General features: G+C 69.0%; 39 protein-coding genes (1 of these 39 cut by a window edge). 32 read left to right on the top strand and 7 right to left on the bottom strand.

Going from position 1 to position 49,664, the window contains the following annotated elements:
* The 4 genes from EJO71_RS07325 to EJO71_RS07310 form a co-directional block, all read right to left on the bottom strand.
* Positions 1-693 (bottom strand): FAD-dependent oxidoreductase (locus EJO71_RS07325; RefSeq protein ID WP_164546751.1); only part of this gene is annotated, 693 nt, incomplete at its 3' end.
* Between the two features lie 17 nt (positions 694-710).
* Positions 711-1,037, bottom strand: a complete 327-nt coding sequence (locus tag EJO71_RS07320; RefSeq protein WP_125947441.1) for a non-heme iron oxygenase ferredoxin subunit — start codon at positions 1,035-1,037, stop codon at positions 711-713.
* Between the two features lie 16 nt (positions 1,038-1,053).
* A complete protein-coding gene (locus tag EJO71_RS07315; protein ID WP_125947442.1) occupies positions 1,054-1,524 on the bottom strand; it encodes an aromatic-ring-hydroxylating dioxygenase subunit beta in 471 nt (156 codons plus the stop codon).
* Position 1,525: 1 nt separating this feature from the next.
* Positions 1,526-2,791 carry an aromatic ring-hydroxylating dioxygenase subunit alpha gene (locus EJO71_RS07310; protein ID WP_125947443.1) on the bottom strand — a complete coding sequence of 422 codons (1,266 nt, stop codon included), beginning with the start codon at positions 2,789-2,791 and terminating at the stop codon, positions 1,526-1,528.
* Between the two features lie 130 nt (positions 2,792-2,921).
* Between EJO71_RS07310 and EJO71_RS07305 the strand changes: the two genes are divergently transcribed.
* Positions 2,922-3,851, top strand: coding sequence for a LysR family transcriptional regulator (locus EJO71_RS07305; protein WP_125947444.1), 930 nt, complete (start codon positions 2,922-2,924; stop codon positions 3,849-3,851).
* On the opposite strand, the gene EJO71_RS07300 is transcribed toward EJO71_RS07305, so the two are convergent.
* Complete coding sequence (locus EJO71_RS07300; protein ID WP_240651281.1) at positions 3,852-4,196, bottom strand: hypothetical protein; 345 nt, start codon at positions 4,194-4,196, stop codon at positions 3,852-3,854.
* Positions 4,197-4,520: 324 nt separating this feature from the next.
* On the opposite strand from EJO71_RS07300, the gene EJO71_RS07295 reads away from it, so the two are divergent.
* The 25 genes from EJO71_RS07295 (at position 4,521) to EJO71_RS07175 (ending at position 42,233) form a co-directional block, all read left to right on the top strand.
* Positions 4,521-6,170 carry a ShlB/FhaC/HecB family hemolysin secretion/activation protein gene (locus tag EJO71_RS07295; protein ID WP_240651282.1) on the top strand — a complete coding sequence of 550 codons (1,650 nt, stop codon included), beginning with the start codon at positions 4,521-4,523 and terminating at the stop codon, positions 6,168-6,170.
* A gap of 58 nt (positions 6,171-6,228) precedes the next feature.
* Positions 6,229-8,031 carry a MotA/TolQ/ExbB proton channel family protein gene (locus tag EJO71_RS07290; RefSeq protein WP_125947446.1) on the top strand — a complete coding sequence of 601 codons (1,803 nt, stop codon included), beginning with the start codon at positions 6,229-6,231 and terminating at the stop codon, positions 8,029-8,031.
* Positions 8,032-8,046: 15 nt separating this feature from the next.
* Positions 8,047-8,460: a biopolymer transporter ExbD gene (locus EJO71_RS07285; RefSeq protein WP_125947447.1), complete on the top strand. Its 414-nt coding sequence runs from the start codon at positions 8,047-8,049 to the stop codon at positions 8,458-8,460.
* Between the two features lie 10 nt (positions 8,461-8,470).
* Complete coding sequence (locus EJO71_RS07280; protein WP_240651283.1) at positions 8,471-9,205, top strand: hypothetical protein; 735 nt, start codon at positions 8,471-8,473, stop codon at positions 9,203-9,205.
* 47 nt (positions 9,206-9,252) lie between these two features.
* Complete coding sequence (locus EJO71_RS07275; protein ID WP_125947448.1) at positions 9,253-11,028, top strand: putative porin; 1,776 nt, start codon at positions 9,253-9,255, stop codon at positions 11,026-11,028.
* 25 nt (positions 11,029-11,053) lie between these two features.
* A complete protein-coding gene (locus EJO71_RS07270) occupies positions 11,054-11,785 on the top strand; it encodes a hypothetical protein (protein ID WP_206168991.1) in 732 nt (243 codons plus the stop codon).
* A complete protein-coding gene (locus EJO71_RS07265; RefSeq protein ID WP_125947449.1) occupies positions 11,782-12,708 on the top strand; it encodes a peptidyl-prolyl cis-trans isomerase in 927 nt (308 codons plus the stop codon). The genes EJO71_RS07270 and EJO71_RS07265 overlap by 4 nt, the downstream gene beginning before the upstream one ends.
* 53 nt (positions 12,709-12,761) lie before the next feature.
* Positions 12,762-13,313 (top strand): YbjN domain-containing protein, encoded by a 552-nt coding sequence (locus tag EJO71_RS07260; protein WP_125947450.1) that lies wholly within the window; start codon positions 12,762-12,764, stop codon positions 13,311-13,313.
* A gap of 32 nt (positions 13,314-13,345) precedes the next feature.
* The gene (locus tag EJO71_RS07255; protein WP_125947451.1) at positions 13,346-13,597 is read left to right on the top strand and encodes a hypothetical protein; all 252 of its coding nucleotides are present in this window, start codon (positions 13,346-13,348) and stop codon (positions 13,595-13,597) included.
* 102 nt (positions 13,598-13,699) lie between these two features.
* Positions 13,700-14,149, top strand: coding sequence for a type II secretion system major pseudopilin GspG (gspG, locus tag EJO71_RS07250; protein WP_125947452.1), 450 nt, complete (start codon positions 13,700-13,702; stop codon positions 14,147-14,149).
* Between the two features lie 6 nt (positions 14,150-14,155).
* Positions 14,156-15,175: a type II secretion system minor pseudopilin GspK gene (gspK, locus tag EJO71_RS07245; RefSeq protein ID WP_206169082.1), complete on the top strand. Its 1,020-nt coding sequence runs from the start codon at positions 14,156-14,158 to the stop codon at positions 15,173-15,175.
* Positions 15,176-15,306: 131 nt separating this feature from the next.
* Positions 15,307-16,386, top strand: a complete 1,080-nt coding sequence (gene gspL / locus EJO71_RS07240; protein ID WP_164546752.1) for a type II secretion system protein GspL — start codon at positions 15,307-15,309, stop codon at positions 16,384-16,386.
* On the top strand, positions 16,383-16,994 hold the full coding sequence (gene gspM, locus EJO71_RS34280) for a type II secretion system protein GspM (RefSeq protein ID WP_164546753.1): 612 nt from the start codon (positions 16,383-16,385) through the stop codon (positions 16,992-16,994). The genes gspL and gspM overlap by 4 nt, the downstream gene beginning before the upstream one ends.
* Entirely contained in the window at positions 16,991-19,645 is a 2,655-nt protein-coding gene (gspD, locus tag EJO71_RS07230; RefSeq protein ID WP_206168992.1) for a type II secretion system secretin GspD, read from the top strand. The genes gspM and gspD overlap by 4 nt, the downstream gene beginning before the upstream one ends.
* 22 nt (positions 19,646-19,667) lie before the next feature.
* Positions 19,668-21,110: a type II secretion system ATPase GspE gene (gspE, locus tag EJO71_RS07225; RefSeq protein ID WP_125947456.1), complete on the top strand. Its 1,443-nt coding sequence runs from the start codon at positions 19,668-19,670 to the stop codon at positions 21,108-21,110.
* 17 nt (positions 21,111-21,127) lie between these two features.
* On the top strand, positions 21,128-22,336 hold the full coding sequence (gspF, locus tag EJO71_RS07220) for a type II secretion system inner membrane protein GspF (RefSeq protein ID WP_125947457.1): 1,209 nt from the start codon (positions 21,128-21,130) through the stop codon (positions 22,334-22,336).
* Positions 22,337-22,531: 195 nt separating this feature from the next.
* Positions 22,532-23,740 (top strand): substrate-binding domain-containing protein, encoded by a 1,209-nt coding sequence (locus EJO71_RS07215; protein WP_125947458.1) that lies wholly within the window; start codon positions 22,532-22,534, stop codon positions 23,738-23,740.
* Between the two features lie 156 nt (positions 23,741-23,896).
* Positions 23,897-25,096 carry a substrate-binding domain-containing protein gene (locus tag EJO71_RS07210; RefSeq protein WP_164546754.1) on the top strand — a complete coding sequence of 400 codons (1,200 nt, stop codon included), beginning with the start codon at positions 23,897-23,899 and terminating at the stop codon, positions 25,094-25,096.
* 258 nt (positions 25,097-25,354) lie between these two features.
* A complete protein-coding gene (locus EJO71_RS07205; RefSeq protein WP_164546755.1) occupies positions 25,355-26,014 on the top strand; it encodes an STN domain-containing protein in 660 nt (219 codons plus the stop codon).
* Positions 26,011-26,559, top strand: a complete 549-nt coding sequence (locus EJO71_RS07200; protein ID WP_125947461.1) for an RNA polymerase sigma factor — start codon at positions 26,011-26,013, stop codon at positions 26,557-26,559. Before EJO71_RS07205 ends, EJO71_RS07200 begins: the two co-directional genes overlap by 4 nt.
* An 11-nt stretch (positions 26,560-26,570) precedes the next feature.
* Entirely contained in the window at positions 26,571-27,575 is a 1,005-nt protein-coding gene (locus tag EJO71_RS07195; protein ID WP_164546756.1) for a FecR domain-containing protein, read from the top strand.
* Positions 27,576-27,645: 70 nt separating this feature from the next.
* Entirely contained in the window at positions 27,646-28,020 is a 375-nt protein-coding gene (locus tag EJO71_RS07190; RefSeq protein ID WP_125947463.1) for a hypothetical protein, read from the top strand.
* A gap of 74 nt (positions 28,021-28,094) precedes the next feature.
* Positions 28,095-40,793 carry a filamentous hemagglutinin family protein gene (locus EJO71_RS07185; protein WP_164546757.1) on the top strand — a complete coding sequence of 4,233 codons (12,699 nt, stop codon included), beginning with the start codon at positions 28,095-28,097 and terminating at the stop codon, positions 40,791-40,793.
* A gap of 105 nt (positions 40,794-40,898) precedes the next feature.
* Entirely contained in the window at positions 40,899-41,498 is a 600-nt protein-coding gene (locus EJO71_RS07180) for a sigma-70 family RNA polymerase sigma factor (RefSeq protein ID WP_164546758.1), read from the top strand.
* A 108-nt stretch (positions 41,499-41,606) separates the two neighbouring features.
* A complete protein-coding gene (locus tag EJO71_RS07175; protein ID WP_125947466.1) occupies positions 41,607-42,233 on the top strand; it encodes a transposase in 627 nt (208 codons plus the stop codon).
* A gap of 9 nt (positions 42,234-42,242) precedes the next feature.
* On the opposite strand, the gene EJO71_RS07170 is transcribed toward EJO71_RS07175, so the two are convergent.
* On the bottom strand, positions 42,243-42,662 hold the full coding sequence (locus EJO71_RS07170; protein WP_125947467.1) for a general secretion pathway protein GspC: 420 nt from the start codon (positions 42,660-42,662) through the stop codon (positions 42,243-42,245).
* A gap of 194 nt (positions 42,663-42,856) precedes the next feature.
* Here EJO71_RS07170 and EJO71_RS07165 point away from each other — a divergent pair, with 194 nt between their 5' ends.
* The 5 genes from EJO71_RS07165 to EJO71_RS07145 all read left to right on the top strand — a co-directional run bounded on the left by EJO71_RS07165 (position 42,857) and on the right by EJO71_RS07145 (position 46,150).
* Entirely contained in the window at positions 42,857-43,351 is a 495-nt protein-coding gene (locus tag EJO71_RS07165) for a prepilin-type N-terminal cleavage/methylation domain-containing protein (RefSeq protein ID WP_125947468.1), read from the top strand.
* Positions 43,352-43,358: 7 nt separating this feature from the next.
* On the top strand, positions 43,359-43,742 hold the full coding sequence (gene gspI / locus EJO71_RS07160) for a type II secretion system minor pseudopilin GspI (protein WP_125947469.1): 384 nt from the start codon (positions 43,359-43,361) through the stop codon (positions 43,740-43,742).
* Positions 43,739-44,368 (top strand): prepilin-type N-terminal cleavage/methylation domain-containing protein, encoded by a 630-nt coding sequence (locus EJO71_RS07155; RefSeq protein ID WP_125947470.1) that lies wholly within the window; start codon positions 43,739-43,741, stop codon positions 44,366-44,368. The genes gspI and EJO71_RS07155 overlap by 4 nt, the downstream gene beginning before the upstream one ends.
* A 141-nt stretch (positions 44,369-44,509) precedes the next feature.
* Entirely contained in the window at positions 44,510-45,502 is a 993-nt protein-coding gene (locus tag EJO71_RS07150; protein WP_206168994.1) for a zinc-binding alcohol dehydrogenase family protein, read from the top strand.
* Between the two features lie 117 nt (positions 45,503-45,619).
* Complete coding sequence (locus EJO71_RS07145) at positions 45,620-46,150, top strand: alpha/beta hydrolase (protein WP_125947471.1); 531 nt, start codon at positions 45,620-45,622, stop codon at positions 46,148-46,150.
* 12 nt (positions 46,151-46,162) lie between these two features.
* Here the strand turns inward: EJO71_RS07145 and EJO71_RS07140 are convergent, their stop codons facing one another.
* Positions 46,163-47,764 carry a phospholipase D family protein gene (locus tag EJO71_RS07140; RefSeq protein WP_125947472.1) on the bottom strand — a complete coding sequence of 534 codons (1,602 nt, stop codon included), beginning with the start codon at positions 47,762-47,764 and terminating at the stop codon, positions 46,163-46,165.
* A 180-nt stretch (positions 47,765-47,944) separates the two neighbouring features.
* Here EJO71_RS07140 and EJO71_RS07135 point away from each other — a divergent pair, with 180 nt between their 5' ends.
* A protein-coding gene (locus tag EJO71_RS07135) for a TonB-dependent siderophore receptor (RefSeq protein ID WP_125947473.1) crosses the window boundary here: on the top strand, positions 47,945-49,664 show its 5' portion. The gene runs 380 nt beyond the window's last position; the window shows 1,720 of its 2,100 coding nt (coding positions 1-1,720); its start codon is at positions 47,945-47,947; its stop codon lies beyond the right edge, outside the window.

The raw sequence follows: 49,664 nt of genomic DNA, 5'->3' as shown, positions 1-49,664 counted from the left end.
TCCGTTGGTCAGTGTTGCCGTCAGTCCGACGCCGTCCGCGCCTTGCTCCAGCTGTTCGATGCCCGTGCCGAGTTCGACGCGGACGCCATGCGATGCATGAAGCCGCAGCAGGTAGCCGGAGATTTCCGACGGCACGGTGCGTTCGCACAGCCGCTCCATGGCTTCGACAACCGTGACGTCGAGCCCTTTCCCGCGAGCTGTCGCCGCTACCTCAAGCCCGATCCATCCTCCGCCGATGACCAGCAGCCGCTTGCCGGGAACGAGCGCCGCGCCGAGTGCGGCGGCATCGTCGATGCTGCGCAGCGTGAACACGCCGGGCAGGTTCGCGCCGGGAATGCCCAGCTGTCGCGCCCGGCCTCCGGTGCACAGGATCAGCTTGTCGTATCGAACGGGCTCGCCGTCGCTCAGGTGCAGTTGCTTCGCAGCCCTATCGATGCGCGCGGCGTTCACGCCGGGTCGCCAGTCCACGTTCAGCGCATCGAAGGCTTCGGGTTTGAGCAGTCGGGTCGTTTCCGGCGGCGCTTCTCCGGCGAGCACCGATTTCGAAAGAGGAGGGCGCTCGTATGGGCGATGGCTTTCGTTGCCGATCAGCACGATCCTGCCGCCGAAGCCTTCGCTGCGCAGTGTCTGCGCAGCCCATCCACCGGCTTGTCCGCCGCCGACGATCGCGATCGTGCTGTCCTGTGTGCTCATGGGCTGCTCGCGACGGATCAGCCCAGCGAGAGAAACACCCGCCCGCCCTCGATCTTCACGGGGTAGGAACGGATCGCCTCGGTCACCGGAGCGCAGGTGGGGGCGCCGTTGCGCACGTCGAACGTGCCCTGGTGCAGCGGACACTCGATCTCGTGCCCTTCGAGAAAGCCCTCGCACAGGCGGGCATGCCCATGCGTGCAGATGTTGTCGGTCGCGTAGATGCTGCCGTCCACGTTGTAGAGAGCCAGGTCGCGGCCTTCGACGATCAGTCCGATGACGTCGCCAGCGGGCACATCATCGAAATGTGCGGCATCCGTCCAGCCGTTGTTGGATCCATCGCTCATGGTTTTTCTCTTCGCTTCACAGGGGGTAGATGACGGAGTTCGGGATCATTTCGCTGTCGTAGATGACCTGGCGCGAGGCGAACTTCAGGCCTTGTCCGGTGCGCACGACGACGTCGATGTAGCGGCCCACGCTGAACACCGTCGAAAGCTCCGAGAGCTTCGTGCGGAACACGGCGTAGTTGGCCTCCGACTCGATGCGCCCCGGCTCGGCCTTCAGCACCACCGGCGCGCCCACCACGTGGCGCTGGTAGTACGGGTCGTGGAAAAGGGTCTCGCGGATGCCGTAGACGCGGTCCTTCAGCATGCCCTTGCTCTCGAACGAAAGCGTGGCGAGCGGAAAGCCGCGCTCGTGGTTCTCGCGCGGCTGCAGGCGGTAGCTGCAGTCCTCGGTGAAGAACTCGGGCCAGAGCTCCCACTGGCTGGAGCTCACCGCATGGGCATAGCTGGCGTAGAGCTGCGAAAGCTCGAAGTAGTCCTGGAAGTCCATTTCAAGCCTCCATCACCTTGCGCCAGTACTCGTACATGCCGCGGATCAGCGTCTCCGTGACCATGTGGTCGGTGTCCCCGACCCCGCGTCCGCCGAGTTCGGCGAGCGTGCGATGGAAGGGCTTCTGCTCGAAGCCCTTCTGCGACAGCTCGATCACCTCGCCGTCGTCGGCCGAGACGAAGCCCGCCGGGCCGAAGAGATTGGCCTGCCGCAGCCTGCGCTGGGTCATTTCCCCGGTGTCGTCTTCGAAGCCGAAGTGCGTCCACACGAAATCGAAGGCGCCGGGGCCGCTGGGCTGGATGTGGCGCGTCGAGACGCTGTTGACCTGCTGCTGCAGGATCACGCTCGGGAAGAGCGTCATCATCACCGCCGTCGGGCCGCCCCACCAGGGCTCGGGCACGATGTCGAGGAAGCGTGGATCGTTGAGCTGCATGCTTTCCTTGAAGCTCGACACCTGCGTCACCTGGTCGGCCTTGCCACTCGCGCCGCGCGTGGAGATCATGGCCGCGTGCCGGTGGTGCCGGTCCATCTTCAGCTCGGACTTGTTGTCCGCGCGCCAGAGGCCGAAGGTCACGAACCAGGTGTGCAGCAGGCCCGGGTGGTACGGGTCCTTGATGTTCTCCTGCATGAGCTTCCAGTTGCCCGGAATGCGCTGGCGGTTGTAGCCGAGGATGGTGAGCTTGCGGCCGTTGAAGAGGCGGTCGAAGTAGCCGAGGATCTCTGGCCCCATGAAGTCCTCGAGCGATTCGACCTCGGGGTCGAAGGAAGCGAAGACGACACCGCCGCGCGTCGCGACCTTGAGCTTGTTCAGGCCGTGCTCGGCGGTCTTGAAGTCGGCGGGCATCCCGCCGTTGACCTTGCCGTCCTGCTTCACGCCGCGGCGGAAGGGCACGCCCTGCAGGTCGCCCGTGAGCGTGTAGTTCCACTGGTGATAGGGGCAGGTGAATCCACCTTCCTTGCGGTTGCCATGCCGCTCGCGGCAGAACTGCATGCCGCGATGGGCGCAGACGTTCTCGACGACGCTGATGGAGTCTTCCGCGTCGCGCACCATGATCACCGAGCGCTCGCCCACCACGGTCCGCTTGAAGTCGCCGACGTTCGGGATCTCGGCCTCGAGGCCGACGTAGCTCCAGTGCTTGCGGTAGAAGAAACGCTCCAGCTCCTGGCGGTGCTGGTCGGCCTCGGTGTAGGCCATGAAGGGAATGCGGCTGGTGCCCTGGCTTTCCCAATGGATCTTCCGTGGAAAGACCGCCGATGTGTCGTCCATGTTCCTGTCTCCTGTGCTGTCCTCGAAGGCAGCGTCTCGTGGGTGCATCGATGATCCCCATTCGGGCGTCATCGCTCAATAGAATGTGGGCAATAGTTCATATTGATTTCGAGAATGTGAGACGCCGCGCATGGAGCTCAAGGACATCGATCTCAACCTGCTGGTCGTCTTCCAGCAGTTGCTCGTCGACCGCAGGGTTTCGAAGGTGGCGGCCAGCCTCGGGTTGTCACAGCCGGGCGTGAGCAACGCGCTGGCGCGCCTGCGCAAGCTGACCGACGATCCGCTCTTCCTGCGCACGCCCAACGGCATGGAGCCCACGCCCTACGCGCAGCAGCTCGCCGAGCCCACGGCGCGGGCGCTGCAGGTCATTCATGCGGCGATCAACCAGAAGGCCTCGTTCGATCCGGCCACCTCGAAGCGCGCCTTCACCGTCGGCATGACGGACATCGGCGAGATCTATTTCCTGCCCAGGCTGATGAAGGAGATCGCCAGGGTCGCGCCCAACGTTTCGCTGAGCACGGTGCGCAACACGGCCGTGAATCTGCAGGACGAGATGGAGGCCGGCCACGTCAACCTCGCCATCGGCCTGCTGCCGCAGCTGAAGACCGGGTACTTCCAGCGCAGGCTCTTCAAGCAGAACTACGTGTGCGTGTTCAGGCGCGGCCATCCGCTCGACAGGAAGAAGGGGAAAGTCTCGCTCGACGAGTTCTCCGCCGCCGAGCATGTGGTGGTGATCTCCGCGGGAACGGGCCACGGCAACGCGGACGAGTTCCTCGACCGCAAGAAGGTCGTGCGCAAGGTGGTGCTGACCGTGCCGCACTACGTCGCGGTCGGCCACATCCTGCACGACTCGGACCTGATCGCGACAGTGCCCGAGAAACTCGCGCAGGCATTGGCGGGGCCGTTCGATCTTTCCTACGTTCGCCATCCGGCGAAGCTGCCCGAGATCGCGATCAACCTGTTCTGGCACGGCCGCTTCCAAAAGGATCCGGCGATCAGCTGGCTACGCTCGCTGATCGTCGGCCTCCACGGCGAAGGCACTCAAGGCAGCCTTCGCTGACTACTGGCGGGTAATCAGCGGCGACGAAGGCGCCACCGGCGGCGGGCGCTGCGGATAGACCGAGGTGCCGAAGGTGTTGCCCATGCGGTGGCCGGTCGCCGCGCGGTTGAACAGGCCGAGTTCGTTGGAGGGCCGCTGCACGATCGCCTCCGATGCAAGACCCGGCTGTGCTGCATCGGGCGCGCGCGCCGATGCCGGTGGGCGCATCTTCTCCGTCAGGCAGTCGTAGGAGGGCGTGCGTTCGCCGTTGACGGTCACTTCCACGCAAGGCTGGGCTTGCGCCCATGCACCTGCGCAGCACCCGAGCATGAGCACGGCGGCGATGCCACGAATACGAAAAACCATGCGCATCTCCTGCCTCCAGTTCCATGGCCCGCGCCGAAGCGCGCGCGCCGCCGACGCGGCGGGCCACGAAGTCTAGACACCGCGCAAGTCGGTGGGAAGACCCGTTCTCGGGAACACGACTTCTCCCGTTCGGAGGTCCTTCTTCTTAAGCGTGAAAAAGCGGCCGGATCGTTCCGAGTGCCAATTTCTTGATGAAGTTTTCGTGACAAACGACAGTCGCCGCGCATGCCGTGCGTCTAGGAAGAGTACGCCGCAGCGACACGAAGGCTCTCCGTTCTTGAGCGCTCTGTCTTGTGCGCTTCACCCATGAGAACAGAGCTGCAAATGCAAGAAACGAAGAAGAAAGGCCCACAGAGAAGTCGCAGCCGCAGCGCGGTCTGGCTGGCCGTGTTCGCGATGACTGCGCAGGGAGCAGCCATCGCCCAGGCCCCGGCGCCTGCACCGGCGCCCGCTGCTGCGGCTGCAACGCCGGCCGCGCCCGAGCGCAAGGTCGACATCTCCGAATACATCGTGCGCGGCAACACCGTGCTCGATGCGCGCGCCATCGAGAAAGCCGTCACGCCCTTCCTCGGCCCCGAGCGCACGCTGAAGGACGTGGAGGGCGCGCGCGACGCATTGCTCGCGGCCTACCAGGCGGCGGGCTACCAGTCGGTGTATGTCGACCTGCCGGAGCAGCAGGTCACGCAGGGCGTTGTGTTCCTGCAGGTCAACGAGACGCGCGCGGGCCGCGTGCGCGTCGTCGGCGCCGAATACAACTCGCCGCTCGAGGTGCGCGACCAGGTGCCGGCGCTGAAGGAGGGCGGCGTGCCCAACTTCAACCAGGCGCAGTCCGAACTCGCGGCGCTCAACCGTGGGCCGAAGCGGCAGGTGATGCCGCTGGTGCGGCAGGGCTCCATGCCCGGCACCATGGACGTCGACCTCAAGGTCGAGGACTCGAGCCCGTGGCGCGCCAGCGCCAGCCTCAACAACGACTACAGCGCCGACACGCGCAAGCTGCGCGCCAGCGTCTCGCTGGGCCACGACAACCTCTGGCAGCTGGGCCACAGCGCCTCCATCAGCTTCTTCGGCGCGCCGCAGGACCTGAGCCAGACGAAGGTGATCTCGGCCTCGTACACCGCGCCCATCCGCGGCACCAACTGGAGCCTCGAGGCCAATGCCTTCTCGTCCGACAGCAACGTGGCCACCGTGGGCGGCACCGACGTGCTCGGCAAGGGCCACTCCTTCGGAGTGAAGGCGACCTACACCGTGCCCAACGCCGGCGACTGGTGGCATGCCTTCAGCGTCGGCATCGACTTCAAGAACAACAAGGAAGCGCTCACGCTGAAGGGCAGCGGCGACACGGTGCCACTGAAGTACGCGCCGATCACGCTGTCCTACTCGGGCTTCAGGCAGTCGGAAAAAAGCCAGTACGGCGTCGGCATCTCGCTGGTGGTGGGAACCAGCAGTTCGTTCAAGTACGGCAGCGACTGGGCCGCCTTCGACTACAAGCGCTACAAGTCGTCGCCCAGCTTCATGGTGCTGAAGACCGACCTCAACGGCACGCACACCTTCGATGGGGGCTCGCAGCTCGCCTTCCGCTTCAACGGACAGATGACCGATTCGCCGCTGGTGTCCAGCGAGCAGATCGCCGGCGGCGGCATGAACTCGGTGCGCGGCTATCTCTCGGCCGAGGCCACCGGCGACTACGGCGTGGTGGGCTCTGTCGAGCTGCGCAGCAAGCCGCTGACATTCCTGGGCAACACGGTCGAGAACTGGCGCGTGTACGCCTTCGCCGATGCGGCCCGTCTGCGCCTGAAGAGCCCGCTGCCCGAGCAGCAGGACCGCTTCTCTCTGTACTCGGTCGGCGTGGGCACCACCTTCAAGGTCGGCCAGTACTTCGCGGGCCGCGTCGACATCGGCTACCCGCTGACCGACGGCCCGCGCACGAAGAAGCACGACCCGCGCGTGAACTTCAGCCTCACCGCGAACTACTGAGCCGCGCGGCCCCATCACTTCTTCTTTTTTTCATACGAGCTTTCCGGAGAACCCTGTCATGCGACGCATCCTCTTCATCGTGCTCACGCTGGCGAGCACACTCTTGCCCGGCCTGGCCCATGCCTGGTGGCAGGCCGAGTGGTCCTATCGCAAGCCCATCACCATCGACGCCGGGCCGCAAGCCGGCGCCATCGGCAGCGACGCCGGCCGCGTGCCGGTGCTGGTGCGCCTGCATACAGGCAACTTCAAGTTCGAGGGCGTGAGCGAGACCGGCGCCGACCTGCGCTTCGTCGCGGCCGACGACAAGACGGTGCTCAACCACCAGATCGAGCAGTTCGATCCGCTGCTGGGCATGGCGCTGATCTGGGTCGACGTGCCCAACGTCTCGGCCGGCACGCCGCAGAAGCTGTGGATGTACTACGGCAACCCCAAGGCGCCGGCCTCGGGCAACGGCCAGCGCACCTTCGATCCCGACTACACGCTGGTCTACCACTTCGCCGAAGGCGCGGTGCCGCCGCGCGACACCACCGCCTACGGCAACAACGGCCAGACCGCCGCGGTGCCGGTCGAGGGCACGGTCATCGGCAAGGGCGCGCAGCTCGGAGCCGCCGCGCTGATGCTGCCGGCCACGCCGTCGCTCGCGGTGCAGGCCGGCGGTGCGCTCACTTTCTCCGCATGGATCAGGCCCGACAAGCTCGGCGCGCAGCAGGTGGTCTATGCACGCCGCGACGGTGCCGGCGAGCTGGTGGTCGGCATCGACCAGGGCGTGCCCTTCGTGCAGGTCAACGGCCAGCGCAGCGCGCCGGGCCAGCCGGTGCAGGCTGGGCAGTGGTCGCATATCGCGGTGAAGGCCGAGGGCGAGAACGTGGCGCTCTTCGTCGGCGGCCGTCGCGCCGCGTCGGTGGCGGCGAAGCTGCCGGCGCTGAATTCGGCTGCGGCACTCGGTGCGGACGTGCCGGCCGTCGCGTCGGGAACTCCCACGGCGCAGGCCGCGGCCTTCGCACCGTTCAGCGGCGCCATCGACGAAGTGCGTCTGTCGAAGGTGGCGCGCGGCGACGCGCTGCTGCTGGCCGACGCGGTCTCGCAGGGCGCCGAGTCGCGCCTCACGGCGTTCGGCGCCGACGAGCAGCAGGCCGGCAAGAGCCACTTCGGCTTCATCCTCGCGGCGATGCCGCTGGACGCCTGGGTGGTCGTGGGCGTGCTGGGGCTGATGATGGTGCTGTCGTGGGCCATCATGATCGGCAAGGGCCGCAGCTACGGTGCCACCGAGCGCGCCAACGACATCTTCATCGAGCATTTCCGCGAGGCCGCGGGCGCGCCGCTCGATCGCCTGGCGGTGAACAACACCGTGCCGCAGGAGGTGCGCGCCGATTCCTCGCTGTGGCGCCTGTACGAGGTGGCCATCGACGAGATGCGCCGCCGCCACGACCGCGGCTACGACCTGAGCGCGGTCTCCAGCGCCACCATCGGCGCCATCCGCGCCGCCATGGACGGCGTGATGGTGCGCGAGACCGAGCGCATGTCCAAGCGCATGAACTGGCTGTCGACCACCATCGAGGGCGCGCCCTACGTGGGCCTGTTCGGCACGGTGATCGGCATCATGCTGGTGTTCGTCGTGGCGGCCATGGCCGGGGCGGTGGACATCAACTCGGTGGCACCGGGCATGGCGGCCGCGCTGCTGTGTACCGCCGCGGGCCTGGGTGTCGCGATTCCCGCGCTGTTCGGCTACAACTGGCTCGCCTCGCGCTCGGACGCCATCGGCGCCGACATGGCGGTGTTCGTGGACGAGTTCGTCACACGCCTGGCGGAAGAGCAGGGCGAAGGCCGCTCCGTCGCGCAGGTCGTGGCCCGGCGCGCCTGAGGGAGCCGAGACGCCATGGCAAACCCCGCAGCCAGGTTCGGCGCGCGCAAGCGCACGGGCGGCATCAACATCACGCCCTTCGTGGACGTGCTGCTGGTGGTGCTGGTGATCTTCATCCTCACCAGCAACGCCAGCATTCCCGGCATCAAGGTCGACCTGCCCAAGGCCAGCGCCTCGGTGGCGCTGGAAAAGCCCAAGACCAAGGCCATCACCATCGACAACGCGGGCAACGTGTTCCTCGATGCCTACCCGGTCACCCTGCCGGAGCTCGAAGAGCGCCTGCGCACCGAGAAGGCGCTTTCGCCCGACTTCCCCGTGATCGTGCGCGGCGACGCCAGCGTGCAGTACGCGAAGGTGGTCGACGTGCTCGACCTGCTGCGCCGCATCGAGCTGAACCAGATCGGCCTCGTGACCGGCAAGCAGAAGTGAGGACAGCAGCGTGAACCCTCGCAACCCGACTTCAGCCGCCGGCGCGCGTCGCGCGGGCGGGCAGGCTGGGCTGTGGCGCCGCTGGGGCGGCTGGGTCATCGGCCTGGCGCTCGCCGCCGCGCTGGTGGCGCTGGTGTGGCACCTGCTGGCCGACACCGCCAGCACCAAGCGCGTGGTGGCCGATGCGCCGATGCTGATGCTGCCCCCACCGCCGCCGCCGCCACCTCCGCCCGAGCCCGAGAAGCTGCCGGAGCCCGAGCCGGAAAAGATCAAGCCGATGACCGAACCCGAGCCCAAGCCCATCGAGCCGCTGGAGCCTCCGAAGGACGACACGCCGCCCAGCCCCTCGAAGGACCTCGGCGACCCCGTGACCATGGACAGCGCCGCGCAGGCCGGCGGCGACGCCTTCGGCATCCAGGCCGGCAGCGGCGGCGGCATGAGCGGCACCGGCGGGGGCGGCGGCCTCGGCAGCGGCTCGTATGCGCGCTACGTGTCCAGCGTGCTGCAGCAGGCGCTGTCGCGCGATCCGCGCACGCGCCAGCTGGTGTTCGATGACATCCAGATCGACCTGTGGCTGGGCGCCGACGGCAAGACCGCGCGGGCGCAGCTGGTGCGCGGCACCGGCACGCCCGACATCGACGAAGCGGTGCTCGCGCTGATCCGCGGCCTCGACCGCGTCGACGAGAAACCGCCCGCGTCGCTGCGCTTCCCGATGCGTGTGTCCATGAGAGGGCGGCGGCCATGAGCGCCGGCGCCCAGAGCGTTGTTCCATTCAATCCTGCGAACCAAGCGATGAACCAATTCCGACAACACCTCCCGATCCTGCGCCGGTGCGCGCTCGCGGCGGCCGTGGCCTCCGCGTTCGCCCTGTCCGCCGGCCACGCCTCGGCACAGGCAGCCGCCGCGCCATCCGAGACCGCCATGGTCAAGCTGATCCGCGGCCTCATCCAGAGCGGCACGCTCGCCAAGGACGTGGGCGAGGCCCTGCTCGCGCAGGCCCAGACCGAGGCCCTGGCCGCGCAGCAGGCGCAGCAGCGCCTGGCGGCGGCCAGCACCGCCGCATCGGCCAGCGTGGCCGGCGGCGTGCGCCTGGAGCCCGGCGACGTGCGTGTGCCCTACATCTCGCAGACCGTGCGCGACCAGATCCGCGACGAGGTCAAGGCCCAGGTCATGGCGCAGGCCAAGGACGAAGGCTGGGCCGCGCCCAACGAGACGCCCGAGTGGAGCAAGCGCATCCGCGTGGAAGGCGACGTGCGCGTGCGCAACGAGTCGCGCAGCTACGCGGGCAACAACAGCAACATCGAGACCAACTGGAGCGAGTTCAACAAGGGCGCGGGCTACGACGTCAACCCGAACACCAACCTCGCGCTGCCGTCGCTGCTGAACACGCGGCAGGACCGCCGCAACCTGTTCCGCGCCCGCGCGCGGCTGGGCGTGTATGCGGACCTCACCGAGAACACCAAGGCCGGCGTGCGCCTGGCCTCGGGCAGCGACGAGAGCCCGGTCTCGACCACCCAGACACTGGGCGGCGGCCTGAGCAAGAAGAGCGTGTGGCTCGACCAGATGTGGATCTCGCACAAGCCGGTCGACTGGCTCACGGTCACCGCGGGCCGCTTCGGCAACCCGTTCATGTCAACCGACCTGCTGTATTCGAACGACCTGAACTTCGACGGCATCGCCGCGCAGTTCGAGAAGAAGCTGGCCTCGAACAAGGACCTCACGCTGTTCGGCACGCTGGGCCTGATTCCGCTGGAGTATTCCTCCGACAACTCGCCCGGCCGCAGCCAGAACAAGATGAAGAGCGAGAACAAGTGGCTGCTCGGCGCGCAGGCCGGCGCCGAATGGAAGATCGACGAGGACAACCGCCTGCGCGGCGCGCTCGCCTACTACAACTTCCGCAACGTCACGGGCCAGATCTCGCAGCCCTGCGCGCTGTACGCGGGCCAGGACGGCTGCAGCACCGACTGGTCGCGCCCGGCCTTCATGCAGAAGGGCAACACGCTCATGCTGCTGCGCGACATCAAGCTCGACCCGCTCAACCCGGCCGGCACGCCGCAGCCGCAGTACGTGGGCCTGGCCTCGAAGTTCCGCCTGATCGACCTGAACCTGCGCTGGGACACCAAGGTGGCGGGCAACAACCTGCGCCTGGACGCCAACTTCGTGCGCAACACCGCCTACAGCGCCAGCGACATCTGGAACCGCGCCGGCGTGCGCAGCATGATCGTCAACAACTTCGGCGCCACCGGCGGCACCGGCCAGGCCGACTTCAAGAGCGGCGGCAACGCCTACATGCTGCAGGCCACCTACGGCAAGCCGGCGCCGGCCAACCGCGGCGACTGGAACGTGCTCGCCGGCTACAAGCGCATCGAGCCCGACGCGATGCCCGACGGCTACAACGACCCGACCTTCCACGGCGGCGGCACCAACGCACGCGGCTACTTCCTGGGCGGCTCCTACGCGATCGACAAGAACATGTGGTTCACCGGCCGCTGGATCTCGACCAAGGAGGTCTACGGACCGCCGCAGTCGATCGACACGCTGCAGCTCGAATTCAATGCGCGTTTCTGAGAAGCAAGAAGAGAAGGAGCCTGCCGTGTCCAGAACCATCTTTTCGGCGATCTTCCCGGCGCTTCTGCTGGCCTCGCTGGCTGCCACGGCTCATGCGCAGCAGCCGCCGGGCGGCCAGAGCATGGAGGAGCGGCTTCGCGCGCAACTGCGCGCGACGACCACCCAGCTGCAGCAAGCGCAGAACGAGCTGGCCGCGCTGAAGGCGGGGCAGCAGCAGTCGCCCGCGGCAGCCGCACCCGCCAGGCCTGAACCGGTACTCGATGCGCTGAAGAAGGAGCTCTCGCAGACCCAGTCGCAGCTCGCCGCCGAGCGGCAGGCGCGCGAGGCCGCCAGCGCCGGCAGCCAGCAACTGCGCCAGCAGGCGCAGGCGATGTCCGAGAAGGCCACGGCGCAGGTCGCGCAGTACCGCGGCGCCTACGACGAGCTGCTGAAGACGGCGCGCGCGTCGGAGGCTGAGCGGCAGCGCCTGTCGGCCGAGGCTTCGACGCATCGCACTGCGATCACGCAGTGCGAGGCCAAGAACTCGCAGCTCTACGCGGTGGGGCAGGAGATCCTGCGCGCCTACGAGACGATGGACGTGGGCACCGTGCTCGCGTCGCGCCAGCCCTTTGCGGCGCAGAGCCGCGTCAAGTTCGAGCAGATCGCGCAGCAGTACGGCGACAGGCTGTACGAGAGCAAGTTCGACGTGCGTGCCGTGGGCGCACCGGCGCCCGCCGCTGCCGCCAGCGCACCTGCGGAGGGAGGCAGCAAGCAATGAAGAAGCGAATCAAGTCGTCGTCCGCCGCCGCCGCACTCGTGATGCTGGCCTCCTCTGTCGGTGCTGTCGGCATAGCCGGCGCGCAGACAGCCGCACCCGCGGTGGTGGCCCGCCTCGGCGAGATCACGGTGGGGCAGGACGAAGTCGAGAAGCTGCTGCAGGCCTTGCCCGAGGGAGAGCGCGCCGCCGTGAGGGCCGACCGCGCGCAGCTCGACAGCTGGCTGCGCGACCGTCTTCTGGGCGAGGCGGTGCTGCGCGACGCCCGCGCCAGCGGCTGGGCCGATAGGCCGGAGGTCAAGGCGAGGATCGACGCCGCCGCGCGAGAGATCACCGCGCGCATCGTGAGCGCCAGCTACCTCGAGTCGGTGAGCCAGGTGCCTGCGGACTTCCCGTCCGATGCGCAGGTGCAGGCGGCCTACGAAGAGGGCAAGGCCAACTTCAACCTGCCGGCCGCGTACCGCGTGGCGCAGATCTTCCTGGCGACACCCGCGCGCGACGCGGCTGCCATCGGCAAGGTGCGCGAAGAAGCGGGCAGGCTCGCCCGACAGGCCCGCGGCGGCGACTTCGCGGCCATTGCGCGCGCCAGCTCGCAAGACAAGCGCAGCGCGGAGCGCGGCGGCGAGGTCGACACGCTGCCGCTGGAGCGCATCCTGCCCGAGCTGCGCGACACCGTCGCCAGGCTCAAGCCGGGGCAGGTCAGCGATCCGGTGCAGGCCGCAGCCGGCTTCCACGTCGTGAAGGTGCTCGACGTGCAGCCCGCGCGCAGCGCCACCCTCGAAGAGATGAAGCCCAGGCTGCGCACCGCGTTGCGCCAGCAGCGACAGCAGCAGCTCCTGCAGGCGTATCTCGCGCGCGTCGCGCCGGCCACGACGCTGAGCATCGACGGCGCCGCGCTCGACGCGGCACTGAAGAAGACCAACTGAACACCGGACACCGGTAGAGCACATCCATCCACGACAACAAGCAGGGGTCATTCATGAACGACACAGCGAACAACAGCAATAACAACAACAACAACGAATCCGCCGGCAACGCGGCGGCAATGCAGGCCGATCTGCTGGACGCCGTCACGCCCGAGCAGGTGTCGGACGCCATCAAGGCGGCCGGCGGCGCCGTCACCGCCATCGAGCAGGACGGCGTTGTGCGCCTGCACAGCGCGAGCCACGGCATCGGCTTCCAGGTGCTGTGGGGCAACCCCGTCACCACCACTCAGTACACCGACTTCACCCTGAGCTGTCCGCTGCATGTGCAGGGCGGCACCCTGCCCGATGCCGTGCTGGCTTCGTGGCATCGCGCCAAGCGCTTCGCGCGCGTGGCGCAGCACGGCGACTTCGTCGTGCTGGAGATGGACGTGGTGGTCGCGGGCGGCGTGAGCCCCGCGTACCTCGTCTTCGCGGTGCGCTTGTGGATGCAGATGATGGGCGAGTTCTTCCTGCACCTGCGCAACTACGGCCCGGCCGGCGCGGCGCGCGGCGACGCCGCGAACGCGGTTGCGGTCGGCACGCAAGATCCGGCGGCGGCAGCCTGAGCATGCGCGGCACGCAGCAGCGGAGCAGCGCGATGCCGGCAAGCAACACGCGGATGCCGTCGTCCGACCTGCACGACTCGCCGACGGCCCGCGCCATCCGCGCGACGGCCCGCCAGGCGCAGCGCACGCACCGCGCCGAGACCGTGCGCGTGCGCCAGCGCGCGGCCCTGATCACGCTGCTCGCCAGGACCATGGCCGAGCTGCACATCTCGATGGCCGAACTCAACGCCGCGCGCCGTGCGCTGGCGCGCTGGAAATCGCCGCAGGAGCCCGATGGCTCCTGAGCGCGCGGCGAACTCCCGAGGATTTTCAATCGGACTGACACGCGCCGCTGCCACGATGAACAGCTCGATTGCACTTGATGTTCTTTGTTCTGGGAGTGGAAGATGGCCGCACGTTCAACCCCTTGTCGCGCAGGTCGTCGCTGCGCGCTGCAACGCGGCTTCACCCTCATCGAACTGATGGTGGTGCTGGTCATCATCGGCGTGCTCGCCGCGCTCATCGTGCCCAGCCTGATGGACCGCCCCGACCAGGCGCGCGCCACCGCGGCCCGGCAGGACGTGGCCGCGATCATGCAGGCGCTGAAGCTCTACCGCCTGGACAACGGCGCCTATCCCAGTTCCACGCAGGGCCTGCGCGCGCTCGTTGAAAAGCCCACCGCCGGAAAAGTGCCCGGCAACTGGCGCACGTACCTGGAGCGGCTGCCGGCCGATCCGTGGGGCAACCCCTACCAGTACCTCAACCCTGGAAGCAACGGCGAGATCGACGTGTTCTCCATGGGCGCCGACGGCGAGCCCGGCGGAGAGAAGGCCAATGCCGACATAGGCTCCTGGTAGCGCCGGGTGACTGGCGTGGTCGTCGTTCCGGTGGGCATCGAGGCAAGGAGCCGCAGCGCGCACGAGCGGGGCATGGCGGTGGTCAGCGCGCTGCTGATCGTCGCCGTGATCGCGCTGCTGGCTGCGAGCCTGCTGGGGCGGCAGTCGGCGTTCATCCGCACCACGCAGGGCGACCAGTCCAGGCTGCAGGCCCGCTGGTTGTTGCGCGGCGAGGTCAGCGAGGCCCAGCGCATCCTGCGCGCCGAGGCTGCGCGCGAGCCGACCACGCGCCTGGACGGCGCGTGGAACCGTCCCTTCTCGCGGCAGGCAGCCGGACAGGTGGCGGGCGACGGCGGCCGGCTGCTCAGCGAAATCGGCGACGAGCAAGGCAAGTTCAACCTGAACAACCTGGTGGACCGCGGGCGGATCGATCCCGCGGAAGCCGAGGTCTTCATGCGCCTGTGCGCGCTGGTCGGCGTTGCACCGGCGCAGGCGAACAGCATCATGCGGCGCGTCGTGGTCAGCCTCGGCGGGCCGGCGGCGACGGAGTCCGAGTCCGGCGAGGTGAAGGAGCGCGTGGCGCGGGTGGCTGCCGGCATGGGGCTGCCGGCCGGGTTGCCGCAGGCCGCGCAGGCGCCGCGGCTGCGGGCGCTGGAAGACCTGCTCGCCGTTCCGGGTGTCGACGCGGGCGTGCTCGCCCGGCTCGCTCCTTTCGTGACCGTGCTGCCCGCGCGCAGCTGGATCAACGCCAACACCGCGAGCGCGGAAGTCGTCGCGGCCGGCGTGCCCGGGCTGACGCTCGAACGCGCCCGGGCCCTGCTGTCGACGCGGGACCGCGGCCAATGGTTCATCAACCGCGGCGATTTCGTGACCCGGCTGCGCATGCCGGAGCTGGACATGAACGAGGTGCGCATCGGCATCACGAGCAACTGGTTCCGGGTCTCGAGCGTGCTCGATACCGCCCGGACCCGGTTCGTGCAGGTGGCCCTGGTGCACGACGACAAGCGGGCGTTGCCGCGCGTGGTGTGGCTGCGGGAGGGCGTGTGAGGGTCGACCTGCTGCGCTTGCGGCTGCCGCCATGGCCGGGTGGCGATGCGACGTCCGTCGCGCTCCGGTGCGGCTATCGGCAGCCCGATGGCCGGTGGCGCGACGGCGGTCTCCTGCCCATGGAGGCTGTCGTGCAGCGCTTCCGCGCGAAGCGGGTCGAGATCTGCCTCCATCCGGGCGATGTGCCGATGGCTGCGTTCCCGCTGCCGCCGCTTTCGGGGCGGCGCTTGCGCACGGCGATACCGGGGGCGATCGAACCTTGTGCGCTGCAACCGCTGGACGAACTCGTGACCGGATTCGGCCCGCGTACGGCGGACGGCACGGTGCCTGCGGCGTGGATCGCCCGCCGCGTGGTGCGAGGCTGGATCGGGTTGCTGCGACAGCACGGCCTGGCGGTGCGCGAACTGCATCTGCCCACTGCCTTCCTGCCATGCCCGGCCGAAGGCTGGGTGGCTTGCCGGATCGACGAGTGGGTGGTCGTGCGCACGGGGCGCGACCAGGGGTTTGCGCAGTGGCTGCCTGAAGGCGCGGATCGCATGGCGGGTCTTGCGGTGCATGCGGACGGGGATTCGCCGCCCCCGGCCGTGCAGGCCGTGCAGGCCGTGCAGGCCGTGCAGTGGGCTGGCGACGCGGATGCGGCCGAATGCTGGTCGGGCGAAGGCTGGAGCTGGTCGTTGCCGGTCGCCGATGCCGCGGAGGGCCGTACCGCTGCGGCATGGGTCGTTCCGGCCGTCGGTTGGGGCGCACTGGCCATTGCCGTGTGGTTGACGGGATTGAATCTCTACGCGGGCCAGCTGGCCAGGGAGGGCCAGGCGCTGAAGCGGCAGATGGCTGCGCGCGTCAAGGCCGCGTTTCCCGACGTGCCGGTGGTCGTCAATCCCGTGCAGCAGGCCCGGCAGCAGAAGGAGGCACTTGCCGCCGGCGGGCAGCCCGCGGCCACCGGGGATCTCGCGGGGCTGCTGCGCGCGTCCTCGAATCTGCTGGCACAGGCTCCGTCCGGACAGGTCCAGGGGCTGCGCTACACGGCCGGCGCGCTGCACGTCCGCTGGCGCGACGGTGGAGCGCCAGGCGCCGAGGAGCGACGTGCGCTGGAGGCGCAAGGCACCGAGCAGGGCTTCGGCGTGAAGGCCGGGGCGGACGGACTGCGCCTGACCCTGGCCGGCCCGGCAACGCCCTCCGACAAGAACAACGACAAGAAGGCCATCCAGTGATCCTCGAACGTCTGCGCCCGCTGGGGCGCCACCTCGGGCCGCTGCTGAAGCGACTGGGCGAAGGCAACGCACGATGGCAGGCACTGTCTGCGCGAGACCGTCTTGCCGTCGCAAGCGCCGCGATCGTCATGGTGCTGGGGCTGACATGGCTGGTGTTTGCGCGCCCGGCACTGGAAACCGTCGCGCGCTGGCAGCGCGATCTGCCGAAGCTGCGTGCCCAGTCGGCCGAGCTTGACCAGATTCTTTCCGACGTGCCCGCCGCGCGCGGGCAGCACTCTGGCGCGGGGCCCAGCGAATCGCCGCAAGCCGGGCTGGACCGGGCGGGCCTGCAAGGCCGCTATCGCGTGCAGGTCGTGGTGAACGACGCGCCGGCCGGCACCGGCAAGGCGGCGCCGGCGAAGGCATGGCGGATCCAGTTCGACGAACCGGTGCCAGCAGCTTCCGTCTTTCCATGGCTGCTGGCGGTTTCGGCGCGCGCCGACCTCGAAGTCGTCGGCGCCGTGCTCGACCGCGCGGACAACGCCGCCGAAGCCGGTGCCGGCTCGCAGGGGCATGTGCGCGGCGTCGTGAACCTGCAGTCCACCTCACTCTACAAGGATGGCCCGTGAGACGAGATCGAAAGGGCGCAGCGATGCGCCGATGGACCATGGCGTGCTGCCTGGGGCTGGCCGGCCTGGGTGCCGATGCCGCGACGACCGCGACGACCGCGCCGCCGCAGAACCGGGCTGCATCGACACAGGCCGCGCGTAGCGACCGGGACGAGAAGGTGATCCTGAATTTCGTCGATGCCGACATCAGCTCCGTGATTTCCGCGCTGGCCCGTTTCCTCGGCCGCAACTTCCTGTTCGACCCGCGCGTGAAGGGCCAGATCACGCTGGTCTCCGAAGGCGAGGTGTCGTCGGCCACGGCCTACGGCATGCTGACCTCGGCGCTGCGCATGCGCGGCTTCGCGATCGTCGACGTGGGCGAAGTGAGTCGCGTCGTGCCCGTGGCCGATGCCAAGCTGCAGGGGGGCGCGGTCAACGCGCGCAACGCCGGCGGCGGCATGGCGACGCGCACCTTCCGGCTGAACTACGAGAACGCCGAGGCCATGGTGCCGGTACTCAAGCCGCTGATTGCGGCAGAGAACACCATCACCGCCTACCAGGCCAACAACACGCTGGTGGTGACCGACTACATCGAGAACCTCGAGCGCCTCGCGCGCATCATCGAGAGCATCGACACGCCGACCTCGCTCGACTCGGAGATCGTCAAGCTGCGCAACGGCGTGGCGGTGGACATCGCAGGGCTCGCCACCGAGCTGCTCGAAGGCAGCGGAGAGAAGGGCAAGCGCGACATCGTGGTGCTGGCCGACCCGCGCTCCAACAGCATCGTCATCCGCTCCAGCAGCCCGGGGCGCACCGCGCTCGCGCGCGAGCTTGTCGCGAAGCTAGAGAACGCGCAGAGCGATCCCGGCAACCTGCACGTGGTCTACCTGCGCAACGCGCAGGCCGTGCACCTGGCGGGCGTGCTGCGCGGTCTGCTGACGGGCGAGTCGCCCGACACATCGGGCACGGGAGCCGGATCGGTCCGCGCGGCCCTGGGCTCGGGCGGCATGCTTGGAGGCGCAGGCGGGTCGGGTGGCAGCAACAGCAGCGGCAGCAGCAGCAACAGCGGCAGTTCGTCGGCCAACGGCAGCGCGAGCCGCGGTACGGGCGGCACCTCGGGCAGCGGCGGGGCGACCGGCGGCCTGCGCGGCGTTTCTTCGGGCGCGAGTGGCAATGGCTCGCAGGGTGGCGCGCCGGGCGCCGGCGGCTCCGCCGCGTTTTCGTCGGGCGGCGTGACGGTGCAGGCCGACGCGACCACCAACACGCTCATCATCGCCGCGCCCGAGCCGATGTACCGCAGCCTGCGTCGCGTGATCGACACGCTCGACCAGCGGCGCGCCCAGGTGCTGGTCGAGAGCCTGATCGTCGAGGTGAACGAGACCGATGCCTCGGAGCTGGGCATCCAGTGGATGGCGGGCGGTGGCAACGGGCGCGGCGTGCGCGGGGGAACCAACTTCGGCGCGGCCACGCTCAATCCCAACGCGCGCAACACCATCGAGGCGATGCCCAGGGGCCTGAACGTCGGCATCGTCGACGGCACCGTCAAGCTGCCGGGCGTGGGCGAGATCCTCAACCTCAAGCTGCTGGCGCGAGCGCTGCAGACCAAGGGCGGCGCCAACATCCTGTCGACGCCCAACATCCTCACGCTGGACAACGAGGCGGCCTCGATCATGGTGGGCAAGACCGTGCCCTTCGTGAGCGGGCAGTACATCACCAACGGCAACAGCAGCACCAACCCGTTCCAGACGATCCAGCGCGAGGACATCGGCCTCAAGCTCAACATCCGTCCGCAGATATCCGAGGGCGGCACCGTCAAGCTCGACATCTACCAGGAAGTCTCGAGCATCGACGACCAGGCCTCGTCGGCCGCCAGCGGCATCGTCACCAACAAGCGGGCGCTGGACACCAGCATCCTGGTCGACGACGGCCAGATTATGGTGCTCGGGGGGCTGATGGAAGACAACGTCACCAACGGCACCGATGCCGTGCCCGGCCTCGGCTCCGTGCCGGTGCTGGGCAGCCTGTTTCGCTACGACAAGCGCCAGCGCGTGAAGACCAACCTGATGATCTTCCTGCGGCCCTACGTGATTCGCGACGCGAACGCGGGCCACGGCCTCACGCTGGACCGCTACAACTTCATGCGCACGCAGCAGGGCCGCCTGAAGACCATGCCCTACGGCCTGCTGCCCGACCCCGGCGCGCCCGTGCTGCCGCCCATCGGCCAGCCGGGCCCGGCGGACGCGCCCGAGGTGGACCTGCGGCCCCAGAGCTGGGAGCGCACGCGCGAACAGCCGCCGCCGCCGACCGCGTCGGCCAGCGCTGTCCGGCAGCGGCCCGCCGAAGCGGCCCCGCCGCCGCCGGTGATGCATTCGAAGCTGCCGGTGGGCGTGACCGTGGAGTCCGATGCCGCCGCATCGTCGGGCGCCGGGGGTGCGGGAGGAGGCGGCAAGGTCGCTGTCGTGCAGATCGCCGACGTGAGAGCCGAGCAGGACGCCGTGCGCATCGTCAAGCGGGTGCGCATCAGCGGCATCGGCGCCTATATCGTGGGCGGGCCGGGCGGTGAAGGGAACCTGGTGCGCGCCGACGTCGCGTCCGATCCGCAGGCGGTGGAAAACGCCGTCACCGTGCTGCGCGAACTGGGCTACAAGCCCGAAGTGGTGACGACGCCGTGACGCGCGGCACCGGGGCGATCCGATGAACGCGCCGACGCCCGGCATCGCGCTGCCCCCTGCGTGGGCGCGCAGTCATCGCATCGTCGTGCGAGTCGAGGGCGACACACCCTGCCTCCTTGTGTGCCGGCGCACGCCGGGCTGGGCCGTCGTCGAGGCGCGCCTGAAGCTGGGCGACCTGCCGCTGCGCCAGGTCGAGTCGCAGGAGATGGACGCGCTGCTCGGCGCCACCTACGCCGATGCCGGCGACGCCGCATCGGTGGTCGGCGCGGTGGAGCAGCAGGTCGATCTTGACCGGCTGATGCAGGACATTCCGGCCGTCACCGACCTGCTCGACGCGCAGGACGACGCGCCGGTCATCCGCATGATCAACGCATTGCTCGCGCAGGCCGCGCGCGACGGCGCGAGCGACGTGCATCTCGAATCCTTCGAGACCCATTCGGTGGTGCGCTTTCGCGTCGACGGCACGCTGCGCGATGTGGTGGCGCCGCGCAGGGCGCTACATGCGGCGCTGATATCGCGCATCAAGATCATGTCGCAGCTCGACATCGCCGAGAAGCGGCTGCCGCAGGACGGGCGCATCACGCTGCGCGTGGGCGGACGGCCGATCGACGTGCGCGTGTCGACCGTGCCCACCGCGCACGGCGAGCGCGCCGTGCTGCGCCTGCTCGAGAAGGATGCGGGCCGGTTGAGGCTCGAACGCTTGGGCATGGCGAGCGACACGCTGGCCGAACTCACGCGGCTCGTGCGGCAGCCGCACGGCATCGTGCTCGTCACCGGCCCCACCGGCAGCGGCAAGACCACCACGCTGTACGCGGCGCTGGGCCAGCTCGACCTGGGCAGCAGCAACATCCTCACCGTGGAAGACCCGGTGGAGTACGACTTGCCCGGTATCGGCCAGATCCCGGTGCACGGCAAGATCGGCATGACCTTCGGCGCGGCATTGCGCGCGGCGCTGCGGCAGGACCCGGACAACATCATGATCGGCGAGATTCGCGACCTGGAGACCGCGCAGATCGCGGTGCAGTCTTCGCTCACCGGACACGGCGTGCTGGCTTCGCTGCACACCAATGACGCGGTGTCTGCAGTCACGCGCATGACCGACATGGGCATCGAGCCCTTCCTGCTTTCGTCGTCGCTGCTCGGCGTGCTCGCGCAGCGGCTGGTGCGCTGCCTGTGCTCCGCATGCAAGGCACCGCGAGAGCAATCCGATGGCAGCGTCGTCTACGTGCCCGTGGGGTGCGCGGCCTGCGGGAACTCGGGCTTCAAGGGCCGTACGGGCATCCACGAATTGTTCGTGGTGCACGACGACATCCGCCGCCTGATCCACGAGGGTGGCGACGAGCAGGCCATGCGCGAGGCGGCTGCGAGGCACGGCATGCGCTCCATGCGGGAGGACGGCCAGCGCTGGGTGCGCGAGGGCGTGACCACCGCCAAGGAGATCATGCGCGTGACGCGCGACGCATAGGAACAAGGCGCGCAGCAATGGCACGGTTCGAATTCGAGGCCGCGAGCGGCAGCGGCGACATCCAGCGCGGCACCACCGAAGGCGAATCGGCGCGCGCGGTGCGTGCGCAGCTGCGCGAGCGCGGCCTCACGCCGCTCGACATCCGCGAGGCACGCGGCGGCGATGGCGGTGCGCTGTCCTGGTTCCAGCCCAGGCTCGGCGCGGCCGACCTGTGCTGGGCCACGCGCGAGCTCGCGAGCCTGCTGGGTGCACGGCTCACGCTGGAGGCCGCGCTGGTCGCGACCATCGAGCAGGCCGAGCGCAAGCACGTGGCCGATTCGCTGAGCGCCGTGTGCGACAGCGTGCGCGCCGGCATGCGGCTGGCCGATGCATTGGGCGAACGGCCGCGCGACTTTCCGCAGATCTACCGCGCGCTGGTGAGCGCGGGCGAAGACTCCGGCGACCTCGCGCGCGTGATGGAGCGCTTGGCCGACTATCTCGAGAACCGCGACAGCCTGCGCGGGAAGGTGCTCACGGCCTTCATCTATCCGGCCATCGTCGGGTTCGTGTCGTTGTGCATCGTCGTCTTCCTGCTGGGGTACGTGGTGCCGCAGGTGATCGGTGCCTTCGCGCAGGCGCGCCAGGAGCTGCCAGGCATCACCCGCGCGATGCTGGCTGCAAGCGCCTTCGTGCGCGAGTGGGGCTGGCTCACCGCGGGCCTGATCGCGGGCGCATGGGTGACCGCGCGTGCATTGCTGCGCGACGCGGGGCGCAGGCTGCGATGGCACGGACTCGTCCTGCGCATGCCGATGGTCGGGCGCTTTGCGCTCGGCGTCGACACCGCACGCTTCGCATCGACGCTGTCGATCCTGATGGACGCGGGCGTTCCGCTGCTGCGCGCACTGGAGGCCGCGCGGCAGACGCTGGCCAATGAATGGATCAAGCGCTGCGTGCTCGAGGCCACGGGCCGAGTGAAGGAGGGCACGCCGCTCGCCGCGGCGCTGAAGGCGCAAAAAATATTCCCGTCGAATCTCGTGCACCTGGTGGCCAGCGGCGAGAAGACGGGTGCGCTGGCGGCCATGTTCGAGCGTGCCGCGCTAAACCTTTCGCGTGACCTCGAACGCCGCGCGATGCGCCTCACGACCATGCTCGAACCCTTGATGATCCTTGCGATGGGCGGTGTCGTGATGGTCATCGTGCTTGCCGTCCTGATGCCCATCATGGAGATCAACCAGATGGTGCGATGAGCCCTTCGCGGGCCTCTTGTTCGGGAGTTTTTCCCTCTGTGTTCCCGAGTTTGTTTCGGCCTGCTGTCACCTCCGGAAAAGAAGATCGATGACGTCGCCAGAGGGGCGGCACAGGTAGCGAAGGGGCAGGCGCTCATGAAGAAGTCGTCCTGCCTCTGGTAGCTCATTTCTCTTGGTCCATTCAAAGGAGTTTCCATGAGTGCAAAGTTCAAGACGGTCGCCCTGTCGGCCGTGATGATGGCGGGTATGGTTGCAGCGGGTGCCGTGTCGGCACAGACCGCGGTTGGCGGTGGCGCGACGCTGCCCGAAGTCTTCTACAAGGATCTTCTCCCCAGCGGCGTGGGCTTCACGGACTACACCTACACGGGCACGGGCAGCGGCGCGGGCAAGAAGGCGTTCCTGAACAACAACCCGCAAGCCACGACGGGCAGCGAGTTCCGTGACGAAAGCCAGGCCACCCGCCCGATCTGGCCGACGACGCAGTCGGTGCATTTCGCCGGCAGCGACTCCGCGCTGACCCAGGCCGAACTGGATGCCTACAACCCCGCTCACCTCAGCGGCTGGGGTCCCGTGATCCAGGTGCCCAGCGTGGGCACGTCGGTGCTGATCCCCTACAAGCGTTCGGGCATCAGCAACCTGGACCTGTCGGACGCCAAGATGTGCGCGATCTTCTCGAACAAGACGGGCGGCATGACCTGGGGCCAAGTGCGCGGCACCAGCGACACCACCACCGTCAAGGTCGTCTATCGCTCCGACACCAGCGGTACCACCGAACTGCTGAGCCGCTACCTCGTGGCCGCCTGCCCCAGCTCGGGCTTCAAGGTCTCGAACAACTTCGCCACCGTGGTCGGCAATGCGCTTCCGGGCGCTACCTCCACGACCCCCGTCGCGCCTCCCGCGCACTGGGTTGCCGTGTCGGGCAGCACCGGCGTGCAGAACGCCATGACCACCGACAGCCGCCTCGGCTACCTGAGCCCGGACCCGGTCTACACGGGCAGCAGCAACGCCGTGGTCGCCAAGATCAACGGCAACCTGCCGTCCCTCACCGCGATCCAGACCGCGCTGGGCACGCAGTCGCTGCCGGTCGGTGGCGCTTCCGCCGCCAGCAACCCGCTGGCCTGGGTTCCCGCCTACGTGAAGCCGACCCCGGCCACCGGCACGGGCTCGAGCTATCCGATCTTCGGCACCACCAACCTGCTGGTGAACCAGTGCTATGCCAACGCCGGCGCACAAGCCAAGGTCGTCGACTTCCTGACGCGCCTGTATGACACGGATGCCAATCCGCACAACTTCGTCAACGTGCCCGCCGCCTGGAAGACCGCGATCGTCGACACCTTCCTGACGGCTTCCAGCAGCCTGTCCATCGGCCGCACCGACGTCTGCAACGGCATCGGCCGTCCGTAAGCAGTCGATCGACTGCCTGTCAGCGGCCGGAGTCCGAAGCACACCACGGTGCGTTGGTCTCCGGCTCTGCCTCGAGAAGAAGGGTTGCACCGCATGCGGTGCGGTCCGGACCCTCGGGGCTTTTTGTTGTCCATGCGATCCCAGGAGGAGCTTCACATGAGTGCGAGGCAAAGGATGGCCGCATCTGCATTCGCGGCCGTGTCGGCGATGGTGCTGGCGAGCCTGTCGGCGTCCGGCATCGCTCATGCACAGATGGTCGTCGGCGGCGGCTCGAAGCTGGCCGAATCGACATACGGGCAGCTCCTGCCCAGCGGGGTGGGGCTCACGGTCTTCAGCTACACGGGTACCGGCAGCGGAGTCGGCCGGACGGCCTTCTTCGACAACGATGCGACGGCCTTCAGGAACGAGTCCCTGGTTGCGCGGCCGTCGTGGCCATCGACGCAATCGGTGCACTTCGCCGTCAGCGACTTCGCGCTGACGGCGGCGGAAGTCTCGAGCTACAACGTCAGCCATCTGGCCGCCTGGGGCCGCATGATCCAGGTGCCGGCAGTTGCCGTCCCGGTGCTGCTTCCCTACAAGCGCCTCGGTATCGCCAACCTCGACCTGTCGGACGCGAAGATGTGTGCCGTCTTCTCCAACAAGCCCGGCGGCCAGACCTGGGGCCAGTTGCGCGGCACTTCCGATGCGACGACCGTCCGACTGGTCTATCGCACCGATGGCAGCGGCACCACCGAGTGGCTGAGCCGCTATCTGGTCGCGGCATGCCCGGGGTGGGGGTTCGCGGTCTCGGGCAATTTTGCGGCCGTGGTGGCAGGTGCGGTCGCCGGGGGCATCATTCCCGCGCAATGGGTCGGCGTTGCCGGCGACAGTGCGATGGCGACATCCTTCGGCGTCGATGGGCGCATCGGCTACATGGCGCCCGATGCCGTCTTCACGGGCACCAGCAATGCGCTGGTCGCGAAGGTCAATGGCGTGCTGCCGGTCGCGGCCGCGATACAGGCCGCGCTCGGGGTCCAGGTTCCGCCGGGTCCGGGCGCACCCGCGGCAGGCAACCTGCTCGCATGGGTGCCGCCCTATGTGAAGCCGACGCCGGCCGCGGGCGCCGGCGCGATCTATCCGATCTTCGGGACGGTGCAGATGCTGCTGAACCAGTGCTACCGCGACCCGTGGGTGCAGGCGAAGCTGCAGGAATTCGTGGCGGGCTTCTACGGTGCCACCGCCTTCGACGACGGCCTGATCGCGCTGCCGGGCTCGTGGAGAACGGCTGTCACCGGTACTTTCCTGGACAGCGGCAACTCCCTGGGCATTGCAAATGTCAACGTCTGCAATGGCATCGGCCGACCGCTGCAGAACTGAATGCCTTGGGCTGCGTGCTGGCAATGAATGTCATGGGAACGTCACCCCGCCCGACTAATGTAAACACGGCGTGTCGGGCGGACCTTGGTCTGCGTCGTGGCAGACGCGGGAACTTGGGGATATGTGCGTCAACAGGGCATGACAGCGAATTCGGCATCGGTCAGTGTGCTGGCACTGACCTGGTGTCTGGCTGGGGCAGCCACGTTGTTCGCCACACGGGACCTGCATGCACAGCCGAAAGAAAGACAACAGCCTTCGGTGCCTGCCTTGCAGGCGGCGCCGGTGGCACAGATCGAATTCGACATCGCCGCCCAGCGTCTGGGCGATGCCATCGATGCCTACAGCAAGGCAACGAGGCTGGACATCTTGATCGATGGCGAGCACGCGCAGCGCTCTTCGAGCGCCGTGCGAGGCACGCTGACCGCAATGGAGGCACTGGAGGCGATGTTGGCAGGAACTGGCCTGGAGGCGCGCTACGCGAACGCAGGCTCGATCGTGATTCGCGCGGCCCGCACACCGGGCGTCGCGACACATGCGGCGGGAGTCGAGGCGATGGCCATCGAGGAGTCGGGGTTCAGCGCGGGGGATGCCACGCACCGGGCCTACGCCGCCCAGGTGCAGGACGCCTTGCGCGGCAGCCTGTGCGAGTCCGTGCAGACGCGCCCGGGGGGCTATCGGCTTGCGCTGCAATTGCGGCTCGACCCGCGCGGCGCGGTGGAGCGCTTCCGCCTCCTGAGCACCACGGGCGAACCGGACCGCGATGCGGCGGTGCAGCGCAAGGTGCGCGACCTCGTGGTCGGTGCGCCGCCACCGCCTTCGCTGCCGCAACCGCTGGTGATCCTGCTGCTGCCCGAGGGGCCGGATGCGGAACCCGATTGCGGCGACGCGACTCGCCGTACCACCGCGCGCACGCCATGAACGAAGGCCCCTCGTCCTCGCTGCGTGCCCGCATGGTCGCGCGTTATGCCGAGCTGCGCGGCAAGCTCGAGCGCATCGTGGGCTCGCGCGACGATGCTGCGGACGCGATGCAGGAAACCTGGCTGCGGCTGGCCGCGATGGGCGAGGGCACCACCGTGCACAACCCCGATGCCTACCTGCTGCGCATGGCCGCCAACATCGCGACCGACCAATACCGCCAGGACAACGTGCTGCTCGTGCGCGGCGAGATCGCGGAACTGGTGCACATCGTCGACGAAGCCTCCGATCCCGAACGCCTCGCGAGCGCGCGCAGCGACGTGCAGGCGTTGAGCCTGGTGCTCAATCGCATGCCGGCACGACGCCGCGCGATCCTGGTGGCGGCTCGGGTCGAGGGCAAGCTCAACAGCGAGATCGCGAAAGAGCTCGACGTGTCGGTGAGCACGGTCGAGAAGGAGCTTCGCGCGGCGCTGGAGTTCTGCAAGAAGCACTTGCCGCACGTCGATGCGGCTCAACGTGGCCACTATGCCGGTGCGAGAAAATACTGATGATCGCCATCATGTCTTCCCCTGAAACCGAATCCGGCATGCTTCGCCGCCAGGCCGACGCCTGGTGGGTGCGGCTGCATTCGGGCCAGGCGACGCGCGCCGATGCAGAAGCATTCCGCCAATGGGCCACGCTCAGCAAGGAGCACGCCCAGGCCTGGCGCGAAGTGATGCGCACGTGGACCGCGCTCGATCCGTTGCTGGCCGAGGAAGCCAGGCGCCAGGCCTCGCGCTCCGGCGTCTTCTCGTCGGCGTGGCCTTCGATCGGCGGCCTGTCGCAGGCATTGAGCTCGCCCGGCCGTCGTGCCTTCCTCGGCGGCGCGGTCGCCGCCTCGGTGGCTGCGGGCGTGCTGATGGTCGAGCCGCCGCTCGGGCTCTGGCCCTCGATCGGTGATCTCTCGGCCGACTACCGCACCGCGACCGGCGAGCAGCGCGAGGTGGCGCTGAGCCAGCGCGTCAGCATCAGCATGAATACGCAGACCCTCATCAACCGCAAGGCCGGTGCGGACGCCGGGACGGGCGGCATGGAGTTGCTGAGCGGTGAAGCCGAGATCCAGGCGAACGGCGCCGACGATTTCTTCGTCGATGCCGGCGGCGGACGCATGCAGGCACGCAGCGCGCGCGTCAATGTCCGCTACACCGGGCCGCAGGTATGCGTGACCTGCCTCGACGGTCGCGTGTGGGTGTCGGTTGCCGGACAGCAGCGCCCGCTCGAAGCCGGCAGCCAGCTGACCTACGACCGCGCCGGCATCCGGGAAGTCGAGCCGGCCGACCTGGCGCGCGTCAGCACATGGCGCAGCGGCACGCTGTCCTTCGACCAGATGCCGCTGGCCGAGGTGATCGCCGAGATCAACCGGTATCGCCCGGGGCGGATCATCCTGCGCAACGAGGAACTGGCCCGCACGCCGGTGCGGATGCGGGTGGCGCTGAAGAGCATCGACAACGCGCCGGTGATGATCCGGGAGCTGTATGGCGCGAGATTGCGCAACCTGCCCGGCGGCATCGTGCTCCTGAGCTGAAGCCGTTCGCCGCTTCGCCGCCGTTCTTCAAGAAAGTTACGGGTTCTCCTCCGCAGGATCGTCATGGAGGATGAAGCAGCGCCACCCCGACGATCCGACTTGCGATGCCGAGGCATGTCTGGGCGAGGCGTTCGACTTGCTGGTCCGCCTCAACCGGTTGCGAGCCAGCGATTCCGACGAGGAGGCCGAGCAGGAGGCGCGCGCGCTGCGCCGCTGGTGCGCGCGCAGCGCGGCGCATGCGCAGGCCTGGCGTGAAGCCATGGCGCTGTGGCAACTGCTGCTGCCGGCCGCATGCGGCATTGCGGCGTCGCGCGCCGCACGCCGCCGGAGCCCGGCCCGTCTTCCGCTGATCGCGAGCGCGTCGAACGACATCCGCGTGGCCGAGGAGAGCGCTGCTTCCGACACGTATCCCACGCACTTTCACTGCAGGCAATCATGGTCTTGAATCCGGACAACTCACGTGCCCATTCGTTCGCGGGACGACGCACCACGGATGGGAGCGAGCTTCTCCGGGCTCCGTTGGCGAGCGCCATTGCGCTGGCGCTCGCCACGCTGGGTGCGTTGACCCCGGCACAGGCGAACCAGGCCTTCAGTCCGGCATGGCTGGCCGCGAAGGGTGCGGCGCAGGCCAACGCGATGCAGACAGGCCGGCTGCCGAACGGCATGCCGGTGTCCTCGCTCAACGGACCGACCGCGCAGCGGCAGCAGGCCGAGGCGCAATTGCAGCGCTCGATCGGCAATCTCAATATCGCGGCGCAAGCCATTGCCGCGCAGCAGGCAGCACAAGCCGCTGCGCGCCGCGCGGCGCAGGACAGCCCATCGTCGGTGCCCGACGGTCTGGCCGAGGGCGGCCTGCGCGTGGATACCAACAGCCTCACCGCCGGCTGGCTCAACGCCAACGCGCCGGTGCAGTCGCAAGCAAACGGCCGCACCAATGTCGCGATCCAGCAGACCGCCGATCGTGCGATCCTCAACTGGGAAACCTTCAACGTCGGCCGCAACACCACGGTGGAGTTCCAGCAGCAGCCCGACTGGGCCGCGCTCAACCGCGTCAACGATCCGCAGGCACGGCCTTCGCAGATCCAGGGCCAGATCAAGGCCGACGGCACGGTGCTGATCGCCAACCGCAACGGCATCGTCTTCAGCGGCAGCAGCCAGGTCGACACGCGCAACCTCGTCGCGGCGGCCGCGAAGATCAGCGACGAGCAGTTCAAGGCGCGCGGCATCCACAGCGCGAAGACAGGCGACAGCTACGTGCCCAGCTTCACCGACGCAGGCGGCGCCGTGAAGATCGAGGAGGGCGCGCGGATCACCACGGCCACGCCGGGTTCCGTCAAGCAGGGCGGCGGCTACGTGCTCATCCTGGGCCAGGAGGCGAGCAATGCCGGCACCATCACCGCGCCGCGCGGCCAGGTGCAACTGGCCGCGGGCGATTTCTTCATCGTGCGGCCCGGCCAGGGCACGGCGGCCAACCAGGCCTCCACCACGCGCGGCAACGAAGTGGCGCCGCAATTCAACGCCGGTAGCACGGCGGGCCGGGTCGTCAACACCGGCCTGCTGCAGGCGCCGGAAGGCGACATCACCCTCGCCGGACGCAAGGTGGTGCAGGATGGCGTGGCGCTGGCCACCACCACGGTCGATGCGCGCGGCACCATTCACCTGCTCAACTCGGCCTCCGACAAGCTCGGCAGCGTCACCGTGACGCCGAGGGCGCTGAACGCGGTGCTGATCGACGACAAGAGCGGCCGCACCGTGCTCGACAGCCAGCGCGACGCGCTGATCGAAGAGGGCCCGAAGCAGGCGCTGAAGCGCGGTCCCCTCGGCGTGTTCGACAACCTCTCGCTGTTGGACGACCGGCGCGACCTGTCGCGCATCGAGATCGTCTCGGGTGGCAATGTGCTGTTCGAGGGAGGCTCCGTCACGCTGGCCACCGGCGGCCAGATCGCGGTGAGCGCGGGCAAGGGCACGGGGCGAAGCACTGTTGCCGACGGCGCGCGGCTGGACGTCTCGGGCGCGGTGGGCGTCCAGATCGCGATGGCGTCGAACAACATCGAGGTCAACATCCAGGGCAACGAGCAGCGCGACTCGCCGCTCAACCGCGACACGGCGCTCCTGAACAACCGTGGCGTCTGGATCGATCGCCGCAAGCTGCAGCGCCTGGCCGCAGGCACGGGCGGCTACGACAAGGACCGCTGGTACACCCCGGGCGGCCTGCTCGAAGTCGGCGGCTACCTGGGCCTGCAGGGACACAGCATCGGTGAGTGGGCGGCGCAGGGCGGCAGCGTGACCTTCGCCGGCGGCGAGGTGGTCACACAGGCAGGCTCGAACATCAACCTGTCGGGCGGTACGCTCGATGTGCAGACGGGCTTCATCCGCCAGAGCTGGCTCAAGGGGCCGGACGGACGGCTCTACGAAGTCTCGAAGGCGCGCGACGACATCGCCTACACCGGCCTCTACCGCGGCTTCGAGGACGAACACAAACGCTGGGGCGACAAGACCACGGGTTATTTCTACAACCCGCTGATCGGCCCGCAGCAGCGGCTGGAAAACGGCTACACCGTGGGCCGCGACGCCGGGCGGCTGGTCGTGGCAACCGATGCGGCCGTGCTCGAAGGCGGCATTACCGCGACGGCCTACCAGGGGCCGGGCCAGGCGGCCCGGGCCGATGCCGGACTTGACGGCTATGCCCAGTCGCACAACGCGGCGGCACAGGCGGCGCAGCTGATCCTCGGCAACTACGTCACCGGCTACAACCCCAATGCGGCACTGGGGCCTGTCGGCGTGTTCCGCCAGCTGGTGCCGACCTTCGAGCGCGTGGTCTTCGGCACCGCGCAGCCGGACATCGGCGCGGGACTCTCGCCCGAGACGCCGTTGCCGCCCGAACGCAGGGAGACGCTCTACGTCGACAGCGAACGGCTCAACAGCTTCGGCCTGGGCGAGATCACGGCGCTGGCGAACAGGAGCGTGAAGGCGGAGAGCGCGCTGTCGGTGGTGCCGGGCGGTCGCATCCGGCTGCACGCGACGCAGGTCACGGTCGATGCCGACCTCACGGCACGCGGCGGCAGCATCGTGCTGGGCAATGTGCTGAACCGCATGACGCCCGAGGGCATCAAGGACGGCCCGATGGCCGTGCCCGAAGGCGCGACGGTGGAAGTGGTCGTGGCCAGGGACGTGAAGCTCGACGCGCGCGGCCTGTGGAGCAACCTTCAGCTCGACGCCGGCAATGCGCTCGGCTTGCCGTATCTCGACGGCGGCAGCGTGGACATCCGCAGCTCGGGTGCCGTGACGCTTTCGGCCGGTGCGCTGATCGACGTTTCTTCGGGCGGCGCGGTACTGGCCGACGGCAAGACGCGCGGCGGGCGAGGCGGCGACGTGACGCTGTTCGCGGACATCCAGCCGGCGGATCCGAACAGCCACGCACTGCTGAACGTCGATGGAGAGATCCGCGGCTATGGCGTCAATGGCGGCGGTGTGCTGCGGCTCGCCTCGGGTACCGGGATCATCGTCGGCGGCAAGAACGTGGGCACGGGCGTGCTCGAAGCCGGCCGGGCGGCGCTGACCGATGCGATCCTGCTGCAGGACTACCGGGTTCGCGCGGGCGACATCCTGCCGGTGGACTACAGCTACCAGCGTACGCGTGCACTGCCGGGCGAAGCCGTGTCGTCGGTTCCGCTCTTCGATGCCAATGCCAACGCCGTCACGCTCGCGGCGGACTGGAAGTTGCCGGATGCGCTTGGCGCCTCCGGCCTGTATTCCGTGACCGCCATCGTCAACGGCAGGTCGCAGACCTTCAGGGGCTGGACGGCGAACGATCCCGACGGAAAGAAAAGCGACACGATACCGGCAGGCGCGAAGGTGACGCGCATCAGCATCATCAACAACAATTTCCCCCGGGGCTACATCGTGCCGGCGAACGTGTTCCCGAACGGGTTCGCCATCATCGCCGAGACCGCGACCGTGACTGCAGGCCGTATCGCCCCTGCCGACTTCACGATCAAGAGCGGCACGAGGATCGCGGCCGGCGCGGTGTTCACGCAACCGGTGGGCACCAGTGCCAATGTGGCGCTCGACCCCCGCATCTTCCAGTCGGGCTTCGCGCGCTACGACGTCGACGGCCACATGGGCGTGGTCGTTGCGGACGGCGTCGGGCTGGACGTGAAGATGCCGGTCTACCGTTTCACCGATACGTCGAGGAACTTCGCCTCCGGTGTGCAGCCGGCCAGCGCGCTGGAGCTGTGGACGCCGCCGCTGTGGACGGAGGACCCGATGAAGGCCGTGCTCACGCAGCGCGGCGGTGCGAGCGTGGCACTGCGATCGACCGGCAGCGGCACCGCCTTGGTCAGTGGCCTGATCGATGTCCGGCAGGGCGCGTCGATCACGGTCGATCCGGGCCAGTCGATTGCGCTGAAAGGCCGTGACGTCGCGGTCGACGGCACGCTCACCGCATCGGGCGGCACGATCGCCATCGACGGTACGGGAGAACCGACGCGAGCCGGCCTGGTCTGGCTCGGCGATCACGCGGTGCTCGACGTTGCCGCGCGCGCGGCGGTGGCGCGCGACAACAGCGGCCGTGCGTATGGACGTGTCGTCGATGGCGGCACGATCGCCATCGGCGGCGCGCTGGACTGGGAGCAGACGGGCGAGGCCAGCGTGCCCGATTCCTTCGTCGTGATCCGGCCGGGCGCGCTGCTCGATGCATCGGGCACCAGCGCCGTGCTCGACCAGGGCGCCGGCCTGCCGGCAGGGACGACGGTGGCGAGCAAGGGCGGCTCCATCGTGCTCAAGTCCAACCAGGGCCTGTATCTGGACGGCACGCTCCGCGCGGCTTCCGGTGGCGCCGGTGCCGCGGGTGGCACGCTCGCAGTGGCCCTGGACTCGGCGACCTACGACCGGGGGGTGACCCGCGGCGACCTGCTGCGTCACCGGGAACTGACGGTGGCGCAGGTGCAGGGCGACAGCCCGTTGGCCGCGGCGCAGACGCGAGCTGCGGCCAGGAACATGCTGCGCACCGGCAGCGCGCGCATCGGTGTCGATCGCATCGAGGCAGGCGGCTTCGACAACCTGTCGCTGCTTGTGCATGGGCCGATGAGTTTCGACGGCGATGTCGCGCTGCACATGAACCAGAGCCTGCGCCTGTACGCAGGCACCTACGCGCAGGGCGCGACCGCCCCGGCCGGCTCGACAGTGAGCCTGTCCTCGCCCTACGTGCGCCTGGCGGGCGTGACGCGCCTTCCCGGCCGCGACGGCAGCGGCATCGTGCTGCCCGCCGCCAACTGGGCCAACGGCGCGTCGCTCCAGGAGAGTGGCGGCAGCTTCTCGGTGCACGCCGACCTGATCGACGTGCGCGACCGTGTCGGCTTCGGCGTTCATGCGGACGTCGATCTCGGTGTCGGCATCTACAACGTCGACCGGCGTGCCTTCGCGAAGGTGGACCTTGCCAGCGAAGGCGACATCCGCCTGCTCGGCGGATTGCCGTCGCGCGGTCTCAGCGGCGATACCACCACCGAACTCTCGACGCCGGGCAGCATGACGCTGACTGCCGCGCAGATCTATCCGGCGACCGGCGCCAATGCCCAGATCGTGGCCGGCTTTCCCGTTGCGGGCGTCAACCCGGAAACGAGCCTTCCGTACAACTATGCGAGCGGCAGCGTGCTGGCCATCCACCGCCAGGGCGACGCCGATCCGGCCATGCCCTACTCGGCCTTCGGCAGCCTCGTCCTCGGTGCCGAGACCATCGAGCAGGGGGGCGTCGTGCGCGCGCCGCTGGGCCGGATCATCCTGGGCTCGCACGCGGACGGCGCGACGGCCACGCATGTGGACCTGCTTGCGGGCAGCCTCACTTCGGTGAGCGGTGCCGGCCTGGTGATGCCCTACGGCGGCACGACAGACGGCCTGGGCTACACGTACAACGGCCAGCCCGTGAAGCTGGATGGCGTCGGCGGCATGGCCTCCGGAGGTCTTACCGTCGGCCGCGGCATCGGCCTCAAGGGCAGCCACGTCGACGTTCAGGCCGACGCTGTGCTCGACCTGTCGGGCGGCGGCACGCTCGCGGGAGCCGGCTTCGTCGCAGGCCGCAGCGGTTCGGTCGACATCCTGAAGACGCCGCTGGCCAATGCCAATCCCGTCAACAGCTTCAGCAGCGCGAAGAACACGGTCTACGCGATCGTTCCCGGCTACTCGGCGGGCTATGCGCCGGTGGCGCCCGAGGCGGGCTTCGGCACGCCTGGCATCGGCCAGCAGGTCACCGTGCCGGCGGGTGTGCCGGGCCTGCCTGCCGGCACCTACACGCTGATGCCGTCCAACTATGCCTTGCTGCCCGGCGCATTCCGGGTCGAGATCGGCACCGTGGATCGCCTCGGCATTCCGGGCGTCAGCAACATCGGTGGCTCCTACCGCATGGCGGGGCAGCTGAGCGTGGCCAACACCTCGATCCGCGAGTCGCTGCCGAGCCAGATCATCGTCACGCCGGGCGGCCAGGTGCGCAAGCACTCCGGCTACAACGAGACCGACTACAACGCCTTCGTGCTGGCGGATGCAGCGCGCCGCGGCTACCTGCGCGGCATGCTCACCTCGGACGCGAAGACGCTCGACATCTCGCTCGTGAAGCCGGCCGAGACGGATACCGAACGCACCGGCCTGACGTTCGACGGCAAGCTGCGCCTGGGTGCCCAGCCCGGCACGCAGGGCTATGACGGCACGGTCAACGTCCGCAACCTCGCGGAGGTGCTGGCGACGGGGCAGGCCGCCACGGATGGCCTCGTGGGAGCCTCCGTCCATGCCGACGAGCTGAACAAGCTCCAGGCGCCCAGGCTCGTGCTCAATGGAGCCATCGTCACGGGCTACGGGAATACCGGCTACCTCGCCGAGATCGTCGGCGACGGCAACCTGGTGCTGCGCAGCGGAGCCAGCCTGTCGGCCGGCGACGTCATCCTCGCGAGCAGCCCGGGGTTCGACGGCGACCGCAGCATCGTCATCGAGGAAGGCGCATCGATCAGCACGATCGGGAAGGGCAGCGGCGGCTTCGATTCGCGCAAGGGCTACCTGTTCACGGGCATCGGCGTGGTGGCGCTTTCCAACGGCTGGCTGAACCTGCAGCTGGGGCGCCCCCTGAATGGGCCGACCAGCACGGTCGCCATCGACATCGGCAGTTGCGCGAGCGAAGCCTGCGACGGAACGACGCGCCTGGTGTCCGAAGGGACGCTGGCAATCGCCACAGGTGGCTCGCTGGTGCTGACGCCGAAGGTCTCCTACGGCACGCGAAACCTGTCGCTCGCGCTGGCCTCGGTCAACCTCGGCGAGGACGCGAGCATAGCGAATGCGGATGCCAACGGCCGGCTGCCACGGGGGCTTGTGCTGAACCAGGGGAAACTGGACCAGCTGCTGGCGGGCAACAACGCCATCGGCGCACCGGCCCTCGAAACGCTGACGCTCAATGCGCGCGATGCCGTCAACGTCTTCGGCGCGGTGAAGCTCGACGCTTCGAGCCTCCAGAGGCTGGTGCTCGGCACGCCCGCCATCTACGGCTACGGCGCGGCCGGTGACGTGGCCGCGATCCGCGCGGGGGAGTTCGTGTGGGCAGGCTCCACGGCGGCACCGGGCGCGGCCATGGCCGAGCACCTGGGCGACGGCACGCTCGACATTGCCGCACGCTCGATCGTGCTCGGCCCGGGCCCCTATGCGCAGCCCACCGGCCTCACCACGGACGCGCGCATCGCACTGGGCTTCGGCAATGTGAAGCTGACGGCGTCCGAGCGCGTCACGTCCAGCGGCAGCAACACGCTCGCCGTGTACCGGCGCCAGGGCGAGTACACGCCCGGCGAGGGCTATGCATACGAGGGCGGCAACCTGCGCATCGCGGCGCCGGTGCTGACCGGCCAGGCCGCCTCGAAGACGCGCATCACCGCCGGTGGCGCGATCAACGTGGCAACCGCGGAGGGACCAGGCGCATCGAGCGATGCGCTCGGTGCGACGCTGGAACTGAAGGGCAGCAGCATCGGCGTGGACGGCAACATCGTGCTGCCTTCGGGCCGGCTGGTGCTGTCGGCCACCGGCGACGTGGCGCTGGGCGGAACCTCCCGCATCGACCTGTCCGGGCGCAAGGTGTCGCTGTTCGACGTCGACAAGTTCAGCTGGGGCGGCGACTTCGTGCTGTCGAGCGAGAAGGGCAGCATCACGCAGGCAGCCGGCTCGCTCATCGATGTCTCGGCACGCTTCAACCGCGGCGGCACGATCGAAGCCACGGCGCTCGGCGCGGATGCCGGCCATGTGGAGCTGGCCGGCGCGATCCGCGGCGCCAGCAGCGGCAACTACGATGCCGGCGGCACGGTCGAGCCCTACGACGCAGCCGAACTCACGGTGCGCGCGCAGACCCTCGGCGACTTCGCGGGTCTGAACAACCGCCTCAACGAAGGCGCCGTGTTCGGCGCGCGCCGCTTCCAGGTCAAGCAGGGCGACCTCGTCGTGGGCGACGGCGTGAAGGCGCGCGAGGTGTCGATCGCGCTCGACGGAGGCAGCCTGCGCGTCGATGGCCGCATCGATGCGAGCGGCTACCAGGTCGGATCGATCCGCCTCGCGGCCAGGGGCGACCTCACGGTCAACGGCACGCTCGATGCGCATGGCACCGGCCTGCGCGTGGACAGCTACGGCAAGATCATCGACAGCCCGAACCGCGCCGTGGTCGACCTGAGCAGCAGCGAGGGCATGCTCACGCTCGGTGGCAGTGCGCGCATCGACCTGCGCGCCGGCACCGATGTGGCCCCTGGCACCGGGCCGGGCCGCAACGACGGCCGCGCGCGCGGCACGCTCGACCTCAATGCGCCGCGCGTCGGCACCGACGACGTGGCTGTCACGGTCAACGGCACGCCGCAGGTGCTGGGCGCGAAGAGCGTGGCGGTCAATGCGTTCCGCCGCTACGACGATGCACCGCTGGCCGACCTGCCGGATGTGTCGGGCTACCGGCCGCAGCTCATCACGCAGGCCTATCTCGACCGGATCGACGGCGACAGCCAGGCTTTCATCGATGCGGCGCAGGGCAATGCGGCGCTCGGCAGCCGGCTCGCCGGGCTGGGGCGCTATCACCTGCGCCCCGGCGTGGAGATCGTCAGCGACAAGCTGGCCAATCCGCATGGCGATCTCACGGTGGACGGTGACCTGGATTTCTCGGGCTACCGCTACGGCCCCGATGCCAACCGCGGCGATCCCGCGCGTCGCGGCTTCGGCGAGCCGGGCCGGCTGGCGATCCGTGCCGCGGGCAACCTCAACATCAACGGCAGCATCAACGACGGTTTCGCGCCCCCCTCGGCCACGCCCGGCGACAGCTCCTGGGTGCTGACCACCGGCACCAGCAACTTCGGCGGTGACATCGTGGTGCCGATCGACGGCGTGAAGCTCGAGTCCGGCACGATCTTCCGGGCGGGTGCGGTCCTCAACTACCCCGTGACCGTGGTGACCGACGGCGGCATGCCCTTGCCCGCCGGCACGCTGCTGCCGGCGGATGCGGTGCTCACGGCCGGCATGAACCTGGCGGCGGGCACGGTGGTGGCGGCGAACATCTACAACGCCGACGGGTCAGTGGCCTATGCCGCCGGTACGGTGCTGCAGGCGGCCGTGGCGCTCGAGCCCGGCATGCGGCTGGGCGCCGGCACGGCCCTGCGCTCCGAAGCCTACGTGGAAGCGTTGACATGGCCCAAGGGCGTGCCCATGCCGGTGGCGATGTCCACGACCGAGCAGGTCGAACTGAAGCGGGGCTCGCTCATCCCGTCGATGACCACGGTGCAATTGCTGGATGGCCTGCCGGTCAATCTGCGACCCGTGGTGAACGACACGCAGGGGCGCAACTGGGCCGTTGCGCCGATGCTGGGCGCGGGTGCCACCTCGTGGGACATGAAGCTGGTGGCGGGCGCCGACCTCGCGGCGGCGGATCGGCGCGCGCTGAACCCGGCCTCGACCGGTGCGATCCGCCTGGCCGACACGCACTATGTGGTGAACCCTTCGCTGGACGGAGTCGGCGGCAATGCGTTCCCCACCGCCTTCAGCGTGCTGCGTACCGGCACTGGCGACCTCTCGCTGATCGCCGCGGGCGACATCCGGATGGATTCGCTCTTCGGCATCTACACCGCCGGCACGGCGACGGACGTCGATGCGGCCTACACCCGCGCACGCGGCAAGGGCCCCGACGGGACGGTGATCGGCCCCCAGTCCGATCTGCCCGAGTACGCCGACACCCTCGCGGCCTATCGTGCCTGGTATCCCGAGCAGGGCGGCAACGTGCTGGTGTCCGCAGGCGGCAGGCTCGTGGGAGATCTCGCGGCCAACAGCGCGCTGCCCGGCAACTGGCTGTGGCGGCAGGGCTCCGGCACGGCTGCCGTCGGTACGGCGATTCCGACTGCCTGGTGGATCAATTTCGGTGCCTACACGGCGAACGACGCCACGGCGCCTGCCATGGCCGGGTTCACCGGCATCGGTGCGCTGGGCGGCGGCAACGTGGTGGTGCGCGCGGGCGCCAGCGCCGGAACGATCGACCGGCGCGGCACCCTGTCGTCGGGCAAGAATGCGGCGGAGCGCAGCGAAGCCCTGGTGGTCGCGGTCGGCAGCACGGGCCGGGTCGGTGCCGATGGCTCGCTCGCGCTCACGGGCGGTGGCGACATCGACATGCGCATCGTGGGCGCGCTCAATCCCAACCACGCGCTCACCGAAGGCTCCTCCCTCGAAAAGCTGTCGCTCACAGGCACGGTCACCAACCTGCGTGGCGCCACTCAGGTGCGCGCGGCGTCGATCGGCAGCCTGGGCCGGCTGTACGGGGTGGATTCCATCGACACACGCGGCATCGATCCGTTCACCGCGACCCGTGCCGACGTCCGCGGGGGCATCAGCCTCATACCGGGCGACACCGCGATCTACGTGCAGACACTCGGCGACCTGGCGCTGGGCACCGCGGCCGACCCTGGGCGCAGCTACACGCCGAACAGTTCGGCCTTCTCCTTCAATGGAATTGACTACGGCGGAGGCGGCGAGGGCTGGTTCAGCCTCTGGACCCAGCGCAGTGCGATCAACCTGACGTCGGCGGGTGGCCACCTGACACCGGGCATGGCCGCCATACGAGGCACAGAGCCGTTGTCCCTGGCGTCCTATGACGCGTGGACCGTCTACCCCTCGATCTTCCGGGCCGCGGCCCTGACGGGCAGCCTCTACTACGGCAACGCGGCGGTGCAGTACACCAATCCCGAATTCCTGAACTACGGCTTGACGCTGGCGCCCTCGCCGAGAGGCGAGCTCGAAGTGCTCGCCGGTGGTTCGATCTATGCCGGCCAGTCTTCGATGACCATGTCCGGTGCGGGCGTGCCGCTGCCCACGCCGTTCAATCCCGCATTCGTGGGCCGGGAGAACGGGCAGGGCGATGTGCTGGTGACCAACGCCTCCGGTGACGGGGGCGCGGTGACCGGCAAGGCATTCAAGGGGCCTTCGCTTTTCGCCTTCGGGCCGAACAGCGCGGAGTTCCGGCTGGACCGCGCCGCCGACGCGCAGCCCATCCGCTTCTACGCGGCCGGCGGCGACATCGTGGGGCTCAAGACAGGGGAGACCGTGAGCCTGAACAGCGGCGCGCGGACCTGGTTCAACGGCGCCGGACCGACCTGGATCAAGGCCGGTCGCGACATCGTGAACACGGGCGACGCGCCCGGCACCCCGACGCCGGGCAACAGCGACTTCGGAGGCTCCACAACACTGCGCGGCAACCTCGTCGTGCACGGCAACCCCACCGACGTTTCCATCGTCTCCGCCGGCCGCGACATCCTCTATGCCAACTTCGACGTCGCCGGCCCCGGCACGCTGGAGGTCACGGCCGGGCGCAACCTGCTGCAGGAGGATCGCGGCGGCATCACCTCGACGGGCCCGGTCGTGCCGGGCGACAAGCGCCCGGGCGCATCGATCGCGATGATGGCCGGCGTCGGCGGCCCTGCCGGCGCGAACGGCCTGGACATGTCCGCCATCCGCACCCGCTACCTCGACCCCTCGAACCGCGCCGATGCCGCGACGCCGCTGGCCAATCAGCCGGGCAAGGCCGCGAAGACATACGAGGTCGAGCTCGCCGCATGGCTGAAGGACCGCTACGGCTTCGCAGCCGGCGGCACCGCGCAGGCACTGGCCTACTTCGACGCACTCGCGCCCGAGCAGCAGCGCATCTTCCTGCGGCAGGTCTACTACGCCGAACTGCGCGCCGGCGGCCGCGAATACAACGACGCCGCGAGCAGCCGCAAGGGCTCGTACCTGCGAGGGCGCGAGATGATCGCCACGCTCTTCCCCGACCGCGACGCAGCCGGCCGCGAGATCGCGCGCAGCGGTGACATCACGATGTTCGGCGGCTCGGGCGTGCGCACCAGTTTCGGCGGCGACATCGAAATGATGGCGCCGGGCGGACAGATCATCCTTGGCGTGCAGGGCGCGGTGCCGCCGGCCACCTCGGGCGTGATGACGCAGGGGCAGGGCGACATCCGCCTCTTCAGCGAAGGCAGCCTGCTGCTGGGGCTGTCGCGCATCATGACGACCTTCGGCGGCGGCATCCTCGCCTGGTCGGAGAAGGGCGACATCAACGCCGGCCGGGGCTCGAAGACCACGGTGCTGTTCACGCCGCCGAAGCTGGTGTACGACAACGTGGGCAATGTCGAGATCTCCCCGCAGGCGCCGAGCTCGGGCGCCGGCATCGCCACGCTGGCGCCGATTCCGGAAGTGCCGCCGGGCGACGTCGACCTGATCGCGCCGCTGGGCACCATCGACGCGGGCGAGGCGGGCATCCGGGTGTCGGGCAGCGTCAACGTCGCCGCGCTGCAGGTGGTGAACGCGGCCAATATCCAGGTCAAGGGCGAATCGGCCGGCCTGCCGGCGGTGGCATCGGTGAACGTGAGCGCGCTCACCAACGCGAGCGCCGCGGCCTCGCAGGCCGGCGTGGCTGCGCAGGAGGCGCTGCAGCGCGATCGCGCCGCGGCGCGGCAGGCGCTGCCCTCTGTGTTCACCGTGCGGGTGCTTGGCTTCGGCAACGAGCCGGCCAGCGGCGGCAGCAACAGCAGCAGCAGCGACGGCGGCGATGCATCCGACGCAAGGAAGGGCGTGCAGGCCAGCTACAACCCGCGCAGCGTGATCCGCGTGCTGGGTGGCGGCGGCCAGCTGCCGCCGTCGGCCAGCCGGCAACTGACGGACGAGGAGCGCGCCAACCTGCAACGTTGACCTGCGCCCCGTCGTTCCCTCATTCCTTGTTTCAAGGCTTGGCCATTTCCGCAGCAGCCGGCGATCCCGGCTCGCGGCATGGCCGGGCGTTCAGCGAAGCCCATCATGACTCCAGAAACCCAGGCCATCGGCCGCGCGCCGGACCGGTTCTCCATGCTGTTCCAACCCGGCTGGCATCTGCGCGACGAGTGCGTCGTCATGCCGGCGCCGAAGCCGGCCGCGCCGGTGGTCGACCTGCAGGCGCACCTGGCGACGCACTACGCGCAGCTGCACCGGCGCCTCGAGCGGTATCTGGGGTGCGCGGACTTCGCGAGCGAATGCCTGCACGACGCCTGGCTGCGCCTGGGCGAGAAGCGGCCGCAGGAAGCGCCGGCGAACCCCGACGCGTATGTCTACCGCGTGGCCTGCAACCTCGCGATGGACAGCCTGCGCTCGCGCAAGCGCTGGCCGGGAGGAGCGACCGAGGACGATGCCGACATCGACGTCATCGCCGACCTGCAGCCCGGCCCCGAGCTGATCGCGGAGGCGCGCTCGGAAGTGGCGGCGGTGGACCGCGCCATGCAGAGCCTGCCGCGCGGCCATCGCTCGGTGCTGCTGGCCTTGCGCCTGCACGAGATGTCGCGCCAGGAGGTTGCAAGGCGCCATGGCGTTTCGGTACGCAGGGTGGACACCACGCTCAGGCAGGCCCTTGGCGTCCTGCGCTGAGCCCTTGGCGGGTGCGTTGCCTCCTGCCATGCGGAAGAAGACTGATCCGCTCGCGCAGCCGTCACGCACCCTGTTGCATAGTCATTCGGGAACTGGAGGAAACAGGTGATGAAGTGGACGACACCCATGCGGGTCACCATGCAGGAGCTGGATGCGAAGCTCTCGAAGATCGTGGAGCAGGCGCGAGAGGGCCCCGTGGCGGTCAACCGCTACGGATCGCCATGGGTCTGGATCGTGAGCCACCAGGCCTGGGTGCAGGCCGACAACCTGCGCGCCCTGGTGCCCGAGGGCCATCCGCTCGTGGCGCTGCACGACCTGGTGGAAGACGCGCTGCGCTACGAGCGCGCGCTGCTGGCCGACCTGGAGCGCGAGCACGGCGGCAGGATCGGCGCATCGACGCTGCTGCGCAGCCTGGTGCTGCAGATCGTCTACTCGCTGGAAGACGGCGAGAAGGTGCACGAGAGCCTCACCTACAACATGCTGTTCCGCTGGTTCGTGGGCTTCGAGAAGTTCGCCGACGAGCTGCCCGGCCGCGTCGAGTTCACGCGCGACCTGAACGCGGTGGGCGCCGATCCGCGCGTGGCGCGCGTGATCACGCGCTGCCTCTCGAACACATTCCTGCCGGAATCCGGCGATGGCGATTTCAGAGTCAACCGCGGTCTGCTGCATGCGCTGTCGACCTGGGCCTGCGCCGCGGTCGTTCCGGAGGCGCGGCCGCGCGAGGCGGCGCGCTAGCGCATGCGGCTATCGCGCCGCGACGATGCCGGGCGTGGCCGGCTGCGGCAGCATCGGCGCGGCGATGCGCAAGGACGTGCCGGCCTTGTCGATCACAACCGCATTGGCCTCGATCGCGGTCAGCGTGAGCGATTTGCCGAGCGACTCGCCCTGCCGGTAGGGCCGGGGCGCCGCATCGTTCACCGACAGCACGGCAACGCCGTGCGCACCGGCTCTGATCAATCCCTTGACCGCGATGTTCGCGCGGACCTCACCGGGTCCGAACCAGGCTGCGAGTGCATCGGCCGCCGGGTCTGCCTGCGCGGTTTGCACCGGTGGCGGCAGCACGGCGGGAACGGGTGCGGACAGCAGGCGCGTCCAGGTCCCCACCCCCGCCACGACAAGCAGCAGGCCCGTGGCATGAACGGCGTATCGGATGGATGGTTTCATGGGCTCGGTCATCGGTGCTTTCCGGTTGATTGCCGCTGTGGCGGGCGCAGGACGCTCTGTCTATCACGCTGTCGTTGGGGTTTCGTGTCAGCGGGTTCATTGCGGTATCACACGCGATGCCTAGCATCGGCCGGGGCTTCTTCTTCCATCCATCAACACCATCAGCAAGTGGGCGCTGCAAGATGAATGCGTGCATGTCGCGGCGAACCCGGCGCGCGGAAGAGAGCGGCTTCTCGCTGATCGAGCTGATGATCGTGATGGTCATCGTCGGCATCGCGACAGCGGCGATCAGTCTTGCCGTCGCGCCCGATCCGGCGCAGGAACTGCGGCGCGACGCGCGCGAGCTGGCGCTGCGGCTGGCGGTGGCGCAGAACGAGGTACGCATCGACGGTCGCGTCATCGCATGGCAGGCCGATGCCGACGGTTATCGCTTCGCGCGCGGCACCTGGCAGGCCGCGCCCGGCAGCAGCATTCCCACGGTATCCACGCTCGGCACTCTCGACACCTTCGCGCGAGACGACGAGCTGCGCCCACGCCAATGGCGAGCGGGTCCGGTGGAGGTAACGCCGGCACGGCCCATCGTGCTGACCTCCGAGCCCATTGGCGCGGCATGGCGGCTCGAGCTGCGCCGTGACGGTGCCTCGGTGGCCGTGCTGCGCGATGCCGCGGGCGGCTACGAAGTGAAGTAGGCGACGCATGAACGAACCGCGCCTGCGAGAGGCGGGCTTCACGCTGATCGAGGTGCTGATCGCGCTGGCCATCGTCAGCATCGCGCTGGCGGCGATCGTGCGGGCTTCGAGCCTGACCATCACCAACCTCGGGCTGCTGGAGCAGCAGTCGCTGGCCATGCTGTCCGCCGAGAACCGCCTGGCGGAGTTGCGCATCGGCCAAGGGGCGGCCGCGCCGGGCGTGGTGCGCAGTGCCTGCCCGCAAGGTGGCCTGCGCCTGATGTGCCGCACGGAAGCCGGCATCGCCGTCGACGGGCTGCGCACAGTGACGGTGGATGTCTACCTTGCGGAAGACGGCGAGCGGCGCCTGGCTTCGCTGCGCACGCGCGTGCAGGACGGAGCGGGCAAATGACGCGAGCGCGCGGGCATGCCGGCTTCACGCTGATCGAGGTGATGATCGCCATCACCATCATGGCTGTGCTGAGCCTGATGGCATGGCGTGGCCTCGACAGCGTGAGCCGCGCCAACAGCGCGCTGGAGCGCCGCACCGAAGAAGTCGCAAGGCTGCTGCGTGCGCTCGACCAGCTGGAGCGCGACCTTTCCCAACGCGCGACCACCGAGCTTCCATGGCAGCCACCGGGCGGTGCGGCGGCGAGCGGGCTGTTGCCGGCTGCGCTGCAGGTGCGCAGGCAGGCCGAGCTGCCGTTCTTCATGGAGATCGTGCGGGCGGCGCCCGCCGCGCCGGGCCACTGGCAGCGGGTGCAGTGGTGGCAGCGCGGCGGCGTTCTCTATCGTGCGGCGGGGCCGGCGGCGGCGTCCTTTCCTTTGCCGCCGCCCGACATGGCCGATCGCGTGGCGCTGCTGGACGATGTCACCACCTTCGAACTCCGGGCGTGGGAGCCCGGCGCGGGCTGGCGCCAGCTGCCTGCGGTGTCGCCTGCGCGCGCGGGTGCGACGGGCATGGAGCTGGCACTTGGAATGCGGGCGGGCGCGGACCGCCAGGTGCAGACCTATCGCAGGGTCTTTGCGCTCGACTGAGTCGGGCGCCGCGAAACGGAGGCGGAACGCCTTGTGGCAAAGCGCGGCAGCCCGGATGATGGCCGGCGACTGCCGATATCTTTTCAGGATGCGCGGCGCGGCAACGCGCCGGCACCCATCACACCACTGCTGGAGAACACCATGAGCGAATCCGCCAACAGGACCATGCGGGCCATCGTGCTGGACGCGCCCGGCCCACCCGAGGCGCTGCGCTATCGCGAGCTGCCCGTGCCGGTGCCGCTCGATGGGCAGGTGCTCATCAGAGTCCGCGCCTTCGGCCTCAACCGGTCGGAGCTTCATACGCGGCTGGGGCTTGCGGAAGGCGTGACCTTCCCCCGCGTGCTCGGCATCGAAGCTTGCGGGCAGGTGGCCGCGTGCCCCGGAGGCGAGTTCGCGGTCGATCAGCAAGTGGTTGCGGTAATGGGGAACATGGGGCGCACCTACGACGGCGGCTATGCCGAGTACACCTGCGTGCCGGCAAGCCAGGTGATTCCGTTCAGGAGCGAGCTTCCCTGGAGCACGCTCGGCGCGGTGCCCGAGATGCTGCAGACGGCCTACGGCTCGCTGGTCAACGCGCTCGATGCGCAGCCGGGCCAGTCGATCCTGGTGCGAGGTGGAACTTCGTCGGTCGGCCTCGCCACCGCCATTCTGGCCAGGCAGCGCGGCCTCTTGGTCTTTTCGACGACGCGCAATCCCGGGAAGCGGGAGGTGCTCACGGCTGCCGGGGTCGATCATGTGATCGTCGATGACGGCGACGTGGCTTCGCAGGTTCGCAAGATCGTGCCGGGCGGCGTGGATCTCGCACTGGAACTGGTCGGCACGCCTACGCTGCCCGACACCTTGCGCGCGGTGCGGCCCAGGGGCGTCGTCTGCTTCACCGGAATGCTGTCGAACGAGTGGCTGGTCAAGGACTTCTATCCAATCGGCTACCTGAGGAACCTCGTGCGGCTTTGCGCGTATTCCGGCGATGCTTCCGACCTGCCGGCTTCGGTGCTCCAGAGCTATCTGGACGGCGTGAGCGCGGGCAGGCTCGCCGTACCCATCGACCATGTGTACGGCTTCGACGAGATCGTCGAGGCCCACAGGAAGATGGAGAGCAACAGCGCGGCGGGCAAGCTGGTGGTGGCCGTGTAGCAGACCACGCCGCCGATGACTTGAAGGTTTCCGGTCGCGTCTTCGAATGCCTTGCCCTTCCGGCCGGGCGGTCGCGCTTCATAGACTGAAGCGCATCGCTCAACGGGAGAATCGCGAATGGAGAATCCAGTCTTTGTCGTGCCTGGACACGGCAATTCGGGCCCTGCGCATTGGCAGAGCATCTGGCAGTCGGCCCGGCCGGAGTGGCACAGGCTGCAGGTCGATGACTGGGATCTCGCGGTTTGCGACGAATGGGTCTCGGCGCTGGATCGGCAGGCAGGTGGGCTGGGCAGCGATCTGGTGGTCGTCGCGCACAGCCTGGGCTGCCTGGCCGTAGCGCACTGGGCGGCGCGGTGCACGCCGCGGATCCGAGGCGCCTTGCTCGTCGCGGTCCCCGATCCTCAGGCGGCTGCCTTTCCGGCGGACACCTCGCTGGGCTTCGAGCCGCTGCCGTCCGACCGGCTGCCGTTTCCGAGCATCGTGGTGGCCAGCAGTGACGATCCGTATGGCAGCGCGGCCTACGCGAACGAGCGCGCACGAGCGTGGGGCAGCGAGTTCGTCGAGGTGGGCGCGCGCGGGCACATCAATGCCGCGAGCGGCCTTGGCGATTGGCCTGATGGCTATCGGCTGTTGCAGCGGTTGCTCTGAACCGCCGGCAGGCTAGAGCTGGTCCGTCGGCACGAACCACGAGAACAGCAGCAGCTGCAGCCGCGTCAGCATGCTGGAATCGGGCTCGCTGTCGAGCACCTCGTTGTTGACGTCGCCGGTGCCCACCCATTGCACGTTCTGGCCGTCGGGCTTGAGCGTGACGCGGTAGACGCCCTCGATGTCGTCGAGCTGGTAGGCGAAGAGCAGCGCCTGCGTCAGGTCGAAGCTGCGCACGCGCACGCCGAACTCGGTGTTCAGCCGGGCGGAGCGCGGGTCGAGGTTCATGGAGCCGAGCAGCACCCACTGCCTGTCGACCAGCGCCAGCTTGGCGTGCAGGCGGCCGCGCGCCTTCTTGAGCAGGGTGCGGAACTGGTCGCTGCGCTTGAGCTGCTGCGTGCTGACCTCGTACAGATTCACGCCCAGCTTGAGCATGTCGACGCGGTAGCGGTTGTAGTTGATGTTGACCAGCGGCTCGTCGCTGTCGGCCAGCGAGTTGGTGATGACCGTGATGTTCACGCCGTGCTCGCGGCCCATGCGGATGCGCTCCATGCCTTCGTCGCCCGGGATGAAGTAGGGCGAGATCACCACCACGTTCGACTGGGCCGTGGCCAGCATCTCGTGAAAGCGCTGCGCCAGCGACTGCGTGGGATGCGTCATGACGCCCAGCGCCTTGTTGGGACTGTCGGCGGAGGCATGCGCCTCGGCGCGCATCCACTTGGCCTCGTCGATGTTGGCGAGCTGGGCGCCCAGCGGCAGGTCGCCGAGCACGTCGGTAATGGGCAGCGGGTCGGGCGCCGGCGCGTGGGCGGGGGAGGTCGCCTGCTCGAAGTCGTCCTTCAGCGCCTGCGGCGTGCGGCTGGTGCTGGCCACCCGCTGCAGGGGATAGACCACGTCGCTGTTCCAGTAGGTGTCGAATATGGCGGCGGACTCGGGCACCACCGGGCCGGTCAGCAGCAGTTCGAAATCGATGAAGTTCGCGCTCTCGCTGCGCAGGAAGTATTCGTCCGCCAGGTTGCGCCCGCCGGCGATGGCCATGGCGCCGTCGGCCACGAACAGCTTGTTGTGCATGCGGTGGTTGAGCCGCCTGAAGTCGGTGAAGAACTCCAGCCAGCGCCCCGAGGAGTGGTCGCGCGCATTCACGAAGGGGTTGAAGAGCCGCACTTCGGCATTGGGCTCGGCGGCCAGGCCGAGCAGCAGGCGGTCCATGCCGGCGGTGTAGAAGTCGTCGAGCAGCAGCCGTACGCGCACGCCTCGCCGCGCGGCATTGCGCATTTCGCGCAGCAGCAGGCGTCCGGTCTTGTCGTTGCCGAGCTGGTAGGTCTGGATGTCGAGCGACGACTTGGCGCGCCGCATCAGCTCCAGCCGCGCGTCGAGCGCGAAGGAGGCCTCTATCAGCGGCCGCATGCTGCTCAGGCCGTCCGGCGGGGAATTGAGGCTGATGGCCGCGCGGCCGAGTTCGGTGGCCGGCGAGGCCGCGATGGCCAGGGTGGGCGGCTCGGGCGTGCGCGGCGGAAGGCCGGCACAGCCGGTGAGCGCAACGGCAGCCAGGAGGGCCGTCAGCCGCAGAGCCGGACCGCGCAGCGCGGGAAACAGAAGGGCAATGAGCTTGAGCATGAAGGCTGCCAACGCACGGGGAGCGTGCGGGCGGCATCGTAGCCGGTCCACTTCCGGCCCGAAGACGCAATTTCGCAACGCAACGCCCTTCATCGGTGGCGGTGATTCCGGGAAGCGGAAATTTGTCACGCTTAAAATGCGAATCGTTCTTATTAATAATTTCCGAGGAGCAGGGCAAGAATGAAGAGGTTGGTGGCGCGGCGCAAGGCCGTAACGGTGCTGGCGGGATGTCTGGCGATCTACACGCAGCACCAGGTGCTGGCCCAGACGACGAATGCAGCCACGCTGCCGGAAGTGCGGGTCGATGCGAGTGCCGAGGCCGAGACGGCGACCACGCCGGTGATCGGCTACCGCGCGAAGAACGCGGTCACCGCCACCAAGACCGATACGCCGCTGTCGGAAACGCCCCAGTCCGTGACCGTCGTCACGCGCGACCAGATGGTCGACCAGGGCGCCACCAACCTGCAGGACGCACTGAACTACGCGGCCGGTGTTCGTTCCGATGCCTACGGGCTCGACTCCCGCACCGACTCCATGCGGATACGGGGCGCCACCCCCGACGTCTACCTCGACGGACTGCGCCAGGCCTACGGCTACTACACCAGCACCACCCGCACCGAGCCCTACACGCTCGAGCGCCTCGAAGTGCTGCGCGGCCCATCGGGCATGCTGTTCGGCGCAGGCACGGCCGCCGGCGTGGTCAACATGGTCAGCAAGCGACCGCTGCAGGAAGCCCAGCGCGAGGTGGGCGTGCAGTTCGGCAGCTTCGGCCGCAAGCAGATCCAGGCCGACCTCACCGGTCCGCTGAATGCCGACGGCTCCCTGTCGTACCGGTTGATCGCCTTGCAGCGCAAGTCCGACACCCAGGTCGACTACGTACCTGACGACCGCAGCGTGATCGCGCCTTCGCTGACCTGGCGGCCCAACGCCATGACCTCGCTCACGCTGCAGGGCCTCTGGCAGAAGGACAAGAGCGGCAGCAGCTCGCAGTTCCTGCCGTGGGAGGGCACCCTGCTGCCGAACCCGAACGGGCGCCTGCCGAGCAGCCGCTTCATCGGCGAGCCGAGCGACTACTACGACAGCGAGCGCAGGACTTTCGGCTGGCAGTTCGAGCACAAGTTCGACGACAGCTGGACCTTCCGCCAGAACTTCCGCTACGCACGCAACGAAAACGACAACCGCTACCACTACGGCGGCGCGTTCGCGGGGGCCGCAAGCTGGGACGCCACCGACCCGGTCTTCAAGCGCGTGCTGGGCCGCTACTACGACAGCTCGCTCACGCGCAACCGCACGCAGACGATGGACAACCACCTCGAGGGCCACTTCCAGACCGGCGCCCTGAAGCACACGCTGCTCGTGGGCGCGGACTTCGCGCGCCAGCGCGAGAACGTCTGGGTCGGCACGACCTACGACACCATCGACGTCTATGCGCCGGTCTACGGCCATCTCGACGAGCCGGTGCGCGACGCGCGGCCGCGCACCCGCCAGCGCCAGACGGGCCTGTACCTGCAGGACCAGATCAAGCTCGACAACTGGATCTTCGTGGCGGGCCTGCGGCACGACAGGGCCGTGTCCAGCGCTGCGGGCAGCGAGTCGGACACGAGCAGCGCCACCACCAAGCGCTTCGGCGTGATGTACGCATCGCCTTCGGGCTGGTCGCCGTACCTGAGCTACAGCGAGTCATTCACGCCGCAGTCGGCCCGCGAGGGGCGCATCTTCAAGCCGCTGCGCGGCGAGCAGTGGGAAGCGGGCGTGAAGTACGAGCCCAAGGACCGCGCACTGGCCTTCAGCGCCGCGGTGTACGACCTGCGCGAGAAGAACCAGATCGCCGAACCGCAGCCCAAGGTGTTCACGCAGCTCGGCGAGACCAGGACCCGCGGCGTCGAGCTGGAAGCCAAGG

This window comes from Variovorax sp. 679 (assembly GCF_003952185.1).
In the GTDB taxonomy this organism is placed as follows: Bacteria; Pseudomonadota; Gammaproteobacteria; order Burkholderiales; family Burkholderiaceae_C; genus Variovorax.
This window is presented reverse-complemented; position numbering and strand designations above follow the sequence as displayed.

Excerpts from the sequence above, each read along its gene's own strand:
- EJO71_RS07320 (WP_125947441.1), bottom strand. The coding sequence starts at position 1,037 with ATGAGCGATGGATCCAACAACGGCTGGACGGATGCCGCACATTTCGAT.
- EJO71_RS07315 (WP_125947442.1), bottom strand. The coding sequence starts at position 1,524 with ATGGACTTCCAGGACTACTTCGAGCTTTCGCAGCTCTACGCCAGCTAT.
- EJO71_RS07310 (WP_125947443.1), bottom strand. The coding sequence starts at position 2,791 with ATGGACGACACATCGGCGGTCTTTCCACGGAAGATCCATTGGGAAAGC.
- EJO71_RS07305 (WP_125947444.1), top strand. The coding sequence starts at position 2,922 with ATGGAGCTCAAGGACATCGATCTCAACCTGCTGGTCGTCTTCCAGCAG.
- EJO71_RS07300 (WP_240651281.1), bottom strand. The coding sequence starts at position 4,196 with ATGGTTTTTCGTATTCGTGGCATCGCCGCCGTGCTCATGCTCGGGTGC.
- EJO71_RS07295 (WP_240651282.1), top strand. The coding sequence starts at position 4,521 with ATGCAAGAAACGAAGAAGAAAGGCCCACAGAGAAGTCGCAGCCGCAGC.
- EJO71_RS07290 (WP_125947446.1), top strand. The coding sequence starts at position 6,229 with ATGCGACGCATCCTCTTCATCGTGCTCACGCTGGCGAGCACACTCTTG.
- EJO71_RS07285 (WP_125947447.1), top strand. The coding sequence starts at position 8,047 with ATGGCAAACCCCGCAGCCAGGTTCGGCGCGCGCAAGCGCACGGGCGGC.
- EJO71_RS07275 (WP_125947448.1), top strand. The coding sequence starts at position 9,253 with ATGAACCAATTCCGACAACACCTCCCGATCCTGCGCCGGTGCGCGCTC.
- EJO71_RS07265 (WP_125947449.1), top strand. The coding sequence starts at position 11,782 with ATGAAGAAGCGAATCAAGTCGTCGTCCGCCGCCGCCGCACTCGTGATG.
- EJO71_RS07260 (WP_125947450.1), top strand. The coding sequence starts at position 12,762 with ATGAACGACACAGCGAACAACAGCAATAACAACAACAACAACGAATCC.
- EJO71_RS07255 (WP_125947451.1), top strand. The coding sequence starts at position 13,346 with ATGCCGGCAAGCAACACGCGGATGCCGTCGTCCGACCTGCACGACTCG.
- gspG (WP_125947452.1), top strand. The coding sequence starts at position 13,700 with ATGGCCGCACGTTCAACCCCTTGTCGCGCAGGTCGTCGCTGCGCGCTG.
- gspE (WP_125947456.1), top strand. The coding sequence starts at position 19,668 with ATGAACGCGCCGACGCCCGGCATCGCGCTGCCCCCTGCGTGGGCGCGC.
- gspF (WP_125947457.1), top strand. The coding sequence starts at position 21,128 with ATGGCACGGTTCGAATTCGAGGCCGCGAGCGGCAGCGGCGACATCCAG.
- EJO71_RS07215 (WP_125947458.1), top strand. The coding sequence starts at position 22,532 with ATGAGTGCAAAGTTCAAGACGGTCGCCCTGTCGGCCGTGATGATGGCG.
- EJO71_RS07210 (WP_164546754.1), top strand. The coding sequence starts at position 23,897 with ATGAGTGCGAGGCAAAGGATGGCCGCATCTGCATTCGCGGCCGTGTCG.
- EJO71_RS07200 (WP_125947461.1), top strand. The coding sequence starts at position 26,011 with ATGAACGAAGGCCCCTCGTCCTCGCTGCGTGCCCGCATGGTCGCGCGT.
- EJO71_RS07195 (WP_164546756.1), top strand. The coding sequence starts at position 26,571 with ATGTCTTCCCCTGAAACCGAATCCGGCATGCTTCGCCGCCAGGCCGAC.
- EJO71_RS07190 (WP_125947463.1), top strand. The coding sequence starts at position 27,646 with ATGAAGCAGCGCCACCCCGACGATCCGACTTGCGATGCCGAGGCATGT.
- EJO71_RS07180 (WP_164546758.1), top strand. The coding sequence starts at position 40,899 with ATGACTCCAGAAACCCAGGCCATCGGCCGCGCGCCGGACCGGTTCTCC.
- EJO71_RS07175 (WP_125947466.1), top strand. The coding sequence starts at position 41,607 with ATGAAGTGGACGACACCCATGCGGGTCACCATGCAGGAGCTGGATGCG.
- EJO71_RS07170 (WP_125947467.1), bottom strand. The coding sequence starts at position 42,662 with ATGAAACCATCCATCCGATACGCCGTTCATGCCACGGGCCTGCTGCTT.
- EJO71_RS07165 (WP_125947468.1), top strand. The coding sequence starts at position 42,857 with ATGTCGCGGCGAACCCGGCGCGCGGAAGAGAGCGGCTTCTCGCTGATC.
- gspI (WP_125947469.1), top strand. The coding sequence starts at position 43,359 with ATGAACGAACCGCGCCTGCGAGAGGCGGGCTTCACGCTGATCGAGGTG.
- EJO71_RS07155 (WP_125947470.1), top strand. The coding sequence starts at position 43,739 with ATGACGCGAGCGCGCGGGCATGCCGGCTTCACGCTGATCGAGGTGATG.
- EJO71_RS07150 (WP_206168994.1), top strand. The coding sequence starts at position 44,510 with ATGAGCGAATCCGCCAACAGGACCATGCGGGCCATCGTGCTGGACGCG.
- EJO71_RS07145 (WP_125947471.1), top strand. The coding sequence starts at position 45,620 with ATGGAGAATCCAGTCTTTGTCGTGCCTGGACACGGCAATTCGGGCCCT.
- EJO71_RS07140 (WP_125947472.1), bottom strand. The coding sequence starts at position 47,764 with ATGCTCAAGCTCATTGCCCTTCTGTTTCCCGCGCTGCGCGGTCCGGCT.